Here is a 53,630-nt window from a genome sequence, read left to right as displayed (position 1 = left end):
AAGTAATGTTTGAATTGACTGTGCTGAATCCGAAGATTCAATGGTCACTTCGTTTCATTGAAACCTAATTTGAAACCGAAGTTTCTAATTGGATTATCATCAACGAGTGCCCACACAGATTGATAGGTTTATATTGTTAAAGAGCTTTTCTAACTTCCGTTGCGCTTTAGCGCCTCGTCGTTAGGGGTGCGTATCTTACGCTTCCCATTTTAAGAGTCAAGCGTTTTATTTAACTTTCTTTCCTCTTTCAATTCCGATTTCGGTTTGTGACTTTCGTCTCACTCCGTGTCGGTGAGGCGGCATTATAGGGAGCTCAGAAAGGATGACAAGTGTTTTTTTGAATTTATTTTTCGTTCGGTTAAAAACAAATCAAAACGCCAGAAATAGAATAAAATTTCAACATTTGAGTCACGTCACATCAATAGGTTGGAAAAACAACAACCATATACGTAAGATCCGTGTGTCTATTTTGTTAATACCTAGACACTTTTTTCTTAAACTACGAAGTTGTATTCAAATATGAGTTCTAATAAATCGACCTTAATGATTCTCGCCTTAGCGGTTTTAGGTGGAATCATCTTTTCGCAGGTTGCTATTTCTCCTGCGCTCAGCTTTGTTATCGGTGTTTTTGCTTCTGCTTTTGTTTTTAAATTTTCAAACACCACAACTGAGCCAGCAACCGTTAATGAACCCGCGACCAAGACCCTTTATGTCGGCAACCTTCCTTACAAAGCAAATGAATCCCATGTGAAGGAATTGTTTGCCAAGCATGGTGAAGTTTTTGCCGTCCGCCTGATGAAAGATAAACGCACAGGTAAAAGACGAGGATTTGGTTTTGTTGTCATGGCAGCAACGGATGCTGCTGGTGCTATAGAAGGACTAAATGAAAAGGATTATATGCAGCGTACATTAAAGGTACGTATCGCTAATGATCCAAAATCTCAAGCTGAACAGGACTAAAGCCTAAGTTTTGTAATGCTCTATTCAACGCTCCTTCTGCATAAGGGGGAGCCGTTGAAAAAATTTCCCTCAGACCTTTTCCTTCTTTCTTGTCCTCAAGGTTCAACAATTCTTGTACTCGACGCGCAATCGCCTCACCAGAGTCCACCAGCACAACCTGCTCACTCAGCACCGACTGAATTTCTTCTTTAATGAGAGGGAAGTGTGTGCACCCTAATACGGCAACATCGACTTTACCTATCATGGGAGATAGTACTGCCGTTAGCTCTTGAGTTGAGACAGGGGTACCACGAAGTTTTTCTTCTGCCATGTCGACCAGTCGAGTAGAGCCTAACAGCTCAACGGGTTTACTTTGCGAGAAGTCGCGAATCAATTCCTGCGTGTACTGACGTGTCACCGTCGCCGGTGTTGCTATCAGTCCGACCGCTTTATTCGCTAAATTAGATGCTGGTTTAATCGCAGGTACGACGCCGACAACCGGAATGGAGAGCAAAGTTCTCAATGAAGGTAATACAATGGTGCTTGCGGTATTACATGCAATCACAACCAAATCCACTTGGTGATCAGCGACATACTGCGAAACCAATGCTTCCACTCGAGAAACTAACGTTTCATGATCCAACTCACCGTAGGGATAGGCGGCGTTATCAAACAGGTATATATAATCAAGTTGAGGGAGCTTTTTTTCTATCTCTTGGAAAACAGAAAGCCCACCGACCCCAGAGTCAAAAATTAGTACTTTTGATTGTAGTGACACTTGATATACCCACACATTTCGATGTGGCAATCATACTCACACAAATCAGTTTGGCAATATCTTCGCTTGGTAACGTTGATGAGAGAAACGCTCTCCGATGTCAAGGGTGGTTAAACTCAACTCAATCTTGCCTTTATAGCTACGAGTTTGCGTGACTAGCGTATGAAACTCACCGTCTTCACCGCATGGGTCTACAACACTCGGTAGTGAATCAATGAATGCTCGGTCATACCATCGCCCGCAATACGCAGGGTCAAGTGCCTGGCCATCCGTTGTCACAACTAAGGTTTTAATACCTCGCTCTAAGATTTCATTCGCAAGGTCTTGGCTGTTTTGTCCAATGAGTGGAAAAACACACTCCCAACCAGCGGGTTCAATATAGCTACGGCGATAGGCTTCGATACCATTGCAGAACATATCACCAAAAGCCACGGCCTGAATATCGAGATCGCTGCTCTTTAGTGCATCAATGATGGTCGACTGATAGATGTCATTTGGTGGAAATGTTTCCGGCATTTCGATTTTTATTAGAGGTAATCCAAGTAAGACCGCTTGCATGTCGAGCACTTCAACAGGAGTCGCTTGGAATGGGACTTCATCTTTTACGTAAGTGGTGTAAAGACCAACAACATTGTAGTGTTCACTATCGACTAGCCTTTCTAAAGTGAGGGTCGAATCCTTTCCGCTCGACCAACTGATAATGACGTTCTTTTTCATTGTTACTGCCTATAGATAAGAAAAAACCGCCCAAAGGCGGTTTCAAGATATTAGAATTGATAAGAGCCCGTAATCATTACTTTACGACCATCACCAGGGTAATATGCACCATAGTTATTCGCATTAGCAGGATACTTTTCATCAAATGCATTATCTAAGCGTAAGCTAGCTGACCAAACATCTTGTGTGTAATTAATAGCGATATTATTTAGCCAATATGCCGATAGCTTTTCTACACTGTTTGAGGTGTCACCATCCTTATATCTCGTACCCGTATAAACACCTTCAACGTAGAATTGCCAATTATAATTGACATCATAGGTGACATACGCCCTACCACTGTGAGGCGAAACCCAAGGTAGCTCCTTTCCTTTATTGTCACCACTTGAGAACTCGGCGTTAATGAAACTGTACTCAATACCTAGGAGCACACTTTCAGTGACATAGTAGTCACCGCTAACATTTATACCATTTCGCTCAGATTCATCCGCATTGACATTGGCGCCAGCAAAGCTCCCCCCTATAGGTGTTGGTGCACTACTATCAAAAACGATTTCATCTTCAAGTTGCAAGTTGTAAACATCAATCTTTACACTGTAGTCATCTTCTGTGAGTCCCCAACCTGCCTCTATAGAATTACCAGTTTGTGGCTTCAAACCTAACACACCTGGAGATGTGTATGCTTGCTCATCAATCTTAGCAAATCTAAAATTAGTTTCCCCTCGTAGGTAAAGCCTCTGAGTCTCGCTAATTTTGAAATTCAAACCTAACTCATAAGCATCTTGGCTTTCTGAAAGTTTTTCAGTATTCGGATAAACTGCACCATCGAAAAGTTTGTCTTCAACTGAACTATAACGTGCTCCCGTCGTTAAAGATAATCTAGGTACTAGAGGATAACTGACTTGCCCATAAGCACTGTAGGTAAGCTGTTCGTTAGCCCTATTGGTAGAGGAAGATTTATAGGAGTGGTCACGATCAGCCGCTTCTAACCCAATCAGAACATTTCCTTGACCAGACTGATTGGAAAATTGATTTTCAACCTTAACTGAGCCTACTAATTGTTTACTTGAGCTTGTTGTTGAACTCCCCCACGCAGAGCCTGATCCCGACGTATTGTCATAGATAACATCAGTCCCAAACAACCAAGTGTCTGTTAAGCTTCGCTTATACCCAGCACGAAGCGCTTTCGTTATCTCATGAGAATAGTCGGTTTGATTTGATGGATTAACTTGAGTTGGGTCTTGTTCATATTGCTCTTCGGTTAACGAACCAGCATATTCTCTATTATTGTCATAGTAACTTGCTTCTGCAAAAAACTCCGTCTTATCTAGTTCATAGCCGATACGTCCTAACAAAGACCCGGTTTCACGCTTGTTATGGTCTCTATAGTTATCGGTATTATCTTGGCTAGCACTAACGAAAAGCGACCACTGTTCATCAAGTTTTCTTGAGACATTCACACTACCAGCATAAGAATCAAAACTACCCGCACTCACTGACACACTACCACCGTCCTCAGAAGCACCTTTTGTAATGATGTTGATTACACCACCTACAGCTTGGTCACCGTACAACACACCAGCACTGCCGGACAAAACTTCAATCCTCTCAATTTGAGAAATTAATATAGAGCTTACTTGAGGAGCTGACAGGTCTTGTTTATTCAAGCGACGACCGTCAACCAAAATCAAAGTATTGTTGGCAGCTTGACCTCCAGTGAAGCCTCTAATCGCAAATGCAGGGCCACTGTTGGTATCAGAGATTTGAATGCCAGCTCGAGCACGCAACAAGGTATCTAGGCTTTTAGCTCCACTTGCAGCGATATCTTCTGAACTGATAATAGTTACATTAGCTGGTATATCTTCAATTGAATTATTGAAATCACTTCGAGCTAAAACCACCATAGTCTCATCAGCTGAGGCTTCTTGGGCGTATGAAAGGGAGGCGTGAGGAAGTAGCGATGCCACTGCTATCGCCAGAATAGAACGGTTCATTTTTATAATCCTAAATCGCGTAAATCCTACCGAGCTTGGAGCACTTGCTTCCAGTGATTGGCTCAGCTGCTGGCAGGTATTCGGACTTAAGAGCTCAGTTTGCACCACCTACTAACTCGACTTCCCACATAGTCCTCTATGCAGTGTCTGTTGAGTGTTCGTTCTCTTTTACCGCTGCGCGTCAGTTCTGGATTCACACCAGATTCCCTTTTCAGCCATCTATACTGCTAGATAGCACCAGCTAGGCGCAAATGTTATTCAGCTATCATTCCTTTGTCCAGCCAATATTGTGCTTTTATATAACCAGCCGCTTTATCACTAATGCCTGATAACGGGTTTACACACTATATTGATCACAGGAGAGTGACAAAGCTGGACATGTCGCAGATATTGAATAAAATCTGCGCTCCTAAAACAAACGCACTCAGCACTTGAAGGTAATAAACATGGCGACTCTTGAAGTAAATCCACAGCGCTACCAAGAACAACTGGCGGAAAAGGTCGAACGTATTAATGAGATGTTTGCTCCGTACCACGTTCCAGAACTGGAAGTGTTTGAGTCTCCAGAGCAACATTATCGTATGCGCGCTGAGTTCCGTGTTTGGCATGAAGGGGATGACCTTTACTACATCATGTTCAATCAGGAAACGCGTGAAAAATACCGTGTTGACCAGTTCCCTGCGGCGAGCCGTTTGATCAACGATCTAATGCCATTGCTGATTGATGCAATGAAAGACAACGACTCTCTACGTCGTAAACTGTTCCAAGTGGATTTTCTATCAACACTGAGCGGTGAGATTCTGGTGTCTCTGCTATACCACCGTCAATTGGACGATGAGTGGACGAAGAACGCAAAAGCGCTCAAGCAACGTCTGAACGATGAAGGATTCAACCTGAACCTGATCGGTCGTGCACGTAAAATGAAGATTGTTCTCGATCGCGACTACGTGATTGAAAAGCTCGACGTCAATGGCAAACCGTACGTTTACCAACAAGTCGAGAATAGCTTTACGCAGCCTAACGGCAAAGTAGCTGAAAAAATGCTGGAGTGGGCAATCGACTGTACCAACGAAAGCCAAGGCGATTTGCTGGAGCTTTACTGTGGTAACGGTAACTTCTCACTGGCACTCGCGCAGAACTTTAACCGAGTACTGGCAACCGAACTGGCAAAACCGTCCGTTGAGTCTGCGCAGTACAATATTGCGGCCAATAACATTGATAACGTTCAGATCCTACGCCTATCCGCGGAAGAGTTTACTCAGGCTATTGAAGGCAAACGTGAATTCCGCCGCTTAAAAGACGCGGGCGTCGATTTGAAGAGTTACAACTGCAACACGATTTTTGTCGATCCTCCTCGCTCAGGCATGGATATCGATACATGTAAGATGGTGCAGGGCTATGAACGTATCCTTTACATCTCCTGTAACCCAGAGACGCTCAAGGACAACCTTGATGTATTAAGCGAAACACACAACATCACGCGTTTTGCTCTGTTTGATCAGTTCCCTTATACCCACCATATGGAAGCGGGTGTCCTACTGGAACGCAAAGCATAGCTTGATAAGAGAACACAAAAAAACGAGCCATTTGGCTCGTTTTTTATATTTGGAGTCAGACTACTCAGCGCTAGCGGAGCGGTTCATAAAACCCAGTTTCTTACCAATCCATAGTAATAGCAACAGCGACACTATGATGGCAAAGAAGTTAGACCCCGCATCCGGGTGCTGCGCTTTGACAAAAGCAGAGTGACCAAAGGCGCCAACGAAGAAACACGCTAGACCAACCAGCGGAATGTCTTCGGAGACAGGGTTACGTAGATATTCTTGGTACAGCGCCTGCACAGACAGTACAAGCGCAATCAGTGGAAAAATAGAGAAAGAAACTTCGCTCATTGTCAGCCATGACAACAATGCGTCTCCACACATACCAGCAATCAATGCAAGTACGAGCGTCTTCTTCTCAGAACCACGATTAACTTGGTTTACTTCATTCGACATTAATCAATCCCACCTTTTAATCGGTTACGGTTACGTTCACGTTCTTTGCGATACCATAAAGCCCCTTTGGCTATCATTCGCAATTGCATAATCAATCGTTCCGCAAGCTCATCTCGCTCGCGTCGATTCAAATCCAGTGCTTCTGCACCTGAGCTAAACACTAAGGTGACGGAAGCTTCAGCCTGGGTATAGGCTTCATCACGCGTCATTCCTGTGCTGATCAAATACTCGGTCAGTTCAGCGGCAAAATGCTGAATCTCTCTCGCCACAGCGGTACGAAAGTCAAACGATGTTCCCGAACGTTCTCGCAATAATAGTCGAAACACATTGGGGTTGCTTTCAATGAACTCCATAAACGTCTCGATAGAAGTGCGAATCACACTCCCCTCTTTGACGATTCGCTGTCGCGCCTGGCGCATCAACTGACGAAGCAGCAAGCCGCCTTCGTCAACCATGGTCAACCCCAGCTCATCCATATCTTTGAAATGGCGATAAAATGAGGTTGGAGCAATCCCTGCTTCCCGGGCAACTTCTCGTAAACTCAAGTTCGAAAAGCTTCGGTCAGCGCTAAGCTGGCTAAACGCAGCATCAATTAATGAACGACGCGTTTTTTCTTTTTGCTGTGCACGGATTCCCATGGATTTCATCTGTTTTCTATTTATTGGTTTAGTAGCAGTTAATATACAACGATTACCTTAAGGACATAAGCCAAAATCGTAACCTTTGACTACCGCGTGACAATTAAACTCAGCCTGATTTCTTTTTCAATCACTTAACGCTGGTTTAGAGACCTATCACCGCGCAAATACCAGATATGAAACATTCTGCGTGATCGCTTCCACTCTCTAGTGCGCTGACCGTGTGCTCTATCGTGAAATCAGTTAAAATCTCGCTAAAGCAATGTTAAGACAATATAACAAAGGAAAAGTTATGGCGGAAAGTAACCACTTTGACGTGATCGTTATTGGTAGTGGCCCTGGCGGTGAAGGGGCAGCGATGGGGCTAACCAAAGCGGGACTCAATGTCGCCATAGTGGAAAAAGAGAGCAGCGTCGGTGGCGGTTGTACCCACTGGGGAACCATCCCTTCAAAAGCGCTGCGTCATGCGGTCAGTCGCATCATTGAATTCAACAATAACCCGCTGTTTTGCCATAACAACACCAGCTTGCACTCTACGTTCTCCAATATCTTGGGCCACGCTAAATCAGTGATTGATAAGCAGACTCGCCTGAGACAAAGCTTCTACGATCGTAATCAATGTTCTTTGATTTTCGGTACTGCGCGCTTTACGGACAAGTACACCATTGCCGTCACTCAAGCAGACGGCACAGAGGAGCTGTACAGCGCTGATCGATTTGTGATTGCAACAGGCTCACGCCCATACCAGCCAGCTGATGTCGACTTCCTACATGAACGTATCTATGACAGCGATTCTATTCTCAGCCTGAAACACGACCCTCGTCATATCATTATTTATGGTGCCGGCGTGATCGGTTGTGAGTATGCGTCTATCTTCCGTGGTTTGGGCGTAAAAACGGACTTAATCAACACTCGAGACCGACTGCTGTCTTTCCTTGATAATGAAGTCTCAGACGCCTTGTCTTATCACTTCTGGAACAGCGGTGTTGTGATCCGTAACGACGAAACTTACGAGAAAATTGAAGGCACCGAAGATGGCGTCATTATCCATCTCGAATCAGGTAAGAAAATGCGCGCCGATTGTATTCTTTACGCCAACGGCCGCACGGGTAACACCGACAAACTCAACCTATCGGCTGTGGGTTTAAATGCCGACTCTCGTGGCCAGCTCACCGTTGACAGTAACTACCAGACGGAAGTCGACCATATTTACGCAGTCGGCGATGTTATTGGCTACCCTAGCCTAGCTAGTGCGGCTTATGACCAAGGCCGATACGTGGCACAGGCGATCAATAAAGGCCAAGCCGATGGCAATCTGATTGAAGACATCCCAACCGGTATTTATACCATTCCAGAAATCAGTTCTGTAGGTAAGACAGAGCAAGAGCTAACGGCAGCAAAAGTCCCTTATGAAGTTGGTCGTTCTTCATTTAAGCACTTAGCCCGTGCTCAGATTGCAGGTAAAGACATCGGCAGCTTGAAGATTCTCTTCCACCGTGAAACCAAAGAAATCCTTGGTATTCACTGCTTTGGTGAGCGTGCCGCGGAAATCATCCATATCGGACAAGCGATTATGGAACAAAAAGGCGAAGCCAATACGATTGAATACTTCGTCAATACCACATTTAACTATCCGACCATGGCCGAAGCGTACCGCGTAGCGGCGCTGAATGGCCTCAATCGCTTATTCTAAGTCGAGCAATAAAAAAGCCGCAGTCATCGCTGCGGCTTTTTGTTAAGCAGTCAAAAATTGTTGTTTACGCCACTGCTGATAAAAAATCACCGCCAGTGTCACACCACGCATCCCCATAAAACTCAACATAGCCAGCCACAATGCATGGTTACCGAAACTGGCCAAGGCGAAAAATACCCCAAAGAAAGTGCACATTGCGAAAAACATGCTATTGCGCATTTCTCTCCCTTTCGTTGCCCCAATGAATATGCCATCCAATAAGAAGCACCACATTGAGACTAAAGGCATCGCCATCAACCAAGGAAGGTATATCAGTGCTGTATCGTGCACTTTCGGGATGTCGGTGATCAGACTGATCAAGGACGATCCGGCGAAAGCAAACACAGCCGTTAACCCCAAACAGATTATCAGACTCCAAAAGAAAGTTCCCACCAATGACGCGCTGAGCTGTTGCTTATCCTTAGCGCCTATCGCTTTACCAACCATCGCCTCCATCGCATAGGCAAATCCGTCCATGCCGTAGGAAATGATCATCAGAAAACTCATTAATACCGCATTGGCAGCCACAATATCATCGCCAAAGCTTGCGCCCTGGAACGTCATAAACGTAAAGGTCGCTTGCAGGCACAAAGACCGCAGGAAAATATCACGGTTAAGCTTTACGAAACGGCTTAATCCATGGGTGGTGTCTTTCAGCAACGAAGCAATCGAGGGTAAATGGCTTTTATGCCACGTACGCCAAACACACCATAGGCCAAAGCTCATACCACTATAATCAGCAATCACCGACGCCAGTGCGGCACCTTCCACTTTCCAGCCAAAGCCAATCACAAACAGTACATCGAGAACTATGTTGGTGACGTTTGCAATGATCACCATCCACATCGGTGCACGTGCGTTCTGCGTCCCTAGCAACCAGCCCAATAAGACAAAGTTAACTAAGGCAGCAGGAGCGCTCCAAGCACGAATGGCAAAATACTGCTCACCATAAAATTTGACTTCATCACTCGCACTGCTCAGCGAAAATACCAGATTGGCAATCGGTTGATGAAATAGGAGAAACAGCAGTGCAAAACCCAATGCCATTGAGACACCCTGAGTGAACACTAAACCGAGTTGTTTACCACTTTGAGCACCATACGATTGCGCCGCCAGCCCGGTGGTCGACATCCGCAAAAAACCCAGTAGCCAGAAAGTCACACTGATCATGGTACTGCCAAGCGCAACTCCGCCCAGATACCAAGCATGTTCAAGGTGGCCAATAACCGCCGCATCAACTAAGCCGAGTAAAGGTACGGTTATGTTCGATAGAACCATGGGGATCGCCAGCAGTAGAACCTGCTTATGTAGCGCTTTATTGGAAAGGGTCTGAAGTAATTGCACGTTTGCACTCATCATAAAAGAAGAGTGCAAAGTGTAACCGGATTACCAGCGAAGCTGAACCACTACCGGAGTAAGCCTATGCTTAAGGGAATTGAATTTGGTGAGCCAGCGTTGCCATAACTTCCAACGCCCGCAGTGTTTATCTAAAGGAGAAAAGGTCTTGGCCCAGCGCGCCCATGGCAGGTAATTAAGTGTTGCATCCCCGGGTGACGCATAGCCATGATTATAACTGCCTGCGCCCATTTTCTGACCAAGTTTGCTTGCCGCGAGATCCCCCGCCAGCACCACACATGCTCGTGCTGAATCAAAGTGGCAACCAAGGGCCTGAATAAACTTACCAACTTGCTTTTCACTGCAATCCAGTAAAGCGTGCTCACAGACAATCAATACCGGCGCCTTTTCCGGTACAGGCAAATTATCCAGCCATGACAAGTCATCAACGTTGCCACACATATGTTGGTAACGTTCGCTTTTATGGAACAGTTTCTGACGCCAAAGGAGGTTTTCCGTCACATCAAGTTCAAGCCAGTGACAACGGCCATTGTCAACTCGGTAGAAACGCGTATCGAGGCCAGCGCCAACATTGATTATCCAACCGTCGGGGTTGCGTGAAATGAAGTGATTGACCTGATCGTCACAGATTTGAGTCAGGGTGGCATGAAGAAGTTGTTTCTGATCGATATCACCAGAGAGGCATTCCGGTGCGAGTTGGCAACGCTGACACGCATTAGCCGCGATTGGGTCATAAACCAAGCCGTTGTCGACCAAGCTTTCTCGGCTGCGAAGCCAGAGAGGTTGCAACAAATTGGCCGGGATTTGATAGCGATGTGTTGAAGCTTTTTGCTTAGCGGCCATGATCATCTTCCTTCCATACCAGAAATAAGATGATAATGAATATCAATTACAAAAACAAGTAATTGAGAATAGATCTCAACAATATATGAGATATCGAGCCACAACTCACAGACTGAAGTGACAAAACAACGTCAGCGAACATTCTCGCTGACGTTACAAGCCATTCAATACCACTTCTGCGAGCAGTGCAGTGATTACATCCAGTCGGTATTACGGATAATTCCGACCGCTAGACCTTCAATCGCTAGGTGCTGACATGACAGGTCAACTTTAATAGGTTCAAACTCTTCGTTTTCTGCATGGAGTAAAACGGTTGACCCTTTGCGTTCCAAACGCTTAACGGTGACATCGTCATCGACACGAGCAACAACCACCTGACCATCATGAACGTCCTGAGTTTTGTGCACCGCAAGCAGATCGCCATCCATGATACCGATGTCTTTCATACTCTCGCCGTTGACGCGCAATAAGAAATCAGCCTGAGGCTTGAACATGGCCGGATCCACCTGATAGTGCGCTTCAACATGTTCCTGAGCTAGAATCGGTTCACCTGCCGCAACCTGTCCAATCAAAGGCAGACCATCATCATTGGCAGAATCTTCTAGCAAGATGCGGATTCCACGCGATGCGCCTGGAATAATTTCAATCGCTTGCTTACGCGCTAGAGCTTTTAAATGCTCCTCAGCGGCATTGGCAGAACGAAAGCCCAGTTCACGGGCAATTTCAGCACGCGTAGGAGGCATGCCTGTGTCGTCAATTTTACTCTTGATCAGATCAAATACTTGTTGCTGGCGTGGCGTTAACGGCTTCATAAGTCACCTGTCTTTTTATACAGTTAACTGTGAGTATATCCAGTAATTGTTTAAATGAAAAGCCAATTGCTGGTTTTTTGATAGAGTTAAACTTTTGACTACAAAAACAATACTTCTAACCACACGTAACCTGTCAGTAGCATGGTGATCATGACAGCCGCTGATCCAATATCTTTCGCCCTGCCGGCCAGCTCATGCTGCTCTTCACCAATACGATCAACAACGGCTTCAATAGCACTGTTAAACAGTTCAGCAATCAATACCAGCACTACAGTGGCAATCAGCAAGATGCGTTCTAGCTGGCTAACATCAAGCAATAGTGCGGTTGGAATCATGATCGCTGTGAGGAAAATTTCCTCTCTGAATGCAGGTTCATTTTTAAACGCCGCTTTGAGGCCTTGGCATGAGTAACGGGTTGCATTTCTTATACGTTTGAATCCATGAAGTGATTTTTGCGGCACAGACTTTTCTCTTGAATAATTAAATAGATGATTTGATTTTGGCTAAATTGATGCTTTTACGCCCAATTACCAGTAAAAGGTTCGACCAGTTTCTGATATCCTTGCAGCCTTAAAAATATCAGCTTGAGCGCTTTTCCATTCCTACAATAAAGGAAATGGAAAATGCTTATGCGATTTATCTGTTTTTTGAGGCCAAGAACCTTATGTCTTCCGGACAATCATTATCGAGTTCATTACTAAAACTGCCCTTGTCAGTGATGGTAAAAGGAACCGCGATTCCTTCAAATCCTATTGAAGATCATAACATCGATGCAGCCAAACCCATCATTTATGCCCTACCTTATCGTTCGAGTGTTGATTTAGTCACACTCCAAACACAGGTCGTGCGCCTTGGTTTGCCTGATCCGTTTGAGCCAGTTGAGATCAACGGCAAGTCATTCAAACGTTATGTATTTATTTCTTCACGTCAAACCGTGATGAGCAATGATCAGGATGTCCCTAGTGAGTCCGTCGCTCTATTTTCTGAGCTACTTGAACTGCATAAATTTGACAGCGAACTGGATGTCCAAGTCATTCCAGCTACGGTTCTTTGGGGTCGTAAGCCAGGCAAAGAATCCCAGCAAACGCCTTATCTTCAAGCGCTCAATGGCCCTGAAAAAGCGATGGCGGTACTTAAATCAGGCCGTGATTGTCTGGTGCGGATCAGCCCAGTCGTATCTCTGCGTTACATGGCCGATTCACACGGCACCGATGCTTCCATCGCCCACAAGCTGGCTCGCGTTGCTCGAATTCATTTTTCTCGTCAGAAACTGGCGGCATCTGGACCAAACTTGCCTAACCGTCAGGCGCTGTTTAATCGCTTGATGAAGTCCAAAGCGATTGAAAAAGCGATTGCAGACGAAGCAAAAGCCAAAAATATCTCACTCGAGAAAGCGCGTAAAGAAGCGCAAGATATCATGGATGAGATTGCGGCAGACTTTTCATACTCCTTGGTGAAAAACGGCGACCGACTGTTGAGCTGGCTGTGGAATCGCATTTATCAGGGGCTGAATATCAATAATGCGTCCACGGTACGTAAATTAGCGCAAGATGGGCATGAAATCGTCTATGTGCCTTGTCACCGTAGCCACATGGATTACCTACTTCTGTCTTACGTCCTGTTCCACGAAGGCATGGTACCGCCACATATCGCTGCAGGTATTAACCTTAACTTTTTCCCAGCGGGACCACTATTCCGTCGCGGAGGCGCGTTCTTTATTCGCCGTAGCTTTAAGGGCAATAAACTTTATTCCACTATTTTCCGCGAGTATCTGGCGGAGCTGTTCACCAAAGGCTATTCAGTTGAGTACTTCAGTGAAGGTGGACGTTCACGAACGGGCCGACTGCTTCAGGCTAAAACTGGTATGTTGGCGATGACCATTCAGGCGATGCTGCGCGGCCTCAACCGACCAGTCACTCTAGTGCCTGTCTATATTGGCTATGAGCACGTCATGGAAGTGAGCACGTATGCCAAAGAGCTGCGCGGTAAGCGTAAAGAGAAAGAAAACGCTGGCCTAGTGCTGCGTACGATTCGCAAACTGCGCAATTTTGGTCAAGGCTACGTGAACTTTGGTGAGCCAATTCCACTCAACCAATACCTAAATGAAAACGCGCCTGAGTGGACACAAGATATTGACCCTATGGGAAGCACCAAGCCTCAGTGGCTAAACCCAGTGGTTAACGACTTGGCGACTAAAATGATGACGCACATTAACGATGCGGCTGCGACCAACGCACTGACATTGTGTGCTACTGCGCTGCTCGCTTCACGTCAACGTGCACTATCTCGTGACAGCCTAGTCAAACAAATCGAATGTTATCTGTCTCTACTTAAGAACGTACCTTATTCGTCTACTTTCACGGTTCCGGATGAAGATGCGGAAGCCTTAGTCAAACACGCAGAGTCGCTGGATAAGTTTGTCATCGAGTCTGACACCATGGGCGAGATCGTGTCACTGGATCGCAATCAGTCAATCCTAATGACCTACTACCGCAATAACATTATTCACCTGTTCGCGATTCCATCTTTGATAGCTCAGATGCTGATCCGTCATCAGCAGCTTAGCTTGGAGCAAATCAAAGCCAATGTGGCTTTGGTGTACCCATTCCTGAAACAGGAATTGTTCCTGAGCATTGAAGAAGCGCAGCTCGGTGATGTCACGGAAGCTTACATTGAGGAGATCGCTCGTCTTGGTCTGGTTGCTATCGACACAGAACAAAATGTGGCACTCAAGCAGGCTAACACCCAGGTCTTGATGCTGCTTGGTCGCACCATTACAGAAACCCTGCAGCGGTATTCAATCGCACTCAACCTGCTAACCGCCAATCCGGAATTGGGCAAAGCCGATCTTGAGCAGAAGAGCCAAGACATCGCTCAGCGTTTGGGTCGACTGCACGGAATTAATGCACCTGAGTTCTTCGATAAAGGGGTTTTCTCCGCTATGTTTACCACGCTACAACAACAAGCGTACTTAGACAAAGACGGTAACTGTGATAAAGAGAAAAGTCAGATTCTGGCCGAGTTGCTTTACTCTATGCTTTACCCAGAAGTGCGCCTGACGATTAAAGAAAGTATCTGTCAGGTCGGCGAAGCGTAATCGACAGCTAAGATACAAAAAGGGCATCCGATTGGATGCCCTTTTTATTTTTTCAAATTCTTACCAGAACGCAATCAACAATCCAGCGGCGATCACCATCCCGACATAGTTGTTATTCAGAAAAGCGCGGAAACACAAATCTCGTTCTCGATGACGAATCAGGTGATGCTGAAAAACAAACAGCGCACCCGCGATTAGCAGGCTCCAATAATAGCTGGCGCCTAACTCATACCAATTCCCAACAGCAATAAGCATCGCCATCGTCACTAACTGCAACGCCCCAATAATCATCTTGTCAAAGCGGCCAAACAGAATGGCTGTCGACTTGATGCCAATTTTGAGGTCGTCATCACGATCCACCATGGCATACTGAGTATCGTAAGCAATCGTCCAAAGTGCGTTGATGGCAAAGATAAACCACACCATCGCAGGCAATTCATTAGCCTGAGCGGCCCAAGCCATTGGAATCGACCAACTGAACGCTAACCCAAGGAATAGTTGCGGTAAATGGGTGTAGCGCTTCATGAATGGGTAGATAAAAGCGAGAAACAGGCCGGCAAAAGAGAGTTTGATGGTCAGTGGGTTCATGGTCAGTACCAGCAGGAAAGACGTGACAGATAAGACAATAAACAATCCGATCGCTTCTTTGGACGTCACTCTTCCAGAAGGCAAAGGACGCTGGCTGGTGCGCTTGACATGACCATCGACTTTGCGGTCTGCGAAATCATTGATCACGCAACCCGCAGAGCGCATAAACACCACACCTAGAATAAACACGACTAAAACCGTCGGATCGGGCACGCCTTGCGCTGCAATGATCAGAGCCCACAATGTCGGCCATAACAAAAGCAAGGTACCAATCGGCTTATCCATGCGCATTAATTGCCAATAAGCCTGAGCTTTTGCTGCAGTCATCTACACGCTCTCCTTCGAGTACATCGGTGCGGTTGGCAAAAACAGCTCTGCCACCAGCATAGGTTTGTGATTCATCCATAAACGAGAACGGCGAGCAAGGAACTGACCGTCTGGCGTTTCAGCCCAACCCACTTGCAGCGCATCGCGTTTAACGTTCTCAGCATTAAACACCGTCAAACCAAGCGGAATTTCGCCTTGGCGCGTCAAATCGAATTGCTGCCCATCCATAGAGGATTGCGGGATCAAGGTTCTGCCCAGAACCCAAGCCTTACCATCCCCTTTCAAGACGACTTTGCGCAGCAAGCATTCTTCTTGTGCAAGAAGCTCAATTTCCTGCAGATTGAGCTTCTCTGCTTTAACCACTTTGTTATGCAACAAATCTACACTTAATGTCTGGCAGTGGGCTTCTAATAAACGTGACAATGAGCCCTGTTCCAACAACCAATTTTTCGCATTTTGTGTAGGAAAGCTAAACTTATCAGGATCTTGCCATTCGACTTGGCGAAGAGCAGATAAATAAAGCGAAGTAAATTGATTCATACTAGTATTCAATAAGTAGCTTTATCGTCGTACAATAAAGCTTCGATCTTAGTTGTTAACCACCCCATCGAGTGCTTAACGCATAATTATTACAAATAGATGCTCTATTGTAACAAGACTCAGACGATTCGAGTATCGTGATTAGAAGAAAGAAAAGACAGAAATATGATTAAACGTTACTTAGTCCAAATATTTGTCGCTTTGAGCGTCTTGGTTAGTCTCTCATCTATCGCCGAAGAAGGCGGCGAGCCTAAGTTGGCCTACTTTACCCTAGAGCCGGATCTGACAACAAATTTTTATACTAAAGGCAAACAGCTCGGTTACATTCAGGTACGTATTGATATTATGGTGGCGAATGAGACTGATCTGGCGATCATCGAATTACATCAACCACTCATCCGCGATGCAGTGATTGAGTTACTGGGTAAACAATCCTCGGATACGATCACTTCATTAGCGGGCCGCGAAGATTTACGCAAAAACCTCGTTGAGCAGCTGAACTCTATTTTGCTGCCAGAAACAGGCAGAACGATCATTGCCGATTTGCTGTTTACCAAATACCTCTACCAGTAACCACATTTTGCAAAAAAGCGGCTTCGGCCGCTTTTTTTATTTCTTTACCCGACTGGCATCCACCAAGCCAAATACGACACCAGAAATCAAACCAACCAGATGGGCCGTGTTGGCAATCGCCATAAAGGGTTGAACAAACCCTAATACGAGCCAGACCAGCATAAAACCTATGATAGGTTTTGGCATATTGAGCCCAAGCTGTGGTGCTTTGTATCCCAGCATCCATAAGTAGCCGACCAACGCATACACTACGCCAGATAAGCCACCGAAGTTGGCCCCTTCTACCCAGTATTGGCCTGCACCTGACAATGCCGCTGACACAACAAACAACTGAAGCAGTTTTTTCGCACCCAATCGCTGCTCAATGTCTCCCCCTAGTTGCCACCACCACAACAAGTTAAACGCAATGTGCGCGACCGAGAAGTGCAGAACCGCATGACTGACCCAGCGCCACAGCTGCCACTCTTGTCCGGCGAGCGCGGGAAAGTGCAAGGCTGAGAAAACCGCCTGGCCTGCACCAAACTGCTGCAAGGCAAAGATGACGATGCACACCAACATCACGGCTAACGTCACAGGACCAGCTTTGGCCTTCACCATCGCTAACATACTGGGAGACTGATAACTAAACTGGCTGGTTCGACTTTCAGCCATGTCCCATGACGCAGCTTGGTATTTAGCGTCGCTGGGATTGTCGAGAAAATGTTGCAGCTCTGCTTCTGCTTCAATCTGATGCTGAGAATCGGCAAGCCACAATGCAAACTGACCACTTCCTTCCGGCATCATCTTTATATCAATACGACGTGATGCCATATAGTCGATAAACGCTTGCGCCATGCGCGGATTGGAAATCGAGATCAGTCTTATCATAGCGGTTCCTATGGCAGGTTGGATTCAACAGGTAACTGAGCACGTTGCCAGGCTTCAAAGCCCCCATCAACACTATACACCTGCTCAAAGCCTTGGTTAACCAAATATTGTGCCGCCCCTTGGCTACTAATACCGTGGTAACACATCACCAGTACAGGCTGTTCAAATTCCACCTCATCCATAAACTTAGTAATAGTGTCGTTCGTCAGATGAAAGGCGGCTTCTGGGTGAGCAACGGCGAAAGATTGTGGGTCACGAATGTCGACTAAGCGAGCGTCACCTTGTTCAAGTAAGGCCTGTGCACCTGCTACATCAATATGTTGAAACTGGTCCATTTACTGTCTCTTAAATAGGAATAGGAGTTGGGCGTCATTGTAACCTATCCAGTGGTCAACAAGTACACTGGAGCAGTAAGGTTATCCACTTGCGATCAATTCTTCACCATCTGTGGATAAATTTGTGGATTACGTTAATAAAGTATCCAAATGAAGTTGGATCCACAATATATAGTGATGATCCTTATTTTTTTGTGTGTAAGAGTAAAAGTATCCCCATGAGAAAAATACCTCTGATACCTTTATTCACCCGCCTTTCTGACATATAGCGAAGAAATTTACCACAGAGTTACCCACAGGCAGCTTGGCAAAATTCGATCCACAAAAGTCTAGGTACCAGGGTATTATTGGATCGATAAAACGAAAAAACCGAGATCAAATGATCTCGGTTTTCAAACTCGAACGCAATGAGAGTTAGAAGTCGCCGACGGCAGCCTTTAACTTCTTCATGGCATTTTTTTCAAGCTGACGAATACGTTCAGCAGACACACTGTAGGTTTCCGCCAATTCCTGTAACGTCGACTTATTGTCTTCAAGCCAGCGTGAACGGACAATATGCTGACTACGCTCATCCAGACTCGACAAGGCTAAGCTTAAGCGGTTGTTCGTATGCGCTTCCCAATTGGCCGCTTCGACATTGTCGGCAACATCCGAGGCTTTATCTTCTAAGTACAGCATTGGCGCTGTGTAAGAAACACCAGAATCGTCATCATCGTTCTGCATTTCAAATGCCGCATCCTGAGCCGCAAGACGAGATTCCATCTCACGCACTTCAGATGGCTCAACACCCAGCTCTCTAGCAACAGTTTCAACTTCACCGTTGTTAAACCAGCCAAGGCGCTTCTTCGATTTACGCAGGTTGAAGAACAATTTGCGCTGAGCCTTAGTGGTCGCAATTTTCACAATACGCCAGTTACGCAGTACGTATTCGTGAATTTCAGCTTTGATCCAGTGCACAGCAAATGACACCAAACGCACACCGACTTCCGGATTAAAGCGTTTTACTGCTTTCATCAGGCCGATGTTGCCTTCCTGTACTAAGTCTGCCATTGGCAAGCCATAGCCAGAGTAACCACGAGCTACGTGCACCACAAAACGAAGGTGCGAAAGAATCAGGCCTTTTGCCGCTTCAATTTCGCCGTTGTAGTGTAGTCGCTCAGCCAGTCCACGCTCCTCTTCAGCGGTCAGCATTGGATAGCCGTTCACTGTGCGGATATAGCTATCTAAGCTATCTTGTGTAACTACAGCCATTGGATACGCTTGGTTAGTCATTCAATTCCTCATCAATTTCTGATCTGGAGTAGGTTTTAGCCCATCAATCTTGAACCTAAAATGAACAAGATTCAAGCGGGGGAAAGTTATTATGCATAAACCTTTCGTCTATACAAGTAAAAAAGTACACGGTAGCGTGTACTTTTTCAAATAATTAGGACAACAACTATTTATACAGGTTCAATTTCTTTCAAATGACGCTGCGCTGAAATTTTCGCTGCCAAGCATCCTAAGAAGGTGCCAAGCATCAATAATAACAAGCTTTCATCCCAGCTTAGTCCAATCAGGCGGAAACGACTATCGTACAGCAGAGCCAATTGCTCTACGCTGCTGTTCAGTACCACAGTGATAATCGCCGTCATGATCCAGGCAGTAAGTGCTCCCAACAGACCAAACCACATCCCTGAGTACAGGTACGGTCGGAGAATAAAGCTGTTGGTTGCCCCTATCAGCTTCATAGTCTGAATTTCTTCTTTATTGGCAAGGACATTGAAACGCAGGGTATTACCGACAATCAAAAATACCGAACCCAGCATCAAAACAGACAAGGTGATCACTATGCCCCCGACCAGATTCTTGATCGCATCAAGACGCGTCAGCCAATCTTCGTCAAGGCGAACATCCGTCACTTCTTCTTCACCCGCTAATGTTGCCGCCAACTGTTTGATCTTTGTTTTATCTTCAACGCTTGGCGTGACGATAAGCACACCGGGTAGCGCGTAGTCATCCAGCAAAGAAATCGCATGGTCAAATCCAGAGTACTGGCTCAGATCATCAAGACCTTGTTGTGGCGAGATATACTCAACCTTGGCCACTTCTTCCATACTTTCCAGTTGGTCTTTCAACACCATAATACGAGCTTCTGGCGTTTGTTCTTGTATGTAACCACTCACTTTCGATGGACTGGTTACATCGCTTGATGCCGCTGCAAGGTTTTTGCCCAGGAGGTACAAAGCCGCGGGCATGGCTAATGCCATCGAAATCACCGCCAACGTAAGAATGTTACCCAGAGGCCGAGACCACATCACAGCAAAAGAGGTTCTGGCCTGTTTGAAGTGAACGGTAAAGAAACTGTCACGCTTCACACGGTTTTTCGGACGTCCTTTAGCCGATTTTTTGTTGCGCACATTAGCAGCCATAATCTTCTACCTCACTCAGGAAACCTTGGTTCAGTTCAAGATGGCGATATTGTGGTCGTGTGTTGACCAGACCAATATCGTGCGTCGCCAGCAGAATGGTCACTCCAGCGCGGTTAAACTCTTCAAAAAGCTTAACGACTCGGTTGGATAGTTCAGGATCCAAGTTGCCCGTCGGTTCATCCGCCAACAGCAAGGTTGGGCGATTAACCACTGCACGAGCAATACCGACTCGCTGCTGTTCACCGCCAGACAACTGACTGGGTAAGCATTTAGCTTTATCCAGTAAGTCCGTTTTATCCAGTGCTGCGGACACACGACGCTTAATCTCACTCTCAGAGATAGATTCAATACGCATCGGCAGTGCGACGTTATCAAACACCGAACGATCCATCAGTAAGCGGTGATCCTGAAAGACAATGCCGATGTTTCGACGCAAGAACGGGATGTCTTTATTGGGAATACGAGTGATATCGTGATCATTAAAGCTGATTTTTCCGTCCGTTGGGCGCTCAATGGCACAAATCAACTTGAGCAAAGTGCTTTTTCCAGCGCCGGAGTGGCCACCGAGAAAAGCCATTTCTCCGCGGCGCAGATGGAAATCCACCTTTTGCAGCGCTTGTCTGCCTCCACGATACGCTTTACTTACTTGCTGAAACTTTATCACTCGTCGTTCCTCTTACTGAGCTACTGATTAGTCTTCGCGGCTGAATAATGCGTCAATAAATTCCTGAGTTTCAAATGGGCGTAAATCATCAATGCCTTCACCCACACCAATATAGCGGATAGGAATCTGGAACTGATCGGCCAACGCAAAGATAACCCCACCTTTCGCGGTACCATCTAATTTAGTGAGGGTAATGCCGGTTAGCGGTGCAACATCACTGAACAGTTTTGCCTGACTAATAGCATTCTGGCCCGTACCCGCGTCCAATGTCAGCATGATTTCATGCGGTGCAGAATCATCGACCTTCTTCATCACTCGAACGATCTTACGCAGCTCTTCCATCAGGTTAGCTTTGTTCTGTAGACGACCCGCTGTATCGGCAATCACCACATCAACACCTTTGGCTTTTGCAGACTCAATGGCGTCATAAATAACCGATGCACTGTCTGCGCCGGTATGCTGAGCCACAACTGGTACTTGGTTGCGCTCGCCCCAAACTTGGAGCTGCTCAACGGCCGCTGCACGGAAGGTGTCACCTGCAGCCAGCATGACTTTTTTACCTTGTGATTGGAATTGCTTAGCCAGCTTACCGATTGTTGTCGTTTTACCGACACCATTCACGCCAACCATCAGGATAACGTAAGGGGTTTTGTTGGTATCAATTTCAAGCGGCTTTTCAACGGTCGAGAGAATGCCGGCCATCTCTTCTTTCAACAGACCATACAGTGCTTCGCCGTCTTTCAGTTCCTGACGAGAAGCTTTTTCTGTCAGGTTGTCGATGATTTTCACCGTGGTATCCATACCAACATCGGCAATCAGTAGCTGCTCTTCCAGCTCTTCAAACAGCTCATCATCAATTTGTTTGTCTTTAAACAAGCCAAAGAAGCCAGCGCCTATGTTTGCTTTTGTACGCGCTAAGCTACGCTTTAAGCGGGCAAAAAAGCTTTCGGTTGGCTTCTCTTGCTCAATCACACGAGGTTCTTGTGGCTGTTCTGCTTCTGCTTCTGCTTCTGCTTCTGCTTCTGCTTCTGCTTCTGCTTCTGCTTCTGCTTCTGCTTCTGCTTCTGCTTCTGCTTCTGCTTCTGCTTCTGCTAAGTCAGCCTGAGGCTCTGGCTGAACGTCGTCAACGGTTTGCGCTTCTTCTGCAACTTCTTCAACTATTTCCGATTGGGTTTCTTCAGCAGCTTGCTTGGCTTGTTGCTCCTCATCACCGAAGCCAAGCCAAGAAAGTAATCCGCGCTTCTTTTTTTCCGTCATCTGGGGATATCCTAGATTGTCTTAATTTACTCTGACACTTTTCGCCGGGTATTGTCCCGGTAAAGAAAAGAAAAATGACAACAGAGTGAAAAGTTTCCAGCGTAATAACGATGGTATACACTTTGTCATCAACAAAATTTGGGCTGTACTCAGGACGAACTCACTGAGCGACTGGGTATAGTATCACTTTATTAGCGGTCAAAAAATCTATGGTACGGCGTCGCCAGCAAAACACATCACAAAAAAAGCCTTCAACGGGCTTTGTTCGAATTATTAGCGGCTTATGGAGAGGGAGAAAACTGCCTGTTCATGATGCAGAAGGGCTACGCCCAACAACGGATCGCGTCAAAGAAACCCTTTTCAACTGGCTGGCTCAGGATGTGCCTCAGGCAAAATGCCTCGACTTGTTTGCCGGTTCTGGCGGATTGGGCTTTGAAGCGGCTTCGCGTCAGGCTGATAAGGTCACCATGATTGAGCTCAACCCGACGGCATTCAAGCAGTTAGAAAAAAACATTGCGGCTCTTAATTCAGATAACCTTACCGCGATTAACAGCGATACGTTGAGCTTTCTTCAACAAGCAGGTACTCCGCATCATGTGGTATTCATCGACCCACCATTTCGCAAAGGCTTGCTGGAACAAACCGTCACTTTGCTGGAAAGTAATGGCTGGTTGGCCAACGATGCCATGATTTACATTGAAACTGAGAAAGAACTTGCGTTGGAAGGCATTCCAACCAACTGGCACCTACACCGAGAAAAAACGGCAGGCCAAGTCAGTTACCGATTATTTGAAAGACAACAAGACTAAAAAGGAAGTCTCATGAAAGCTCTACTTTTTCTTGCCAAAGCCGCGATTGGCTTTGTGTGGTTCATCCTGATCCTGAACTTCTTTATGCCCTTTCCGGGCAAAGCGGCGATTGCGCTATACATTATGACGGCCTTCCTGTTCATCATGCATGGCCTGCAATCAGCCATCTTTATCGGCGCGTTTGGTGACAAGATTAAGATGACCAGTTGGGAAAAATGGTCGATTCTGATTTTCGGCATCTTTGCCCTGCTCGATATTCGTCGCAAGTACATGATGTAAAACCCACACCATCCAATGTAAAACGCCGCTCATCTTGAGCGGCGTTTTTTGTTTCTTAGCTTAGATAACTCTTCACTCCGTTGAGGAACATCTGAGTCGAAATCATCACTAGCAGCAGCCCCATCAGGCGCTCAATGGCTTTTAAGCCTCGTTCACCTAAGATACGGTGGAAGAAGTTATAGAACATCAGGATAAAGAAAGTTGCCCCCCACGCTAGCAGAACAGCGCCAGACAACTCAAGCAATTTGTCCGGGTGCTGGGTCGACAGGAGTAACAGTGCAGCAATCACTGATGGCCCCGCAATCATAGGAATAGCCATAGGGACAATAAACGGCTCTTCGCCCGCCGCGAGGCCTGTGATGCTGCCCGCACTCGGGAAAATCATCTTAATCGCGATGATGAACAGGATAATACCGCCAGAAATACTCAGCGTTTCGGGCTCAACATGAAGGAAACTCAGAATCGCCTGACCTGCAAACAGGAACAGCATCAGAATAATCAGTGCGAAGCACAACTCGCGCACCAGAACTTTGCGTCTGCGTTTCGGGTCAAGGTGCTTGAGAATCGATAGGACGATTGGAAGATTGCCAAGCGGATCCATGATAAGAAACAACATGGTTGCGGCAGAAAGAATTTCCATGAATGAGCCTCCAAAGCCAAAAAGTTCTCAATGAACAGAGCGAAAAGTCGGCGAAGTATATCAACACCGTTTGACAATTTGGAGGCAAAAAGCAGAGTTTTTAATGGCTACAGACGCGTTCTAAGTTCAGCGCCCATTTTCCTTTCACATCAACGATCTTTTCTCGTTCGATAAAAAACGCCATCAAGGCATCCAAATCCAGCCCATCCAGTTTACAGGTATGGAACTTAGCATCATCACCAAACTCAGCGCAGGCAACCTCTCGCAGCTCCTGCATTGTCATTGGTCGAGCATGCAATAAGTTTAGAACGTTATGTGCGTGTATTTCGTTAGACATGATTTCCTCCACGAATAATTCAGTGAAGAGAGCATAGCCTGATGTTATTGAATAGATTTTGATTTCAGATAATCAAAGAGGCAGTAATCAAAGAATGCGCCAGCAGGTAGCTGCCAGAAATCAGATAACGGCCATAGCGAATAGGGTGTTTGTAATCATGCACCGCAAGCAAACCTGCCGATAAAGTCAGAGTCAGCGTTCCTAAAAAGCCCAGCACACTTTCCATTGTCCCGGTCAAAAGCCACACTTCACCCGCCGCCCAGTTCAGCTGCAGTAACATCATGCCCATTATCACCACTGGGAAGATAAGACGATCAATTTTGGGCAGCATTAGGAAGAACACCACGACGCCAATCGCCAACAGCATTGCAGGTAGCCACCAGACAATCTCACCTGAAAGCTGAAGCCAAAAAGAGGTGCTGTAACAAAGCTGGGCTCCGACAAATGCGGCAAAGCACAACTTTTGTTGTCGTTTATAGATATAAAGACCGTCTGCCAGCATGGAGATCAACAAACCCAATGTGACCCACCAGGCCGATAGGCCAACCAGACTATTCTGGCTCCACAGCATGACGACAAGCATGCCTAACGACAATGTTTTAAACACGACCGCTTGTTTGTTCTGGTTGCTTTCGTTAGCAGAAATACTAATAAATCCTGACAGCGCGACTGAAAGCCAGCTCCACATGGGTCCACCTCTTTTAAACTGAGTCGCCAGTGTAGGCAGGACGCTAAAGATGTCCAGAAATGGAAAGCAAAACTTGGATCTTGATTGGCTTCTGACAGAGTCACAAAGGCGTCGGTAAAGCGCGCTAGCTAAAGCGCCTTACCTTTCATCGCTGGCTTTACATCAACTAAATTTGGCGTAAACGCCGACTTTATCCAAATTCACCAGATCCAGCCAACCAAGATCAAAAAAAGCATAAAAACACGAACGAAAATTCACATCAAAACATTTAAAATCAACAGGTTAAAAAAAAATCAAGCATATTATTAGCCCCCAAAACTAATAGAATGCAATCTTAGTCAGGTCAGTCGGCAGCCATTTTAATCTGAAACTAGGTAAAACAAGCCAAAACAAAACCCGATAACCATCAATTTAACCCAACACTGACACCAAGAGAGCAATCAAACAAACAAAATGACAATCTCTATAATTTAACAACAATTAAACATCATTAAAAAACTTAAAAATCAACAATTTAAACAACAAAACAAACAAAAAGAACAGTTTTCAATCAACTCAAAAACCATAGAAAGACAATCAAAAAACCATCCTAAACACTGCATTTTCGCACTTACACAGCGTTACTTTTAAAGCTTAGGAAAATAAAAACTTGATCAAAGCACAAAAACACTGCTATTCTAAATTACATAGAGTTAAGCATCACTAAATAGGAGCAGGGTTATGATTACTTCTTCACAAAAACAAGGACTTGTAATGATCGCAGTTGTTGTTGGCCTAATGACACTGCCGATGATGTACTAAGCCATAGTTACAAAAGCAAAAAGGGACGCATTCGCGTCCCTTTTTGTTATGTCGCAGATTTTTTACACAAAACCCGCCTACAAATCCAACGGATTTCTAAGTTTGACTATTTTTTAAAAACAGTCTGTTTTAGACCTTTTATTACAAATGCTTAGACAAAATATCCCAATGGGCATAATAGAAAAGCAATGCCGCTAATGTAATCAGAGTCATCAAAGTAATCGCCGCTCGCCAGATAAAGCGACTACTGCGTGGCGTGAGCTCTTTTTCACATTCATCACACACAGAAAGAAAGTCACTACGACTTTCCAACTTGTAATCTTCTTCATGAACTATCTTATTGCGAATGGTCGCGATATAGCGCAACTTACCAATCACATCGTGCGGTAGTCGCTCCTCGCAGCTGGTGATCAACTGATGTAATCCCTTACCTTCAGCGTGATATTGCGTGCGAAGCAGCTTTTCAATTGTTCGTGTCCGTGTCACTACTTTTTCGATATCAGACATGGCTTCCCTCCATCGCTAGTAAGTTTAAGGGCAGAGACTGACCTCTTCCAGCCAGCACTATAAGTAAATAATATTCCGTCTTATTATCTACTATCTAGCCCCATTTTTACGGTCCTTTGCAAGTAAATTAATGTAAAGGAATCAATGACTAGCTTTATCAGCATACTGACAAAATCACCACTAACGTGTGATATGTCTCGAAGAATGATACAAAGGACAACAACAGAGGCTCACAGTTGTGTTCAAAGCCCCAACCTGAGTCCAAATTAGCACTAAAATAACCCATCGGCTTTTTGGGGAGAGCAACAATGCCATTAACGTTATTCATCGCCATTATTGTGTTTGTACTCGCCAGTGGCTGGGTATTTAGTCGACTTTATCGCAGACACATTCAGGGAGAAAATGCGCCTGAACAAACAGCGGACGTCACTGTTCTCGATAAGCAGGCCATTGATGTTCATGACGCCCAACCAGTACAAGATGAGCAGGAATACTGGATTTACGTGCAGAAAGGACGTCTAGGCCCTAAACGAGAGTTTCAGGTTGGAGTGCATTATTTCCATGCCTTAAATCCCGGAGACAAAGGCATGCTGACTTATCAAGGTGATAAGTTTCTTCATTTCGCGATGAAGCGCTAATCTAGCGCTTCACCATCTTGAGCATATTGTTTTTCGCCATGTTTTCGGCCACGTCATTCGGCAACGCATCCAAGACTTCATCCCAACGAGATAACACTTCACCCGTAATTTTAAAACGGCCTACAACATCAGAGCCAATCATGAAACGATCGGGATACTCTTTGATCAACACCACCCACTCTTTCTTTGATTCAGGGCTCGCCAGTATCACATCGCGCAAGCTCCAAGATGCCAAAATGTAGAGATTATCGTAATCATCCAGTAACTCACTGACTTCATCAATGAGAAACGCCAGATTCTGACGTCGTAGCAATGTCGAACTCGTCCCCGCGTGCGCCCAGATAAAGTTGGTTTTGCTGTTTTCTTCTAACGCCTCCACCAGCTCATGCTTGTACAACGGGTGCGTTTCTCGCTCAGATGTGATGTTGGTATGCAGAATCACCGGCATGTTGTGCTTCGCAGCCACCTGATACACCTTCATCAAAGCAGGATGATTGGCTCTGGCTTGTTCACCTAACGTCAGCGCAGACAAACTGTCATGACGAGTCAGAATCTCACCAATTCCTTTCCAGAAGCCAGGGTCGCTTTCAATCATCTGCTCGACTTGTTCTGCTGCGAACATATCCGTAGGGTTAAAGCCGGTAATAAAAGGAAACAGTCGCTCTTGATGCGGCGAGTCTTTCAGTGCTCGGTAGAGAATCTCGTCGGTACGTGAGTAGTAATAGACGGGTGAGTCATCGCCAAATTCATAACGTGGTGCGACAGGATCGTGAGCATTCCACTTTTTCATAATCGGCAGACCCATCACAAACGCATGTTCAATGTTGCTTTGATCCATCTTATGCACCAGATATTTGATGCCATCGGTACGCTGAAAAAAATCAACATAATGGATCTCGGCATCATTAAAACCGCCGTCATACCCGCAGGCAAATGGGGCTACTGACAACATTAAGCTCGCTAACCATTTTCTGTTCATATTCCCTTCCTGAACTAGTATTACCGCTCACCTCACAGCGATTAAGTATTCAATATAACAATTAACCTGATGATTCAGGCAGATTCATGCCATGTTTTAGACATAAACCTTTTTAATTTAATCGGTTACGGTTTTGGAAAGATAAGCGAGCACCAATCAATGGCGACTAACTGACAGCGAGAGGCAAGAACATGTTCACTCTGTCTCTCATACCGCTACCTTTGTTCAACACTGGTTGAGCAAAGGTAGCAATAAAAAAGTTGACCACGGTGTAACCTTGGTCAACTTTTAGTCATGAAATTGTTCTTAATTTAAGCAGTTGCGGTATTACTCACCTTAGGCAGCTTGATAGAAATCAGGGTAGTCAGCGCAAGAAATGCAAAGGAAACCCATAGGCACGCAGCCAAACCTGCAACCTGAAATATCCAACCTGACAGCACTGTACCAATTAAGCGCCCCATGGCATTCGCCATATAGTAGAAGCCGACATCCAGTGATACGCCATCCCCTTTGGCATAGCTGACGATCAGATAAGAATGCAGGGATGAGTTAACCGCAAACACAGCACCAAAAATCAAGAGTCCAACCACGATAACCAACTGAGGTTGCCAGCCAATTTGCACTGCGTAAGCAATTCCCGCGGTGATCACCGCCAACAAGCCAGCCCACATCAGCGCCGCGCTGCCGTCAGGGACTTTACCTTGTGCTTTACCGGTGATCTTAGGGGCAAAGCCTTGGACAAAACCGTAAGCAATCACCCAAGTCGCTAAGAAGCCACCAACCCAAAGATGATCCCAGCCAAACACGCTGCCCAGATAGATAGGTAGGGCGACAACAAACCAAACATCTCGTGCCCCAAACAGGAACATACGCGCCGCAGATAAGATATTGATTGAGCTCGACTTAGAAAAGATTTGGCTGAATTTAGGCTTGTTTTTGGCTTTCCCCAAATCACTTTCAAGACCGATTAAGCTGCCAATCAGAACCAGTGTTAACACGCCCGCCATCAGCAACACCGCGTACTTAAAGCCAATCAGAGACAGCAATAAGCCACCGATAAAGAAGCCGACACCTTTAAGGGCATTTTTCGACCCCGTCAGAATCGCGATCCACTTATACAAAGCACCTTGCTGCTCATCAGGCACCAGTGCCTTTATGGAACTTTTGGCACTCATCTTATTAAGGTCTTTGGCAATACCAGACAACGCCTGAGCCAGCATCACCCAAGGTATGGTCAGCCAGACATTGGGAACTGCGAGCATCGCCAGTGCCACTATCTGCATCGCCAGCCCAAGGTTCATGGTTTTGTTTAAGCCAAGCCTCGCGCCAAGCCAACCACCAATCAGGTTGGTTACCACGCCAAAGAACTCGTAGAACAAGAACAAGGATGCGATTTCTAACGTGCTGTAGCCCAGATCATGGAAATACAGCACCACCAGCATTCTCAACGCGCCGTCAGTAATGGTGAAGTTCCAGTAATTGAACGTCACCAGCATATATTGACGCACACTCTTACTCAGATTTGCGATCATAGAGTACCCAATTTTCTCTTATGTACAGCGATGGGAGCTTTTGGACATCTATGATCCAAAAGCTCCTCAAGGGGTTATTTCGCCGCGACTGCGTTGATGTAATCGACCTGAACAGGTTTGGTAAAGGCACCCGGACGTAGCGCCTGCACCTCTTTGACAATGTCGCTCAACGGCCACTGTTTTTCTAACAGCAAATGTGCGGCCAACAGGCCCGTACGACCTGACCCGCCCATGCAATGCATCGCAACTTTACCGCCATTATCGACAACCTGATGCAGAGCAGAGCTGGCTTGCTGCCATTTCACGGCAAAGTCATCACCCGGTGCGCAGTCATCTTCAATTTCAATCTGAAACCACTGCATGCCTAGTTTCTCTGTCGCTTCACCAAGCTGAGCAACGCCTTTGTTCTCTAATTCTGTGTTATCCAGCGCCGTCACTATCGCTTCAACACCTTGCTCTTTTAGCTGCACAAGCGAAGCTTCCAGGTCAACACCTTTAGTCCCCGGACAAGGAGTAAGTACTAACGCACCTTGCTCTAGGTCCAATTGCCAAGTTGGATGTGTCATCTCAATTACTCCTTATGCCAAGCCCACTTTACGTACCAACTCAGCAGTACGTGTCGCGTAGCCCATTTCATTGTCGTACCAAGCGTAGATCTTCACCATGCGGCTACCTACCACCATAGTTGATTGAGCATCAACGATGGTTGAACGTTGGTCACCTTTGTAATCAATCGATACCAGCGGACGCTCTTCAAAACCAAGGATACCGTTCAGTTCACCTTGTGATGCTTCTCTAAGCAACGCATTCACTTCTTCCGCCGTGGTATCACGTTTTACATCAAAGATGATGTCTGTGAGTGACGCGTTGGCCAGAGGAACACGCACCGCGTGGCCATTAATCTTGCCTTTCAGATCTGGGAAGATTTCCACAATCGCTGTAGCGCTGCCAGTCGTTGTCGGGATAAGACTCATGCCGCAAGCACGGGCACGACGCAAATCTTTATGTGGCGCATCAAGAATCGTCTGCGTGTTGGTCAGGTCATGGATAGTGGTAAAAGAAGACTGCGCAATACCTAACTTCTCATGAATCACTTTAACGACCGGCGCAATACAGTTAGTCGTACAAGACGCTGCCGTAACAATCTGATGTACTGCAGGGTCAAAGATATGATCATTCACACCCACCACAATGTTCGCCACGCCTTCTTCTTTAACCGGCGCAGAAACCACGACTCGTTTCACACCTTGAGCTAGATACTTGTTAAGAATCAAAGTTTTACGGTGCTTACCCGTCGCTTCGATCACAACATCACAGCCAGACCAGTCGATGGCATCAATGTCTTTCTCTTGCGTTGTTTTGATAACTTGACCGTTAATTAGAATCTGATCACCTTCCGCTTTGACTTCGTGATTCCAGCGCCCTTGAACTGAATCAAACTCCAGCAGGTGTGCGAGTGTTGCGGCATCGCCCGCGACATCATTGATCTGCACAAACTCTAGTTCTTCCCAATCAAACGCCGCACGCAGAGCCAAACGTCCAATACGACCAAAACCGTTAATTCCGACTTTAATTGTCATCTTTCTATCTCTCTTATTTCAAATTACTGGCAGCAAACAGGGCGAGCCTGAATAGCATGAAGTCTTTCTATATCTTGTTGGTACTCTGTTTTCAGGCAATTAGACGCGACAAGATCATCAATCAGTTTTTTCATCCAACCCGGCAATTCCGCCGACAAACGATAGAACACCCATTGCCCTTGGCGGACGTCAACCAACACACCACTTGAGCGTAGCTGAGCAAGGTGACGCGAAATTTTCGGCTGGCTTTCCTGCAGCGCTTCGGTCAATTCACCCACTGACAAACACTCTTCACGTTCAATCAGCATCAGGCAACGAACTCTTGTTTCGTCAGATAGCAATTTAAAAAACTGATGTGGCAACATTTAAATATACTCATATATGGATATGCATATATATTTATTTAAACCGAACTGAAGATCAATACCCAATCGGTACTGTCATAAAAGATTCACAAATGAGAAAAGCCGCCTTACACCAGGCGGTTGATGTCCTGACTCCAGCGCTGCGCTTCAGAAATACGCGGCATGACGTCATCGACGGATAGATTCAACTGACGACATGCGTCCTGCATGCCCTGCCAGTCAGCTCGTTCATAGCACTCTTCCAATCCAAGCAAGATGCCATAAGGGCCCTGGCGCTCAAGTAACGCGACCTTAATCGCCTGATTGAGTGGCAACTGCTTGACCAGCTCTTCAAGCGAGAGATCCAGTAACGCATCCAAGGTTGAGAACAAGCCGATAAGAAAGGCCTGTTCACGGAACTGGCTGAATGGGTTCTCGTTTGCCATCAACTGGCAAAACTGAGCGCGTTGCAACGAAAGGTTGTATAGCTCTTTAGGCTTTTTAGCGGAAATAAAAGATGCCACGGCCAATGAAACGAAGATACGAAGTTTGTCTTCACCAAGGTAAACCAAAGCCTGCCTAAACGAAGATATGGTAACTTCGAGCCTCTCCGACATGGTGTTTACAAAGCGGAGCAATTTGTAAGATAGCGCAACGTCTTTGGCCACTATGGCTTCAACCTTCTCGAAGTCGACATTGGTCTGACATACTTCACGAAGCAACTCCATCGCAATCACCTGTTCAGGGCTAATGTACTGCTGACGAATCACTTCGGGCTTACTGAAAAAGAAGCCTTGGAAGAACGAAAAACCCGCCGAACGCGCAGTTAAGAATTCTTCTTCGGTTTCAACTCGTTCAGCAAGAAACTTACGTCGGATCCCACGTGACTTCCGCTCTTGAACAAACTCGCACGCCGCGTCGAGCCCCATAGCCATAATATCGAGCTTGATGATCTGAACAAATGGTAAGAAGCGTTCCCACTCAGGGCTATAAACAAAGTCATCTAGTGCAATCAGGTAACCTGCTGCATTGAGCTCTTTTATCGCTTCATATAGCTCGTCCGTCGGTGGACAAGTTTCCAGTACTTCAATGACAATCTGCTCTCTGGGCAGCGACAGAGGTAAGCGACGAATAAGGCTTTTATACGGAAAGTTAATGAAGCTGCGCGATTGTGCAAAAGCAGGATTAGTGCCCAGAGACAGGAAGTTCTCGACAATTAAACGATACGTTGCACGGTTGGAATCGACATGAGCTGGGTATGCATTGTTTTCTCCGTCACGGAACAACAATTCATACCCGAGCGTTTGTCTTTTGGCGTTAAAAATGGGCTGGCGAGCCACATAGGTATCGCGCATTGACTGCTACACCTTGAAATTACTTAAGCTTTGGCAGCCGCTAATAATGCCCCACAACCGACAAACATGGAACCAAATACCTTGTTGATCTTACTCATAATCTTATCAGAACGGATAAAACGCCCCATTTGTGCCGCCAAAGAGGTGTAACCCAGCATAACAATCGAGTCGATCACGACGGTTGTCACCCCTAATACCGCCAATTGCGTCAGCTGATCTTTGGCAGGGTCAATGAATTGCGGAAACAGCGCGACCAAAAATACGATGGATTTTGGGTTGGTCAGATTGATCAGCACAGCATTGCTCATCAGTTTAGTACCGGATAACGCTTCACCTTGAGTGTGAGTCGCCAAACCAGACTTATCGCGCCATTTCTGAATACCTAACCACACTAAGTAAGCCGCACCGACCCATTTAATCACGGTAAATGCAGTTGCTGACTGAGCAACCAAGGCGCCAATGCCGGCACCAACTAAAATAATATGTAACGTCAGCCCAATTTGCAGCCCAGCAATCGCTGAGAGAGATTTACGTGTACCATAGCTCAGACCATTACTGATTGAGTTCACGGTTCCTGAACCTGGAGCGAGGCTGAATACAACAGCTGTAACTACGTAGGCTAACCAAACATGCATATCCATAGTGTTTTCCTCTCGACTAAACTTCCTTAGCCACACATAATTTAGACTTGTTTACTTGTCAGTGTTGATACTAGGCCCCGATATCATGAATGAATCGAGCACCAGCATTAATCCACCTTATACTCAAGAGTCGAATTTTGAGCAAGCAATCAATAACAATATTGCTCAATTGTGGCGCTCTCGTGAGGAAGGCTTCTTTAAGTCCTTTGATAAGACCCGGCTGTTCTGGGTGAAACTGACCTCTCCTGAGCACACCAAAGCGATCGTCGTGGTCAATGGCCGTATTGAATGCACCTGGAAGTATCAGGAACTGTTCTATGACCTGTTCCAACAAGGCTATGACATCTACTCCTTCGACCATCGAGGTCAGGGCTTGTCAGATCGACTGATTGAAGACCAGCAAATGGGTTATGTCGAGGACTTCGAAGACTATGTGCAAGATTTACATGGTCTGATCCAACATTTTGACTTAAGTGGTTACGATAAACGTTACCTGCTCGGCCATTCAATGGGGGGCAATATCGCCACTCGTTACCTACAAAGCTATCCAGATCATTCATTTTCTGCGGTGTCACTCAGCGCGCCAATGTTTGGCGTCAATCTGCCCTGGCATCTCAAACCAATCGCAATACCCCTTGGCCAAATCATGACTGCGCTTGCGCCTAAGCCAACTTTTGCCCCCGGTCAGGCCCCCTATTACCCAAAACCATTTGAAGGTAATTTCCTTACTCAAAGCCAGATCCGCTATCACTGGTTTCGTGACCTCTATGAGCAGAGACCAGAGCTGAAAATTGGCGGAGCCAGCACACGCTGGGTGTGGCAGGGATTAATGGCAGCCAGAAAATGTCACCTGATGACGCGCCAGATAAAAGTCCCATTGTTACTCCTTCAGGCCAGCAGTGACCAGATCGTTTCCAATCAGGATCAGCTCAAATTCATCAAGAAACTAGCTAAAACCAACTATCAGTGCGCGTTAAAGATCATTTATAGCTCGCGCCACGAAGTATTATTTGAAAAAGACGAATATCGCGATCAAGCACTGGATGCCACACTGTCTTTCTTCAATCAGTATTGATAAAAATAGGAAATGCTGGAGGGTAACTTTTACCCTCTTTTTCCCCTTTCTGTTCCAGTAGAATAGTCACTCTGCCCTTTCCGGGCTGTTCAACGCATTACGCACGAGGGTGATATGACAGATACACGCAAAGAGACTCCTTTCCAACTGGTAGCTTCCGATCTCGATGGTACTTTACTGGCACCTAGCCACCAGCTGAGTGACTTCTCTAAGCAAACGCTGAGCGAACTGCACCAGAAGGGCTACACCTTTATCTTTGCTACCGGTCGTCACCACGTTGATGTTTCAGGTATTCGTCAACTCGCGGGTATCCCGGCTTACATGATCACCTCCAACGGTGCCCGAGTTCACGATCAAGACGACAACTTGATGTACAGCAACAATGTACCGCAAAATCTGGTTCAACCTGTGATCGATGTGATCAGACAAGATCCTGAGATTTTTATCCATATGTATCAGAATGATAGTTGGCTGCTGGATAGAGACGACGACATGTTAGCGAAGTTCCACAGTGAATCCGGTTTCGCCTATCAACGCTTTGATGGCGATGCGGCGCCAACCGATGGAATAGCGAAAATCTTCTTTACCCATCCAGCTAAAGATCACGACCATCTGGTCAAGTTTGAAGAACAACTGAATGACAAGTTTGGTGACCAGCTCAATGTGGCTTTCTCCACCCCTTGGTGTCTCGAAGTGATGGCTGCTGACGTATCGAAAGGAGAAGCGCTTAAAGTTGTGGCTGAGTCTCTCAATTTAACGCTGGAAAACTGTATTGCTTTTGGTGATGGGATGAACGATGTTGAAATGTTGTCCATGGCAGGCAAAGGCTTGGTGATGGAAACTTCACATATCAAAGTGAAACAAGCCTTGCCAGATAATGAAGTGATAGGCAGTAACGCTGACGATGCGGTGGCACACTACCTACATACTCACTTGTTCTGATGCTATTCGTTAAGAAATAAGTGTATCTTTACGACGGTAATTTCTCTTTATCCAGTATCGCCTGCCATTCCTGCTCACTCACCGGCATAATTGACAGGCGATTGCCACGCTTCACCAAAGGCATGTTTTCCAGCTCAGGCATCGCTTTCATGACGGTTAGAGGAATCAGCCGCTCCGTCTTTCTGACGAACTCAATATCCACCATCACCCAGCGAGGGTTGTCCGGTGAAGATTTCGGGTCAAAATAGTCACTTTCAGGATCAAAGGCGAAATGATCGGGATAAGCCTCTTTGGTTACTTTCGCAATACCAGCGACTCCAACCTTCTTGCATGAAGAGTGGTAAATCAGCACCAAATCGCCCTCTTTGACCTCATCTCGCATCATATTGCGCGCCTGATAATTACGTACGCCTTCCCAGCAGGAAGTATTTTGTGTACGAAGTGTGTCAATAGAGAAAGTGTCCGGTTCTGTTTTGAATAACCAATATGCCATAATGACGTCCGAATGATTAAGTATGAGGAAGATATAGCATGAAGGCGTTAAGAAACCCAGTGGCAGTGACAATCTTACTGGCCCTTCAGGCCTGTTCCGGTTTTCAATCCGGCTCAGAGCAAGCGCACACTCCCCAAGCAACGCTGAATGACCCTTCCTCAGTCAAACCTCAAACTTTTGTCATGCGCGGTGAAGTCATCCTTGGTCACGAGGTACGCTCAATTGTGCCATGTGGCAGCCAGCAGCAATATTGGTTGGATCTACCTGAAGATAGATTCCAGCAAGGGATGAAGTTGGTACGTTCCCCTTATGCGCCGTTATACGGTGAAGTAATTGGCCACCTTGAGCCGTCGGGCAAGCAAGGATTCGCTGCCGATTACGCCGCACGCTTCATGGTCGACAAGATCAACTTACTGACAGCGGAAAATACCCAACGCTGCGCACAGCCTGTTCAACCGACGAAGGCCTTTGGTAACGAACCATTCTGGTCAGTTCAATTTGCCGATAGCGCCCTTAATTTCAGCCAAATGGGCCAAGAAGCACAACAACTTGAACTGACCACAACAAAGATTGAAGCAGACCGCCGCCGCTACACATTCAGCAATGGCCAACTAGAGCTCAACCTGCGCAGTTGCAGTGATGGTATGAGTGATAGCCTTTATGGTTGGAGCTCAACCCTCACAATCGGTGATAAAACCTATCGTGGCTGTGCGACGCTATCAAACCAAGACACGACTCAACGCTGGGCGGCGACTTATCAGGCTCAAGCAAGCAAAAATGCTCACTTTGGTGTTTCTCTAGTAATGAACCCAGACCATACAGCCAGCACTACTTACAGCTATCAGAATGGAGGATCGGATACGGTTGAAAAAGGTTTCTGGCAGCAACTGAATCCAAATCAGGTACAGGTGGTTGGCACACACTTACAAGGCCAACCTCTCACCTCCGAGCGACTGTATACCGAAAAAGACCATAGCCTGACTGCTAAGCAGGAAAAAGTTGGCAGCGTGGTGTATGACATTGCTGAAGGCGGACTCACGCTTTACAAAGCGGGGAATGTTCTCTCTTCTCAACAAGCCATGGCAGACAGCAACAAAGTCCCGTCGAGCGCTGAGTTCAACCCACGAGTTGATCAAGCTCTGCGTGATTACTTCAAGGGAGAGAAGCAGGATCCTACTGGGACGCGCTATCGCTGGCTGACGTACGACCTTAATGGCGATGGCAACAAGGAATTGCTGGCTCAGCTCGACTGGTGCGGTTCTGGTGGTTGCACCTTGCTGATTTTCGACAATGTGGATCAGAAATGGCAATTCAATAGCCGGATTACATTGGTGCAAACGCCTTTAAACTTGGGGACCCAATTTCATCAAAATTGGCGCAATCTGGTGATGTTTGTCAGCGGTGGCGGCGCAGTACCCAACCAGCACACTTTGCAATTTAACGGTACGCACTACCCCCTCAACCCAAGTGTCGCGCCCGTGGCAAACTACGATGAAATCAGCCCAGTTCAACTGTTTTCTGATGGCCTGACTCCTCACCAGGGAGGCGTCACGCTGTAAGATGTCGACTTCAAGCCCCTGCCCAAACTGTTTGCTGAATCACAACTGTGTTTGTGAGTACTTACCTAACATCAATGTGCCTGCACATCTGGCTATCTTGATGCATGAAAATGAGTGTCAGCGGGAAACCAACACTGGGCAGTGGCTACTGAAAACAGTCCATCCTAGCAGTCGACATATCTGGCAACGCAAACAGCCCTGCTCCGAACTGGCTCGACTAGTCAACCATGAGGGTTATCAACCGCTGCTGTTGTTTCCTGGTGAGGATAGCCTGCCCATCAAGCAGATGACTCCGCACGCAGAGCAGAATACACGCAAGCCTTTGTTCATCATCCTTGACGGGACTTGGCAAGAAGCGAGGAAAATGCTGCGTAAAAGCCCTTGGCTTCAAGTACTTCCCAAAGTGCACTTAGCGCCAGCTTCTACATCCAACTATCAGCTGAGACGTAATCAAGATGAGGGTCATTTATGCACACTGGAGGTGGGGGCAGAAATCATCGCTTCTTTAGGCCAAGAATCACAAGCAGAGCATTTACGGCAGTTTCTCGGTCACTACATGAGAGCATTTCAGGCGGATAAAAGCGGGCACGCGCTAAAATAGCCGTGTTGGCTCCCCCAGATAGAAACCTTGTAAATAGTCGACCCCTAAATCTTCCGCAATCTCACACACCGCTTGGTTGTGAACAAATTCAGCGACCGTTTTCGCGTTGAGTACTTGGCAAAGTTTGACTAATTGCCCGGTTATCTGGCGCTGTTTCGGGTCCGTGTCTATGGTTTTGATCAAACTGCCATCGAGCTTGATGATGTCCGGTTCAAGGCGAATAATCTGATCGATATTGGAATAACCGCTACCAAAATCATCCACCAGCAGACGAACCCCCATCGCCTTAAAGTGTCCGCAGATTTCCGTCATCCTTGAAAAGTCTTTGATCTGCTCAGACTCCAGCACTTCCAGGCCGAGGCGACTTGGATCATTAAGGCGAGCAATCGACTCTTCAAGCAAATAGAGCGTTTTATCACTCAGCATATCTTGCGGCGATAGGTTAATCGAAAAAGGCATAGCCTTGTCCGCCATATACGCCAACGTCGAACTCAACATAAAGCGATTTAGGCGGGTATACAGGTGCGTGTCTTCAATGATGGGCAGAAAACGCCCCGGGGCGATAATTTCGCCTTCATCTTCAATGCGAACCAGGCACTCCTGTGACACCATTTCATGAGATTGAGCCGCGAAAATCGGCTGGCTGAAGGTCAAAATACGTTGATTTAATATCGCGCGGCTCACTGACCCCATCAGAGCCAATCGCTCTTGTTGGGCTTCAATCCCTGTCGCACAGTCTTTGGCATTATATAGATGGGTGTTGTGCGCCTTACCTTTACGTCTCGCATCAATCGCGCGCAGCAATAGCTCCTCCCCTTCAATATCCGGAAAGTCCTTCATGCTGGCCAGCCCACCCGTAACAGACACCGATAGGTAATCCACTTCTGGCAGACCGTAAGGCTCAAAATTGATGTGCTCAATCTTATCGGCAAACAGCAGAAACTCTTGGCGAATGCGCTCGCTGCTCTCTTGTGAACTGAAGACCAAGGCCCATTCGGCAATACCGATGTAGTACAACTGACGAAGCGCTGCCTCACCACGATGTGTTTCAAGCTGAACGACAAACAGGTCCGTCAGATCGCGGATTAGCTCGTCCGCCACCTGATAGCCATATTTCTCGTTAACCTGATGGAAGTTAGACAGCTTCAAGGTGATCAGGTGCGTATTGGCATCAGCTCCTCTCACCTCCTCCTGCAATGCCGCCCGATTCTTCAGCCCCGTATGCTTATCGTAACGATAGCTCTCTATCAGTTTTTCCGTTTGGCGGGCAAGCTTTTCTTCAATCTGTTTACGTGTCTCATCCAACTCTTCGATTGAGTGACGGATCAGGTGAAACAAAGGTGAAATCGGGTACTCTTCCTGTAACTGGTGTTGCAAAGGCTGACGATCATTTTCACTCAATGCCACGTAAGTCATACTGTGATGCAAAACTTCCTGCTGTTCATTGCGATACAGCTCCCCCATGCAGTAGGAACCGATACAAGATTCGAAACGATCAAACGGCTTTATTTCACTGGTACCTTCAATGAACTCAAGGCGAGATTCGCAATTGTAGATAAACACCGCTTCTGGATTGTACTGCGCCAGTTGAGCGGTATTGTGCCTGACTTGCTCTAGAGTCACTGACGGGTGGTTGTAGCAAATTCGTACTTCATCTCCCACCTCTAAGGGATTGTCCAACTCCACCACGCCGCCGGGATGCAGCTCACTCGGCACGCAGATCTGCTGACGATTATCGCGTTGCAGTGGAAAGCTCAGCATTTGTTCCAGCGTCAGTGCTTTGCCATCAGCTAAACGCTGGCGAAACACATCGTAAGCAGGTTCATGATTGAGCGATATCAGCTTATTGCCACTCACAGCGGTCACGCGCAGTGGGCTGCCAATCGGGTTCCATTCAGCAAACGCGCTGCGCCATACTGAGAGTGATTCACCATGTAAGGCAACGGCGATTGAAGAATCATGATGAATATCAGTGCCAAGCAGTAACCAAGCAGGCTGGCCGTCAACGCTGGCTGCCAGGCCACCACACACTGGCACATCAGCTATGGGATTGAGTGCCAAGTACAGGTTGTAGTCACGACCGTTCGTCAACTGGGAAAAGCTGATGATGAGCTTACTCTGCTCATTGAGTTCTAGTTGCTCGGTTAGAGAAGCCGCTTCGTTATCTGGGTGACCTTGCAGAGGAACATGGGCAGCACTCAATTGAGTGCAACAGAAGACCGATACCGCAATCAACGTACTGTGATGGTGAATATCTCCCTGATGGATAACATGGCGGGTACTGTGACCAATAATTTTGGCCTCAGGTAAACGCTCTTCAATCAGCTGAGCGTAACTGCGGATCTGGCGTTCATCTTGCGATGACAATAATTGAATCAAAACCGATTGCGATGCGTCATCAGACAAGGAACCAAGAAAGCGGGTGAGCTGTTGTTCATCTCTGATAAGAGCAGAATAGGTATGCATGCAATCGGCCTAAGACGTTATGTTTTGTGTACTAACTCTAACCTAATTGATGACTGTACAAATGAAAAGTCCTTGTCTATCAAGGCGTAACTTAGTTCTCAATCAGTAACAGCAATTCCTGTAAACAGGACACTTCAATGTCAGGCAGTGTTCGGGCTCTACGGTGCTGGATTAAACTCGCGCCCTGATCGTTAAACCAACACGCCGACAAGCCACAATTCTTGGCACCTCTGACATCACTAATCAGATGATCGCCAACATGCAAGATGTTGTGGGCCGAGCACTGCAGATGGCTGATGGCTTTATCGAACATCTGTGGGTGTGGTTTAGCGTAGCCATCTGGCCCCGATTGCAGGATCAAAGAAAAATATTTTGCTAGGCCGATTCTTTCGGCATCCACATTGCCATTGGTGATCGCAACTAATGGCATTTGCTCAGCAAGCTTCTGCATAACCTGATGCGTTTGTTCAGGTACAGTAAAATCACTGCGTAGCCGCAGCACTTCCTGAATCGCCTGCTCAGCGGCGTATTTGGCGTCCTCTTGCTCATAGCCAAGGCGATAAAGACCTTGCTCTATCTGAGTTCGCCGCCATAGCGTCATGTCATTGGTCAGCCAGCGGTCAGCGGCGGCCAATTCCATCTTTAACTCATGCCACCAGCTCAGTGGTTTACTCGCAGACATCGGGTGGTGTTTGTGTAGCCAAGACACCACCTGCGCCTCCACCCTGCGGATCACTGGGCGGTTGTCGTACAAGGTATCATCAAGATCGAACGTCATTGCTTCAATGACTGGTAGCTGGCGATAGAAGTGCATCAGTCACTCTCTTTCTTTTTAGCTCTGGGGTGAGCTTGGTCGTAAACGTCAGCAAGATGCTGAAAATCCAAGTGTGTATAGATTTGAGTGGTGGAGATATTCTCATGACCCAGCAACTCTTGAACGGCTCTAAGGTTGTTGCTCGACTCCAGCATGTGGGTCGCAAACGAATGACGTAGCTTGTGCGGACTAATGTGACTAGCAACCGACTGTTTTTGTCCCCATTCGGCCATACGCTTTTGTACGTTACGGTGCGAAATCCGTACTCCAAGTTTAGACACAAACAACGCCGGCTCATCGGTATTGGCTAGCGCACCACGAACTTTAAGCCATTTGGCGACCCATTCCTCCGCCATGCCAGCAAAAGGTACCTTACGTTCCTTGTCACCTTTACCCACCACTCGGATCTCTCCGGAAGACAGGCTCACATCACGCACATCGACACTGACCATTTCCGCCAGTCGCAGCCCCGCACCATACATCAGTTCCATCATGGCGCGGTCACGTATCGCCAACGGATCATCTTCGTTAACTTCGAGTAACTGACCGACTTCATCCACGTCGAGGTTTTTGGGTAAAGGCCTTTTCTTCCGCGGAGCAGACACACCCTTGGCAGGGTTTGCGGTTAACTCTCCTCGCAAGATCAGAAAATCAAAGAAACTCCGTAATGCAGATAATCGAGTCGCAAGGCTGCTGGCTTTCATGCCATCACGCATACCTTTACTCGCCAGTTGACGCACCCAAGCTGCGTCAACCTGAGACCAATCTTTCAAGCCCATAGTCACCAAGTGTTGAGCCATGGTTTCCAGTTGTTGTTTGTAATTACGTTGAGTGTGCAGGCTAAGCCCTTTCTCGCTTCTCAAGTACTCATAGAAACGATTGAGAGGGCTTTGTAGTCCGTTAGGCAGAGGTATTACTGATTCGCTCATGGTCATCACTTTGCCATGGAAGGGTTTCAATCAAGTGGGAAAGCACCAGTGCAAGATGGCGCAAGAATAAGGTGTCCATATGCGGCTGAAAGTGCCCACCATCACTGCTGGAAAAAGCCAGAATGCCTTGCAGGGACTGCTTGTGCAGCGGTAACACCACATAAGAGCCCATCTCAGGTGCTCGCGTGTTGTCACCAAACAGCAGTTCTCGATCCGCCTTACGCATTCGTCCTAAGTAAGCACTCTTACCATTGAGGTGATTGGTCGCAAAACGTTGGTAATTATCTTTATCGAGTGAGTAATACGCTGACTCACTGTCGAGCAAACGTACATACGCCACCAGCCCGAGAGACTTAGCCATCTCTTCGACGGCTTTGACCGCAGGCAACAAGGCATCACAAGTCAGGACATGTTCCTGCAAACTCATAAACTCATGAAAAGTACGATCGTTGTTTTTCGCCAACGACATCAGAGTGGTTATCTCTTCTTCCAGCTCTTCAATACGCTGGCGTTGTCTGGTCATTTGAACATGAACCAGCGACACCGCGCCCTGCTCTTTATGAGGCAATGCAAGACGGTCGACTAAATCACTTCGGGTACTAAAAAAATCTGGGTTATCACGCAAGTATTCCGCGACAACCTCAGCTGTCAGCGCATCAGCTTCAATCTGCGACACGTTCGTTCCTTTATTTATTTTCTTCTTAACAGCTTAGCTGACCATCGAACACATGAGTGGCGGGGCCAGTCATGTAAAGCGGTTTACCCGGTCCTTGCCAGCTGATTTTCAATGAGCCGCCAGGCAGGTTCACTGTGACTTTCTCATCCAACAGTTCTTGCACGATACCCACTGCAACCGCACCACAAGCACCACTGCCACATGCCTGAGTTTCCCCAGCACCACGCTCGTAGACTCTCAGATTCACTTCGTTGCGGCTTAATACCTGCATAAAGCCAGCGTTCACTCGCTCAGGGAAACGCTCATGAGATTCCAGCAGCGGGCCTAACGTATCAACGTCGGCAGTTTGTGTATCGTCTACGACCGTCACAACATGCGGATTACCCATGCTCACCGCGCCGCAGAACAAGGTCTTTTCTTCAGCACGTAAGATGTAAGTCTTCTCTGTTTGCTTGGCTTTGAATGGGATCTTATTCGGCTCAAATTCCGGTACACCCATATTGACGGTAACCTGATCGTCTTCCTCAATACTGAGAATCATTTTGCCTTTCTTGGTGCTGACACTGATGCTGTATTTATTAGTCAGGCCTTTCATGCGCACAAAACGGGCAAAACAACGGGCACCATTACCGCACTGCTCCACTTCGCTGCCATCGGCATTGAAAATGCGATAGTGGAAATCGGTTTCGGGATCGTAAGGGGCTTCAACCACCAACAATTGGTCAAAACCAACTCCTGTATGACGATCCGCCAGACGGCGGATCAAGTCAGGAGAAAAGAAAATGTTCTGAGTAATGCAGTCGACGACCATGAAGTCATTACCCAAACCATGCATTTTAGAAAAATGGAAATGCATAAGACTCCAATTACTCCGGAAGAATGTTTTCTAGGGCCCACAGGCTCGACAGCTCTTCACGCTGGCGTACCAAATGCGCTTTATTGCCATCGACCATCACTTCAGCGACACGAGTACGAGTATTGTAGTTCGACGACATCACAAAGCCATACGCACCTGCTGAACGAACCGCAAGCAGGTCATTTTCCTGCAATACCAAAGCACGGTCCTTACCAAGGAAATCGCCCGTTTCACAAATTGGGCCAACCAGATCGTATGTCACTGACTCACCTTCACGTGGGTTAACCGGCACGATGTCTTGCCATGCTTGATATAGTGCTGGGCGCATCAGATCATTCATTGCAGCATCGATAATGGCGAAGTTTTTGTGCTCAGTATGTTTTAGGAACTCAACCTTGGTCAGCAATACACCGGCATTAGCAGCGATTGCGCGGCCTGGTTCAAAAATCAGTTCCAGATCTTGGTGATTTTCCAGTCTACCAAGCAGTGCCTTAGCATATTCAGATGGCTCAGGCGGCAGTTCGTCACGGTAAACAACACCCAGACCACCACCCACATCAAGGTGTTCAATATTGATACCTTGCGCTTTCAAGTCATCAATCAGTGCCAGCAAGCGGTCAGTGGCATCAATAAACGGTTCGATGTCCGTCAGCTGAGAACCAATGTGACAGTCGATGCCTTTGATCGTTAAGTTTTCAAGACCTTGCGCAAACTGGTACACCGCAGGTGCACGGTCAAAAGCAATACCAAACTTGTTATCACGCAGACCCGTTGAGATATAAGGGTGCGTATTGGCATCAACGTCTGGATTGATACGCAGTGAGATTGGCGCTTTAACGCCTAACTCACCTGCGACCTTATTAAGGCGCTCTAGCTCTGGCTCAGATTCCACATTGAAACACTTGATACCCAGTTCAAGGGCACGTTTCATTTCAGGCGCCGTTTTGCCAACACCCGAAAAAACGACTTTGCTCGCTTCACCGCCTGCTGCAATAACACGCTCCAGTTCACCACCAGAAACAATGTCGAAGCCAGATCCAAGGCGAGCCAGTGTATTAAGCACACCCAGATTCGAGTTCGCTTTTACGGCATAACACACCAAGTGTGGGTGCTCACCAACGGATTTATCGAAAGCATTCCAATGGCGCTCAAACGTCGCGCGGGAATATACGTAAAGTGGCGTTCCAAATTGCTCTGCTAAGTCTGTCAGTGGAACATCTTCGGCCCAAAGTTGGCCATCATCCTGATAGTTGAAGTAATCCAAAGTGCTATCCCTTATGTCATTATTTATTGTTGTGAAGGCTGCTCATTCTGAGATGCATCTTCAGGCATGTAGAGAGGACCTGTCTGACCGCAGCCAGCCAAACCAAGAACGGATAAAAGAAACAGAGCGATTAGTGATTTTTTCATGGGTTGTGTCGTGATTAATCTTTCAATGCCCCCTATAATCGCACCACACTCAGGAAAAGCAATAGGATAACAGGATGAACGAGACTGAATTTCATCAGCTGGCAGATGTTCAAATGCAAATCATCGAAGAAATGATTGATGATTCAGGCGCGGACATTGATTACGAAACTTCCGGTAATGTCATGACCCTAGAGTTTGAAGACCGCAGCCAAATCATTATTAACCGTCAGGAGCCGATGAAGGAAATCTGGCTGGCATCTAAGTCTGGCGGTTTCCACTTCGCTATGGTCGAGGAACAGTGGACCTGTTCAAAAACGGGTATCGAGCTGATTGCGATGGTTAAGCAAGAATGCGAAAAGCATTCGGATGAAGAGATTGAATGGGTGTAGTGCCCCGTAAAACTCAGATACAAAAAAAGAGCACCTTAAGTGCTCTTTTTTATTGCTTCGACTTACGCATTCACGGCCCGACTTGGCTTGGAATAGTTCGCGCCATCATTACGATATGGCACGATGTAAGAGTCACCTTCTGCAGGGTGAACGATTTGATAGTACTGCGGCAGGTTGAAGTTAATAAACTGAGTCGACATTTGGTTATCATCTTTAACCGACGTATAGAAGCTGTTCACGCTGGCAATCATCTCATCTTTCATGCCACTGAACTGGTGGTACACCTCAACACGGTTTGCTTCATCCAGTACATAGATGTTGAAGCCTTGCTCTGAATCTTCAAAGAAGAACTGGATCAGACCTTCACTGGCAAAGCTGTCGACAATTTCTGGCAGCTGGTAGTCTTGTTCCTTGTCCAGCATCAGCAGTGGCGAACCTTTGAGTTTACTGGTCGAGATGCTGCGGTAGAAATCGACCGAGTTTTCCAACATCTGTACAGACACACCGCGGCGCTCAAAGAACAAACCATACGTTTGCTGAGCAATACGCAGCGCTTTAAAGCGGCGACGCTTCTCTTGCTCAATCGGCTTAAGGCGCAAATCAATGCATTCCGCTAAAAGCTGATACACCATATTGCGCATCACGCCACGCAGGTTTTTACTGTAGCAGAACACGTCTACCGACTCAGGTGGCAACGCATCTTGGTGCATCTTACCCAGAATGGTCTTCAGTGCATCCAGCATCGCCGTTTCACCTCGGAAATGCAGCGTACGCACTTCATGCCAAGAATTGCGATAAACCAAATCCACACTGCCAACCAAGCAAGTCTGCTTTGAGCCAAAACTAAAAATATCGGTAGTTTTCAGATCCACTTTCAGCGCGCGACCACTCAGCTCAGCCGTTGGATCATCTTCAAAGTTGATGAACATCGCCAGTTGGCTGATTTCACAAGGACTCGCCAATGCCTGCATAGTTGGGCGGCGCTTACGCAATGAGAAGGTATTACGCAAATCACTGACCATCTGATAGAACTTATCGATATCCAGATGAGCATCACGAACTACCGAGTGCAGACGCGTCGATTCTGTAATTAGACCATTGAAGAATGACCAAGCGACCAACTTACTCAGGTATTCATTGTGCTCTAAGAATGGCTGACCAAGAATGCGATCTGGCTGAAGAGGTTGCTTATAGAGGTACCAGCCGGCTCGGTTTGTACGACCTGGTCTCACTTCAATAAAGCTCAAGTCAGATTCATGCAAATCTGGCGAAATTTGTGGATTGAGCAACGTCACCTTACCCGGCAACACCTCAAACGCCGCATAGAGCTTACGCGCCAAGATACTGATGTCCTGCGGACTGATGGCAGAAGTAATGTCGTTACGGCGCGCAAACTGAATCAGATTACGATAGCTCAGCATCAGTGCATCAAGCAAAGCATGGTGAACCACTTTAACCTGCTCAACCTTCCAGTTACGGCGGTCGTCTAGCTCAACCAGCACTGAGTGGTCCCAGTTCCATTTCTGGATCATGTCACTCATTGCCTCACGGCGCCAAGCAACAGAGCCAATGCCAGGCTCACGGGACAGCTTCTCGTGCGTTTTGAGATAGAAACAGCGGCGCACCAGATCAAGGCGGGTGTGGTCGCCAATACGCTCAAGGTAACGTGTTACCTTTTCTAGCATCAAGTAGTACGCATCCATGCCATAAAGATCAGGCTCATGGGCAAAGAATCGACGCTTAGTATCAATGCTAAGCAGTTGGGTATGTGGGTACTCCCACGAATACGCTTCAAGTAGGATAGCTTTTAGCACCGACTTGTAAGGTGAATCGATACTCTTATACAACTGCCACAAGTTCGAACCAAAATACTCTTCGGCTGGAATGCGGTTCAGCTGACCAAAGTCAATCCACTGCGAGCAATCAATGTAGCCTTGGCTGCATAAATCACGAACGTATTCGTCGTAGCACTCTTCCATCTCAGGCGGCACGATTTGCCACAGCAAACGCTGACCAGCCAGACGAACGGCAGAGCGATAGAATTCATCTAATAGTAATAAGTGTTGGGACGAGCCACAGTTGTCACCGGTCATTTCTTCTGAACGATTGGTGCGAAAACGCTCTTCATCCATCAGGAAGAAATTCGCCTCAACGCCTTGAGTCTGAGCCCAATCGGTAATCAACAAACACTTATTGGTCAGGCACTCTCTTTCTTCACAGCTCATTGATGGCGAGACACACACCCAGATATCAAGATCACTTGAGGTACTCTGTCCAATCGACGAAGTACTACCCATGGTATACAAGCCGAGAATGGCCGGCTCTGCACAGGTACGAAGCGACTGACCTATCGTCAGTTCAGTATCTTCAACAAACTGCTGTTGCACGTCATTGAATTCGAGACCGTATACACCAAAAGGAACTTGAGAATCGTAATAGCCGGGGATGACTGGGTGGTTGAAGTGAAGAAGGGTAGGAATCAGATGGAAAACACGCTGACTTTGCAAATCCATAAGAGCCAGCGCGCGCTCAATACGCTGCTGGTTTAGGTTATCAAGTCTCTGAATAAGCGTCTTTGTATAAGCCTGCAAGGGTGATTCCTTGGTTGATTCCTAACTGTGCCCTGACGACAAATTGTTCTAAAGCACTAACAAAACGTGATCAATTTAACACTTTTATTTCGATTGGTAAAGAAATGTACGATCGAATCGACATTGTTTTGTTAATCAATATGCTCGCGACATAGTGTGGTACGTATCCGCCTTTTGTAATAATAGCCCATTTTACAAACGAGATACTCATCACACTATTTTGAATAATTTCTGCTAGCCCGATGTCTGGCATTCATCGAGATGATCTAGCAGTAAGACTTTTTCATGGAGAATGGTAGGATTAGCCCATCTGAACTGTTATTCAAAGACCATCATGACACAATCGACTCCTATTCGAATTGCAACACGCAAAAGCCCTCTTGCTCTTTGGCAAGCCTACTACGTACGAGATGCCCTTCAAGCAGCACACCCTGGTTTAGAAGTGGAGCTTGTAACTATGGTGACGAAAGGCGATGTCATTCTTGACACTCCATTAGCAAAAGTCGGCGGTAAAGGTTTGTTCGTAAAAGAGCTCGAAGTCGCTATGCTGGAAGGACGCGCAGATTTGGCAGTTCACTCAATGAAAGATGTGCCTGTTGATTTTCCAGAAGGCCTAGGGCTGGTTACGATTTGTGAGCGTGAAGATCCTCGTGACGCTTTCGTTTCTAATACCTACGCGAACATTGACGAACTGCCACAAGGTGCGGTTGTCGGCACTTGCAGTCTGCGCCGTCAATGTCAGATCAAGGAATACCGCCCAGATCTAGTCATTAAGGAGCTACGCGGCAACGTCGGTACGCGTTTAGGTAAACTCGATGCTGGCGAATATGATGCCATCATCCTTGCTGCGGCAGGCTTGAAACGCCTAGAGCTAGAAGAGCGCATTCGCAGTTTTATTGAGCCTGAGCAGTCTCTGCCTGCTGTCGGTCAAGGGGCAGTCGGCATTGAATGTCGTCTAGATGATGAACGTCTTATCAAGCTACTTGAACCACTCAACCATAAAGATACCGCTGACCGCGTATTGTGTGAGCGCGCAATGAACTTAACCTTGGAAGGAGGTTGTCAGGTACCTATTGGCAGTTACTCCCTGCTGGATGGTGATGACATCTGGTTGCGTGCACTTGTCGGCGAACCTGACGGCTCAAAGATTGTGCGTGGCGAAATCAAAGGATCGCGCGCCGACGCAGAGAAACTTGGGGTGACATTAGCCAACCAACTGTTGGATGATGGTGCACGCGATATTCTAACCAGACTGTACGCGGATCACGAGTAACTCCATGGCGGTGTTGGTTACCCGGCCAGGTGAACAAGGCCGCTCACTCTGCCAACAACTCAACAGCGCCGGTACCTGCGCGCTTCATCAGCCTCTTATCGAAATCCTGCCGGGGAAAGATCTCTCCGGCATTGCCACTCAGCTTAATCAGTTCGACTGTATTCTTGCCGTCAGTCAACATGCGGTAACGCTCACACAACAAGCCTTTACGTCTCAGCAAGAATGGCCGCAAACAGCCACCTACATTGCCGTCGGTCAAAAAACTGCACATGTTTTAAGCAAACTCAGTCAGCAAAAAGTACACTACCCCGACGTTGGTGACAGCGAGCATTTGCTCGAGCTGGACATACTAAAAAAAGTCAAAGACAAAAAGGTCGTTATCCTACGAGGCAATGGTGGCCGAGAGCTAATATTCGAGACACTTAGATCTCGAGGCGCTCAGGTCAGTTATCTTGAAGTATACAAACGAGAAAACCTTGCTTTCGACTCAGATTTATTCGTACCTTTCTGGCAGGATAAACATATTCAACAGTTAGTCATCACCAGTTCAGGTCAGCTGAGTTACTTTGTATCACAGCTTACACAAGCGCAATTGAACTGGGCATTCGGGCTTCAACTTTATGTACCGAGTGCACGTATCGCAAATGAAGCGCAACAAATGGGTTTTCTTCATATAACCAACACAGGAAGCGCTTCCAATAAGGATTTACTGGCTACTCTCCGGCCAAAGTGAAACAGGACAATAGCAATGACAAGTAAAAATAAAAACGACCACATTGAACCTGAGAAAGACCAAGAAACAGCGTCATCTGCTGAGACTAAAGAGTCTTCCAAGAATACTTCTAATGCGTCTGAATCTCCCTCTACATCTTCCGCTAAAAAGTCTGAGCCTACAGCGTCACCAGACACTGCCAAACAAGAAAAAAATGCTAAGCGCGGGGTTAAAGTCGGTGCTGTCGCGATCGTAATTTCACTGATAGTTGGTGGCGGTTTAACATTCCAGATGCAGCAACAAAATGCTCAATATCAATCTCAAATTGAAGCACTGCAAAAGCAACTGGAACAAACTACCGCTTCTGTTCAGCAGGATTTAACTGCAACCCAGCAAGCAACGTTAGCTAAAGCCACCGAGATCACTCACAAGACAGAAACTGTTTTATCACAGCAGCAAAAAAGCATTGAAAGCTTGCAGCTTGCGATTGCTGATGTAAAAGGTCGTCGCCCGAACGACTGGCTATTAGCAGAAGCAGATTATCTAGTGAAATTGGCGGGCCGAAAGCTGTTTCTCGAACATGATGCCGTCAGCGCCACCAAACTGATGGAAAGCGCCGATCAGCGCATCGCGGCGTTAAACGACCCAAGCTTGGTGCCGTTACGTAAATCAATGGCCAATGACATTACGAAGCTTAAATCTGTGCCTATTATCGACCGCGAGGGTCTTGTTCTCAGATTAACAGCACTACAACAGCAAGTTGACAGCCTTCCGTTAGCCAATGCCATTCTTCCTGAGGCGCCAGAGCAGAAAGAGCAACAGGTCTCCGAAGACATCTATGACTGGAAAAATAACTTGATGACTTCACTCAAAGACTTTTCGGAGAATTTCATTACCTTCCGTACTCGAGATGGCAATGTCATCCCTCTGTTATCGCCAGAGCAACATTTCTATCTTAAAGAAAACATTAAAGCCAAATTAGAAACGGCGATTAAAGCGGTGTACGTTGAGCAGCAAGATATTTATCAAACAGCATTAACAACTGCCGACAAATGGTCGAGTTCATTCTTCAACCAAGACGTCAACACCGTTATCGAGTTCAATAAAACTCTGGAAATGCTAAGCAAGCAGAATGTACAAGTCGACTACCCGGTGAAACTTGAAACACAGCAAATTCTGTCCGACGTTATTCGTGACCGCCTGCGCCGTGAAGTGACCACTCTGGTTACGGAGGAGAAATAATGTTCAGAATCATTTTTCTCTTCGTCGTCTTAGGGGCTGGGCTGTTTACCGGAACCCAATATGCTGGCCAGCAGGGCTACGTACTGATCTCGATTGCAGATAAAACCATCGAAATGAGTGTCACTACCTTGGTGATATTTGTTATTGCGACCTTGGCTGCGCTTTTTGGCCTGGAGTTTCTGATCAAGAAAACTCTCTATGCCAGCTCGGCAACCTTGAATTACTTCAGTGTGCGTAAAATGCGTCGCTCTCGCCGCTATACCAATGAAGGTATCATCAAGTTGCTTGAAGGTGACTTCAAACTGGCAGAAAAAAAAGTCACTCGCTGGGCAAATCATCATGATATGCCGCTACTGTGTTACCTAGTCGCTTCAGAAGCAGCGCAAGGACTGGGAGACAATGAAAAGCGTGACCACTATCTTAAACTGGCATCTGAGCAGGAAAATGCTCTATTGGCGGTTGAGCTTACGAGAGCCAAGCAGCAAGTCAGAGAAGCAAATTACACTGCGGCATTTGAGACGTTATCTCAGTTGAAATCCAGCTACCCAAATAATCGCATCGTTCTTAATCTGCTAAAAAATGTCTACATTGAGCTTAAGATGTGGCAACCGCTACTGAATATCTTATCCACACTGGTGAAAAGCAAAATCATCACTAAAGATGAGCATACTCAGCTAACCCAACGTGCTCAATGCGGTTTGTTAGAAGAAGTAGCAGAGCAAAAAGGCAGTGAAGGGCTGATCGCTCATTGGAATAGCCTTACCCGCAAATTAAAAAGCGATGTTCATTTAGTCGAGTGCTTTGCCAAGCAGCTTATGGCTCGTAAAGCAGACAGTGAGGCCTTTACGCTAGTCAAAGAGAATCTCAAAAAGCATCCAGATTCAGACCTCTACGCATTGCTGCCTGATATGAATCTAGCCGACGATCATCCTGCCGTTGTGTTCCTAGAAGACGTGCTAAGAAAAGACGGTAACAATGCCCCAGCGCACAGTGCACTTGCCCAGTTCCACTTAAGAAATGAAAACTGGTCTGAGGCGCAACAACATTTAGAAAAAGCGCTGTCAGTCCGTTCCAGCGTATCTGATTACTCTTATTTAGCTGATGCACTAGAGAAACAGAATATGACCAAAGCCGCTCATGAGGTGTCGAAGAAAGCACTCACTTTAGTCCAAGCGTAAAAAGTTAATCTCTACTAACTAAGCCGACCGTCAGGTCGGCTTTTTGTTACCTAAATAACTAAACCTCACTACACTCCCGCTTGCCCGTAATGGATCGAAACTGACCAGCCTCTAAACCTACCAAGTTGCCAGTTTAATACCTTAGAAATCGTCGTCATGGATACCAATTCCTAGACTTCCTTAGTATTCCGCACCCGATCAGACGGGCCAATCATTATGTGATTTGTTCTCTAAAGAAACGATGCACACACCAACAATAAAGCCCAGCCGGGGGACAGTATCTCTATATAAGTAGTAGCTCAGCTTTGTGGGTAGTTGGACTCGAATACGTTCGGTACTTGTTAGTTGCAAGCGACAACTTCGTACAAACAAAGAGGCCCTATCATGGCTGCCGAGGTCTAGAATAAGTGTAGGCAGCGAGCGGTCTTCTTGTGATCAAATTGAGTTCATTCTCTGCAAGAGAATAGTTTTACCCTTAAACAACAAAAACCTGTCCTTGGACTGGGATTCTTAATAAGTAGCTAACAGCGGTGGAGAGACTTAGTTCAGGGTTATGGACTGCTGGGACTCGTTGGTCACAGACCAGTAATAATACTGCAGATACGAAAAAGCCCTAACATCGCTGTTAGGGCTTTTTCTAAATAAGTGGCGGAGCGGACGGGACTCGAACCCGCGACCCCCGGCGTGACAGGCCGGTATTCTAACCAACTGAACTACCGCTCCGCACTGGTTAGACTCTAAGTCTAAATTTAAAGCCTGGCGATGTCCTACTCTCACATGGGGAAGCCCCACACTACCATCGGCGCTATTGCGTTTCACTTCTGAGTTC

53 protein-coding genes, 1 tRNA gene, 1 pseudogene and 1 riboswitch are annotated in these 53,630 nt (G+C 46.7%); of the genes and pseudogenes, 17 read left to right on the top strand and 38 right to left on the bottom strand.

Translation table 11 applies throughout. From position 1 onward, the window contains the following. Positions 1 to 519: 519 nt before the first annotated feature. Complete coding sequence (locus QMA41_RS24570; RefSeq protein ID WP_029235943.1) at positions 520 to 960, top strand: RNA-binding protein; 441 nt, start codon at positions 520 to 522, stop codon at positions 958 to 960. On the opposite strand, the gene murI is transcribed toward QMA41_RS24570, so the two are convergent. Genes murI through QMA41_RS24555 form a run of 3 tightly spaced genes read right to left on the bottom strand, consistent with a single transcriptional unit; the run spans position 926 to position 4,428 of the window. After that, positions 926 to 1,717, bottom strand: a complete 792-nt coding sequence (gene murI / locus QMA41_RS24565) for a glutamate racemase (protein WP_281630817.1) — start codon at positions 1,715 to 1,717, stop codon at positions 926 to 928. The genes QMA41_RS24570 and murI overlap by 35 nt on opposite strands. Before the next feature lie 45 nt (positions 1,718 to 1,762). Then, positions 1,763 to 2,434 (bottom strand): adenine nucleotide alpha hydrolase, encoded by a 672-nt coding sequence (locus QMA41_RS24560; RefSeq protein WP_281630816.1) that lies wholly within the window; start codon positions 2,432 to 2,434, stop codon positions 1,763 to 1,765. 50 nt (positions 2,435 to 2,484) lie between these two features. Then, positions 2,485 to 4,428, bottom strand: coding sequence for a TonB-dependent receptor (locus QMA41_RS24555; protein WP_281630815.1), 1,944 nt, complete (start codon positions 4,426 to 4,428; stop codon positions 2,485 to 2,487). A gap of 53 nt (positions 4,429 to 4,481) precedes the next feature. Then, positions 4,482 to 4,685: riboswitch (cobalamin riboswitch) on the bottom strand. A 189-nt stretch (positions 4,686 to 4,874) separates the two neighbouring features. Between QMA41_RS24555 and trmA the strand changes: the two genes are divergently transcribed. After that, the gene (trmA, locus tag QMA41_RS24550) at positions 4,875 to 5,984 is read left to right on the top strand and encodes a tRNA (uridine(54)-C5)-methyltransferase TrmA (RefSeq protein ID WP_281630814.1); all 1,110 of its coding nucleotides are present in this window, start codon (positions 4,875 to 4,877) and stop codon (positions 5,982 to 5,984) included. A gap of 60 nt (positions 5,985 to 6,044) precedes the next feature. Here trmA and QMA41_RS24545 read toward each other — a convergent pair whose 3' ends face one another. Together QMA41_RS24545 and fabR are read right to left on the bottom strand one after the other, a co-directional pair. Beyond that, positions 6,045 to 6,425 (bottom strand): YijD family membrane protein, encoded by a 381-nt coding sequence (locus QMA41_RS24545; protein WP_006957287.1) that lies wholly within the window; start codon positions 6,423 to 6,425, stop codon positions 6,045 to 6,047. Then, on the bottom strand, positions 6,425 to 7,072 hold the full coding sequence (fabR, locus tag QMA41_RS24540; protein WP_006957289.1) for an HTH-type transcriptional repressor FabR: 648 nt from the start codon (positions 7,070 to 7,072) through the stop codon (positions 6,425 to 6,427). The genes QMA41_RS24545 and fabR overlap by 1 nt, the downstream gene beginning before the upstream one ends. A 253-nt stretch (positions 7,073 to 7,325) precedes the next feature. On the opposite strand from fabR, the gene sthA reads away from it, so the two are divergent. Continuing rightward, positions 7,326 to 8,756, top strand: coding sequence for a Si-specific NAD(P)(+) transhydrogenase (gene sthA / locus QMA41_RS24535; protein WP_281630813.1), 1,431 nt, complete (start codon positions 7,326 to 7,328; stop codon positions 8,754 to 8,756). Positions 8,757 to 8,798: 42 nt separating this feature from the next. Here the strand turns inward: sthA and dinF are convergent, their stop codons facing one another. The 4 genes from dinF to QMA41_RS24515 all read right to left on the bottom strand — a co-directional run bounded on the left by dinF (position 8,799) and on the right by QMA41_RS24515 (position 12,267). Beyond that, positions 8,799 to 10,154, bottom strand: a complete 1,356-nt coding sequence (gene dinF, locus QMA41_RS24530; RefSeq protein ID WP_281630812.1) for an MATE family efflux transporter DinF — start codon at positions 10,152 to 10,154, stop codon at positions 8,799 to 8,801. 27 nt (positions 10,155 to 10,181) lie between these two features. After that, a complete protein-coding gene (locus QMA41_RS24525; RefSeq protein ID WP_171341743.1) occupies positions 10,182 to 11,000 on the bottom strand; it encodes a class I SAM-dependent methyltransferase in 819 nt (272 codons plus the stop codon). A 188-nt stretch (positions 11,001 to 11,188) separates the two neighbouring features. Further along, positions 11,189 to 11,806 carry a transcriptional repressor LexA gene (lexA, locus tag QMA41_RS24520; RefSeq protein ID WP_038514519.1) on the bottom strand — a complete coding sequence of 206 codons (618 nt, stop codon included), beginning with the start codon at positions 11,804 to 11,806 and terminating at the stop codon, positions 11,189 to 11,191. A 98-nt stretch (positions 11,807 to 11,904) separates the two neighbouring features. Then, positions 11,905 to 12,267: a diacylglycerol kinase gene (locus QMA41_RS24515; protein WP_045987141.1), complete on the bottom strand. Its 363-nt coding sequence runs from the start codon at positions 12,265 to 12,267 to the stop codon at positions 11,905 to 11,907. Positions 12,268 to 12,470: 203 nt separating this feature from the next. Here QMA41_RS24515 and plsB point away from each other — a divergent pair, with 203 nt between their 5' ends. Next, on the top strand, positions 12,471 to 14,903 hold the full coding sequence (plsB, locus tag QMA41_RS24510) for a glycerol-3-phosphate 1-O-acyltransferase PlsB (protein WP_281630818.1): 2,433 nt from the start codon (positions 12,471 to 12,473) through the stop codon (positions 14,901 to 14,903). A gap of 60 nt (positions 14,904 to 14,963) precedes the next feature. Here the strand turns inward: plsB and ubiA are convergent, their stop codons facing one another. Further along, positions 14,964 to 15,818, bottom strand: a complete 855-nt coding sequence (gene ubiA / locus QMA41_RS24505; RefSeq protein ID WP_281630811.1) for a 4-hydroxybenzoate octaprenyltransferase — start codon at positions 15,816 to 15,818, stop codon at positions 14,964 to 14,966. Further along, complete coding sequence (locus QMA41_RS24500; protein WP_171354171.1) at positions 15,819 to 16,358, bottom strand: chorismate lyase; 540 nt, start codon at positions 16,356 to 16,358, stop codon at positions 15,819 to 15,821. Between the two features lie 165 nt (positions 16,359 to 16,523). Between QMA41_RS24500 and QMA41_RS24495 the strand changes: the two genes are divergently transcribed. Beyond that, positions 16,524 to 16,931 (top strand): flagellar basal body-associated protein FliL, encoded by a 408-nt coding sequence (locus QMA41_RS24495; protein WP_006957301.1) that lies wholly within the window; start codon positions 16,524 to 16,526, stop codon positions 16,929 to 16,931. 36 nt (positions 16,932 to 16,967) lie between these two features. Here QMA41_RS24495 and glpG read toward each other — a convergent pair whose 3' ends face one another. From glpG to ftsY, 6 genes are all read right to left on the bottom strand, one after another. Next, on the bottom strand, positions 16,968 to 17,798 hold the full coding sequence (glpG, locus tag QMA41_RS24490) for a rhomboid family intramembrane serine protease GlpG (protein ID WP_281630810.1): 831 nt from the start codon (positions 17,796 to 17,798) through the stop codon (positions 16,968 to 16,970). 8 nt (positions 17,799 to 17,806) lie between these two features. Next, complete coding sequence (gene glpE, locus QMA41_RS24485) at positions 17,807 to 18,133, bottom strand: thiosulfate sulfurtransferase GlpE (protein WP_006957303.1); 327 nt, start codon at positions 18,131 to 18,133, stop codon at positions 17,807 to 17,809. Between the two features lie 414 nt (positions 18,134 to 18,547). Continuing rightward, positions 18,548 to 19,405: an RNA polymerase sigma factor RpoH gene (gene rpoH / locus QMA41_RS24480; RefSeq protein ID WP_006957304.1), complete on the bottom strand. Its 858-nt coding sequence runs from the start codon at positions 19,403 to 19,405 to the stop codon at positions 18,548 to 18,550. Between the two features lie 170 nt (positions 19,406 to 19,575). Further along, a complete protein-coding gene (ftsX, locus tag QMA41_RS24475; RefSeq protein ID WP_281630809.1) occupies positions 19,576 to 20,544 on the bottom strand; it encodes a permease-like cell division protein FtsX in 969 nt (322 codons plus the stop codon). After that, on the bottom strand, positions 20,534 to 21,208 hold the full coding sequence (gene ftsE, locus QMA41_RS24470) for a cell division ATP-binding protein FtsE (protein ID WP_006957305.1): 675 nt from the start codon (positions 21,206 to 21,208) through the stop codon (positions 20,534 to 20,536). Before ftsE ends, ftsX begins: the two co-directional genes overlap by 11 nt. 27 nt (positions 21,209 to 21,235) lie before the next feature. Further along, positions 21,236 to 22,465 carry a signal recognition particle-docking protein FtsY gene (gene ftsY / locus QMA41_RS24465; RefSeq protein WP_281630808.1) on the bottom strand — a complete coding sequence of 410 codons (1,230 nt, stop codon included), beginning with the start codon at positions 22,463 to 22,465 and terminating at the stop codon, positions 21,236 to 21,238. Positions 22,466 to 22,674: 209 nt separating this feature from the next. On the opposite strand from ftsY, the gene rsmD reads away from it, so the two are divergent. Continuing rightward, positions 22,675 to 23,274, top strand: coding sequence for a 16S rRNA (guanine(966)-N(2))-methyltransferase RsmD (gene rsmD / locus QMA41_RS24460; protein ID WP_281630807.1), 600 nt, complete (start codon positions 22,675 to 22,677; stop codon positions 23,272 to 23,274). A 12-nt stretch (positions 23,275 to 23,286) separates the two neighbouring features. Further along, positions 23,287 to 23,553, top strand: a complete 267-nt coding sequence (locus QMA41_RS24455; RefSeq protein WP_006957308.1) for a DUF1145 domain-containing protein — start codon at positions 23,287 to 23,289, stop codon at positions 23,551 to 23,553. Positions 23,554 to 23,608: 55 nt separating this feature from the next. On the opposite strand, the gene QMA41_RS24450 is transcribed toward QMA41_RS24455, so the two are convergent. From QMA41_RS24450 to QMA41_RS24435, 4 genes are all read right to left on the bottom strand, one after another. Next, a complete protein-coding gene (locus QMA41_RS24450; RefSeq protein ID WP_006957309.1) occupies positions 23,609 to 24,193 on the bottom strand; it encodes a YhgN family NAAT transporter in 585 nt (194 codons plus the stop codon). Between the two features lie 100 nt (positions 24,194 to 24,293). Beyond that, on the bottom strand, positions 24,294 to 24,530 hold the full coding sequence (locus QMA41_RS24445; protein ID WP_281630806.1) for a YecH family metal-binding protein: 237 nt from the start codon (positions 24,528 to 24,530) through the stop codon (positions 24,294 to 24,296). 64 nt (positions 24,531 to 24,594) lie between these two features. Then, complete coding sequence (locus tag QMA41_RS24440; RefSeq protein WP_045987148.1) at positions 24,595 to 25,218, bottom strand: lysoplasmalogenase; 624 nt, start codon at positions 25,216 to 25,218, stop codon at positions 24,595 to 24,597. 942 nt (positions 25,219 to 26,160) lie between these two features. Then, on the bottom strand, positions 26,161 to 26,526 hold the full coding sequence (locus QMA41_RS24435) for a hypothetical protein (RefSeq protein WP_019274057.1): 366 nt from the start codon (positions 26,524 to 26,526) through the stop codon (positions 26,161 to 26,163). A 308-nt stretch (positions 26,527 to 26,834) separates the two neighbouring features. Here QMA41_RS24435 and QMA41_RS24430 point away from each other — a divergent pair, with 308 nt between their 5' ends. Next, on the top strand, positions 26,835 to 27,164 hold the full coding sequence (locus tag QMA41_RS24430; protein WP_281630805.1) for a DUF2500 domain-containing protein: 330 nt from the start codon (positions 26,835 to 26,837) through the stop codon (positions 27,162 to 27,164). Between the two features lies 1 nt (position 27,165). Here QMA41_RS24430 and QMA41_RS24425 read toward each other — a convergent pair whose 3' ends face one another. The 7 genes from QMA41_RS24425 to rhtB form a co-directional block, all read right to left on the bottom strand. Beyond that, positions 27,166 to 28,143: an amidohydrolase gene (locus QMA41_RS24425; RefSeq protein ID WP_281630804.1), complete on the bottom strand. Its 978-nt coding sequence runs from the start codon at positions 28,141 to 28,143 to the stop codon at positions 27,166 to 27,168. 311 nt (positions 28,144 to 28,454) lie between these two features. After that, positions 28,455 to 29,675, bottom strand: a complete 1,221-nt coding sequence (gene arsJ / locus QMA41_RS24420; protein WP_172851723.1) for an organoarsenical effux MFS transporter ArsJ — start codon at positions 29,673 to 29,675, stop codon at positions 28,455 to 28,457. Positions 29,676 to 29,749: 74 nt separating this feature from the next. Further along, positions 29,750 to 30,241: a cyclin-dependent kinase inhibitor 3 family protein gene (locus QMA41_RS24415; RefSeq protein ID WP_045987151.1), complete on the bottom strand. Its 492-nt coding sequence runs from the start codon at positions 30,239 to 30,241 to the stop codon at positions 29,750 to 29,752. A gap of 12 nt (positions 30,242 to 30,253) precedes the next feature. Continuing rightward, positions 30,254 to 31,255 (bottom strand): ArsJ-associated glyceraldehyde-3-phosphate dehydrogenase, encoded by a 1,002-nt coding sequence (locus QMA41_RS24410; RefSeq protein WP_281630803.1) that lies wholly within the window; start codon positions 31,253 to 31,255, stop codon positions 30,254 to 30,256. A gap of 23 nt (positions 31,256 to 31,278) precedes the next feature. Continuing rightward, the gene (locus tag QMA41_RS24405) at positions 31,279 to 31,620 is read right to left on the bottom strand and encodes a metalloregulator ArsR/SmtB family transcription factor (protein WP_019274050.1); all 342 of its coding nucleotides are present in this window, start codon (positions 31,618 to 31,620) and stop codon (positions 31,279 to 31,281) included. A 107-nt stretch (positions 31,621 to 31,727) separates the two neighbouring features. Continuing rightward, the gene (locus tag QMA41_RS24400; protein WP_006957321.1) at positions 31,728 to 32,954 is read right to left on the bottom strand and encodes an EAL and HDOD domain-containing protein; all 1,227 of its coding nucleotides are present in this window, start codon (positions 32,952 to 32,954) and stop codon (positions 31,728 to 31,730) included. A 23-nt stretch (positions 32,955 to 32,977) separates the two neighbouring features. After that, the gene (rhtB, locus tag QMA41_RS24395) at positions 32,978 to 33,595 is read right to left on the bottom strand and encodes a homoserine/homoserine lactone efflux protein (protein ID WP_006957322.1); all 618 of its coding nucleotides are present in this window, start codon (positions 33,593 to 33,595) and stop codon (positions 32,978 to 32,980) included. 85 nt (positions 33,596 to 33,680) lie between these two features. Between rhtB and QMA41_RS24390 the strand changes: the two genes are divergently transcribed. Both QMA41_RS24390 and QMA41_RS24385 read left to right on the top strand, forming a co-directional pair. Next, entirely contained in the window at positions 33,681 to 34,670 is a 990-nt protein-coding gene (locus QMA41_RS24390) for an alpha/beta fold hydrolase (protein ID WP_038160666.1), read from the top strand. Between the two features lie 114 nt (positions 34,671 to 34,784). Then, entirely contained in the window at positions 34,785 to 35,612 is an 828-nt protein-coding gene (locus QMA41_RS24385) for a Cof-type HAD-IIB family hydrolase (protein ID WP_281630802.1), read from the top strand. A gap of 28 nt (positions 35,613 to 35,640) precedes the next feature. Here the strand turns inward: QMA41_RS24385 and QMA41_RS24380 are convergent, their stop codons facing one another. After that, positions 35,641 to 36,105 (bottom strand): EVE domain-containing protein, encoded by a 465-nt coding sequence (locus tag QMA41_RS24380; RefSeq protein WP_281630801.1) that lies wholly within the window; start codon positions 36,103 to 36,105, stop codon positions 35,641 to 35,643. A gap of 38 nt (positions 36,106 to 36,143) precedes the next feature. On the opposite strand from QMA41_RS24380, the gene QMA41_RS24375 reads away from it, so the two are divergent. Then, positions 36,144 to 37,664 (top strand): hypothetical protein, encoded by a 1,521-nt coding sequence (locus QMA41_RS24375; protein WP_281630800.1) that lies wholly within the window; start codon positions 36,144 to 36,146, stop codon positions 37,662 to 37,664. A 1-nt stretch (position 37,665) separates the two neighbouring features. Beyond that, positions 37,666 to 38,265 carry a DTW domain-containing protein gene (locus tag QMA41_RS24370; protein ID WP_019274044.1) on the top strand — a complete coding sequence of 200 codons (600 nt, stop codon included), beginning with the start codon at positions 37,666 to 37,668 and terminating at the stop codon, positions 38,263 to 38,265. Here QMA41_RS24370 and QMA41_RS24365 read toward each other — a convergent pair. The 7 genes and pseudogenes from QMA41_RS24365 to QMA41_RS24335 form a co-directional block, all read right to left on the bottom strand. Continuing rightward, positions 38,257 to 40,731 (bottom strand): EAL domain-containing protein, encoded by a 2,475-nt coding sequence (locus tag QMA41_RS24365; protein ID WP_281630799.1) that lies wholly within the window; start codon positions 40,729 to 40,731, stop codon positions 38,257 to 38,259. The two genes, QMA41_RS24370 and QMA41_RS24365, sit on opposite strands and share 9 nt — an antisense overlap. Positions 40,732 to 40,822: 91 nt before the next feature. Next, on the bottom strand, positions 40,823 to 41,545 hold the full coding sequence (gene yigB, locus QMA41_RS24360; protein WP_281630798.1) for a 5-amino-6-(5-phospho-D-ribitylamino)uracil phosphatase YigB: 723 nt from the start codon (positions 41,543 to 41,545) through the stop codon (positions 40,823 to 40,825). Further along, positions 41,545 to 42,474 (bottom strand): tyrosine recombinase XerC, encoded by a 930-nt coding sequence (xerC, locus tag QMA41_RS24355; RefSeq protein ID WP_006957329.1) that lies wholly within the window; start codon positions 42,472 to 42,474, stop codon positions 41,545 to 41,547. Before xerC ends, yigB begins: the two co-directional genes overlap by 1 nt. Beyond that, positions 42,446 to 43,150 carry a DUF484 family protein gene (locus QMA41_RS24350; protein ID WP_006957330.1) on the bottom strand — a complete coding sequence of 235 codons (705 nt, stop codon included), beginning with the start codon at positions 43,148 to 43,150 and terminating at the stop codon, positions 42,446 to 42,448. The genes xerC and QMA41_RS24350 overlap by 29 nt, the downstream gene beginning before the upstream one ends. Before the next feature lie 25 nt (positions 43,151 to 43,175). After that, positions 43,176 to 44,006 carry a diaminopimelate epimerase gene (gene dapF / locus QMA41_RS24345; protein WP_006957331.1) on the bottom strand — a complete coding sequence of 277 codons (831 nt, stop codon included), beginning with the start codon at positions 44,004 to 44,006 and terminating at the stop codon, positions 43,176 to 43,178. 10 nt (positions 44,007 to 44,016) lie between these two features. After that, positions 44,017 to 45,270 (bottom strand): diaminopimelate decarboxylase, encoded by a 1,254-nt coding sequence (lysA, locus tag QMA41_RS24340; RefSeq protein ID WP_281630797.1) that lies wholly within the window; start codon positions 45,268 to 45,270, stop codon positions 44,017 to 44,019. 23 nt (positions 45,271 to 45,293) lie between these two features. Next, positions 45,294 to 45,511, bottom strand: a pseudogene (locus tag QMA41_RS24335) (lipoprotein). Between QMA41_RS24335 and cyaY the strand changes: the two are divergent. Then, the gene (gene cyaY, locus QMA41_RS24330) at positions 45,491 to 45,805 is read left to right on the top strand and encodes an iron donor protein CyaY (RefSeq protein ID WP_064489056.1); all 315 of its coding nucleotides are present in this window, start codon (positions 45,491 to 45,493) and stop codon (positions 45,803 to 45,805) included. The pseudogene QMA41_RS24335 and the gene cyaY overlap by 21 nt on opposite strands. Before the next feature lie 62 nt (positions 45,806 to 45,867). Here the strand turns inward: cyaY and QMA41_RS24325 are convergent, their stop codons facing one another. Further along, positions 45,868 to 48,396: a class I adenylate cyclase gene (locus QMA41_RS24325; RefSeq protein WP_281630796.1), complete on the bottom strand. Its 2,529-nt coding sequence runs from the start codon at positions 48,394 to 48,396 to the stop codon at positions 45,868 to 45,870. 334 nt (positions 48,397 to 48,730) lie between these two features. On the opposite strand from QMA41_RS24325, the gene hemC reads away from it, so the two are divergent. From hemC to QMA41_RS24305, 4 genes are read left to right on the top strand one after another with little or no spacing between them, the layout of a single operon-like run. Continuing rightward, on the top strand, positions 48,731 to 49,669 hold the full coding sequence (gene hemC, locus QMA41_RS24320) for a hydroxymethylbilane synthase (protein ID WP_006957337.1): 939 nt from the start codon (positions 48,731 to 48,733) through the stop codon (positions 49,667 to 49,669). Positions 49,670 to 49,673: 4 nt separating this feature from the next. Next, complete coding sequence (locus QMA41_RS24315) at positions 49,674 to 50,402, top strand: uroporphyrinogen-III synthase (RefSeq protein WP_281630795.1); 729 nt, start codon at positions 49,674 to 49,676, stop codon at positions 50,400 to 50,402. Between the two features lie 15 nt (positions 50,403 to 50,417). After that, on the top strand, positions 50,418 to 51,623 hold the full coding sequence (locus QMA41_RS24310; RefSeq protein WP_281630794.1) for a uroporphyrinogen-III C-methyltransferase: 1,206 nt from the start codon (positions 50,418 to 50,420) through the stop codon (positions 51,621 to 51,623). Then, the gene (locus QMA41_RS24305) at positions 51,623 to 52,801 is read left to right on the top strand and encodes a heme biosynthesis HemY N-terminal domain-containing protein (protein ID WP_281630793.1); all 1,179 of its coding nucleotides are present in this window, start codon (positions 51,623 to 51,625) and stop codon (positions 52,799 to 52,801) included. The genes QMA41_RS24310 and QMA41_RS24305 overlap by 1 nt, the downstream gene beginning before the upstream one ends. 646 nt (positions 52,802 to 53,447) lie before the next feature. On the opposite strand, the gene QMA41_RS24300 is transcribed toward QMA41_RS24305, so the two are convergent. After that, positions 53,448 to 53,524, bottom strand: a tRNA-Asp gene (locus QMA41_RS24300). Between the last annotated feature and the right edge of the window lie 106 nt (positions 53,525 to 53,630).

The organism is Vibrio sp. St2, assembly GCF_947311885.1.
Taxonomy (GTDB): domain Bacteria; phylum Pseudomonadota; class Gammaproteobacteria; order Enterobacterales; family Vibrionaceae; genus Vibrio; species Vibrio coralliilyticus.
Note: the sequence above shows the minus strand (reverse complement) of the source record. Positions and strands in the feature narration are given on the sequence as shown.

Coding starts and splice junctions, on each gene's coding strand:
- QMA41_RS24570 (WP_029235943.1), top strand. CDS start 520: ATGAGTTCTAATAAATCGACCTTAATGATTCTCGCCTTAGCGGTTTTA.
- QMA41_RS24560 (WP_281630816.1), bottom strand. CDS start 2,434: ATGAAAAAGAACGTCATTATCAGTTGGTCGAGCGGAAAGGATTCGACC.
- QMA41_RS24555 (WP_281630815.1), bottom strand. CDS start 4,428: ATGAACCGTTCTATTCTGGCGATAGCAGTGGCATCGCTACTTCCTCAC.
- trmA (WP_281630814.1), top strand. CDS start 4,875: ATGGCGACTCTTGAAGTAAATCCACAGCGCTACCAAGAACAACTGGCG.
- QMA41_RS24545 (WP_006957287.1), bottom strand. CDS start 6,425: ATGTCGAATGAAGTAAACCAAGTTAATCGTGGTTCTGAGAAGAAGACG.
- fabR (WP_006957289.1), bottom strand. CDS start 7,072: ATGAAATCCATGGGAATCCGTGCACAGCAAAAAGAAAAAACGCGTCGT.
- sthA (WP_281630813.1), top strand. CDS start 7,326: ATGTTAAGACAATATAACAAAGGAAAAGTTATGGCGGAAAGTAACCAC.
- dinF (WP_281630812.1), bottom strand. CDS start 10,154: ATGATGAGTGCAAACGTGCAATTACTTCAGACCCTTTCCAATAAAGCG.
- QMA41_RS24525 (WP_171341743.1), bottom strand. CDS start 11,000: ATGATCATGGCCGCTAAGCAAAAAGCTTCAACACATCGCTATCAAATC.
- lexA (WP_038514519.1), bottom strand. CDS start 11,806: ATGAAGCCGTTAACGCCACGCCAGCAACAAGTATTTGATCTGATCAAG.
- plsB (WP_281630818.1), top strand. CDS start 12,471: ATGTCTTCCGGACAATCATTATCGAGTTCATTACTAAAACTGCCCTTG.
- ubiA (WP_281630811.1), bottom strand. CDS start 15,818: ATGACTGCAGCAAAAGCTCAGGCTTATTGGCAATTAATGCGCATGGAT.
- QMA41_RS24500 (WP_171354171.1), bottom strand. CDS start 16,358: ATGAATCAATTTACTTCGCTTTATTTATCTGCTCTTCGCCAAGTCGAA.
- QMA41_RS24495 (WP_006957301.1), top strand. CDS start 16,524: ATGATTAAACGTTACTTAGTCCAAATATTTGTCGCTTTGAGCGTCTTG.
- glpG (WP_281630810.1), bottom strand. CDS start 17,798: ATGATAAGACTGATCTCGATTTCCAATCCGCGCATGGCGCAAGCGTTT.
- glpE (WP_006957303.1), bottom strand. CDS start 18,133: ATGGACCAGTTTCAACATATTGATGTAGCAGGTGCACAGGCCTTACTT.
- rpoH (WP_006957304.1), bottom strand. CDS start 19,405: ATGACTAACCAAGCGTATCCAATGGCTGTAGTTACACAAGATAGCTTA.
- ftsX (WP_281630809.1), bottom strand. CDS start 20,544: ATGGCTGCTAATGTGCGCAACAAAAAATCGGCTAAAGGACGTCCGAAA.
- ftsY (WP_281630808.1), bottom strand. CDS start 22,465: ATGACGGAAAAAAAGAAGCGCGGATTACTTTCTTGGCTTGGCTTCGGT.
- rsmD (WP_281630807.1), top strand. CDS start 22,675: ATGGTACGGCGTCGCCAGCAAAACACATCACAAAAAAAGCCTTCAACG.
- QMA41_RS24455 (WP_006957308.1), top strand. CDS start 23,287: ATGAAAGCTCTACTTTTTCTTGCCAAAGCCGCGATTGGCTTTGTGTGG.
- QMA41_RS24450 (WP_006957309.1), bottom strand. CDS start 24,193: ATGGAAATTCTTTCTGCCGCAACCATGTTGTTTCTTATCATGGATCCG.
- QMA41_RS24445 (WP_281630806.1), bottom strand. CDS start 24,530: ATGTCTAACGAAATACACGCACATAACGTTCTAAACTTATTGCATGCT.
- QMA41_RS24440 (WP_045987148.1), bottom strand. CDS start 25,218: ATGTGGAGCTGGCTTTCAGTCGCGCTGTCAGGATTTATTAGTATTTCT.
- QMA41_RS24435 (WP_019274057.1), bottom strand. CDS start 26,526: ATGTCTGATATCGAAAAAGTAGTGACACGGACACGAACAATTGAAAAG.
- QMA41_RS24430 (WP_281630805.1), top strand. CDS start 26,835: ATGCCATTAACGTTATTCATCGCCATTATTGTGTTTGTACTCGCCAGT.
- QMA41_RS24425 (WP_281630804.1), bottom strand. CDS start 28,143: ATGAACAGAAAATGGTTAGCGAGCTTAATGTTGTCAGTAGCCCCATTT.
- arsJ (WP_172851723.1), bottom strand. CDS start 29,675: ATGATCGCAAATCTGAGTAAGAGTGTGCGTCAATATATGCTGGTGACG.
- QMA41_RS24415 (WP_045987151.1), bottom strand. CDS start 30,241: ATGACACATCCAACTTGGCAATTGGACCTAGAGCAAGGTGCGTTAGTA.
- QMA41_RS24410 (WP_281630803.1), bottom strand. CDS start 31,255: ATGACAATTAAAGTCGGAATTAACGGTTTTGGTCGTATTGGACGTTTG.
- QMA41_RS24405 (WP_019274050.1), bottom strand. CDS start 31,620: ATGTTGCCACATCAGTTTTTTAAATTGCTATCTGACGAAACAAGAGTT.
- QMA41_RS24400 (WP_006957321.1), bottom strand. CDS start 32,954: ATGCGCGATACCTATGTGGCTCGCCAGCCCATTTTTAACGCCAAAAGA.
- rhtB (WP_006957322.1), bottom strand. CDS start 33,595: ATGGATATGCATGTTTGGTTAGCCTACGTAGTTACAGCTGTTGTATTC.
- QMA41_RS24390 (WP_038160666.1), top strand. CDS start 33,681: ATGAATGAATCGAGCACCAGCATTAATCCACCTTATACTCAAGAGTCG.
- QMA41_RS24385 (WP_281630802.1), top strand. CDS start 34,785: ATGACAGATACACGCAAAGAGACTCCTTTCCAACTGGTAGCTTCCGAT.
- QMA41_RS24380 (WP_281630801.1), bottom strand. CDS start 36,105: ATGGCATATTGGTTATTCAAAACAGAACCGGACACTTTCTCTATTGAC.
- QMA41_RS24375 (WP_281630800.1), top strand. CDS start 36,144: ATGAAGGCGTTAAGAAACCCAGTGGCAGTGACAATCTTACTGGCCCTT.
- QMA41_RS24370 (WP_019274044.1), top strand. CDS start 37,666: ATGTCGACTTCAAGCCCCTGCCCAAACTGTTTGCTGAATCACAACTGT.
- QMA41_RS24365 (WP_281630799.1), bottom strand. CDS start 40,731: ATGCATACCTATTCTGCTCTTATCAGAGATGAACAACAGCTCACCCGC.
- yigB (WP_281630798.1), bottom strand. CDS start 41,545: ATGCACTTCTATCGCCAGCTACCAGTCATTGAAGCAATGACGTTCGAT.
- xerC (WP_006957329.1), bottom strand. CDS start 42,474: ATGAGCGAATCAGTAATACCTCTGCCTAACGGACTACAAAGCCCTCTC.
- dapF (WP_006957331.1), bottom strand. CDS start 44,006: ATGCATTTCCATTTTTCTAAAATGCATGGTTTGGGTAATGACTTCATG.
- cyaY (WP_064489056.1), top strand. CDS start 45,491: ATGAACGAGACTGAATTTCATCAGCTGGCAGATGTTCAAATGCAAATC.
- hemC (WP_006957337.1), top strand. CDS start 48,731: ATGACACAATCGACTCCTATTCGAATTGCAACACGCAAAAGCCCTCTT.
- QMA41_RS24315 (WP_281630795.1), top strand. CDS start 49,674: ATGGCGGTGTTGGTTACCCGGCCAGGTGAACAAGGCCGCTCACTCTGC.
- QMA41_RS24310 (WP_281630794.1), top strand. CDS start 50,418: ATGACAAGTAAAAATAAAAACGACCACATTGAACCTGAGAAAGACCAA.
- QMA41_RS24305 (WP_281630793.1), top strand. CDS start 51,623: ATGTTCAGAATCATTTTTCTCTTCGTCGTCTTAGGGGCTGGGCTGTTT.